This window comes from Siphonobacter sp., assembly GCF_048595215.1.
GTDB lineage: Bacteria > Bacteroidota > Bacteroidia > Cytophagales > Spirosomataceae > Siphonobacter.
The window spans coordinates 1-57,671 of sequence record NZ_JBMDWJ010000320.1 but is presented as its reverse complement, the minus strand read 5'-3'; the positions used below and the strand labels follow the sequence as shown (position 1 = coordinate 57,671).

General features: G+C 48.9%; 40 protein-coding genes (1 of these 40 running past the window's edge). 23 read left to right on the top strand and 17 right to left on the bottom strand.

The window, feature by feature from the left end:
• The 9 genes from ispE to ACOJTG_RS19910 all read right to left on the bottom strand — a co-directional run.
• On the bottom strand, positions 1-270 hold the start of the coding sequence (ispE, locus tag ACOJTG_RS19950) for a 4-(cytidine 5'-diphospho)-2-C-methyl-D-erythritol kinase (protein WP_420155426.1). The gene continues 534 nt to the left of window position 1, outside the view; only the first 270 of its 804 coding nucleotides appear in the window; its start codon is at positions 268-270; its stop codon lies off the left edge, out of view.
• A gap of 22 nt (positions 271-292) precedes the next feature.
• Positions 293-418: a hypothetical protein gene (locus ACOJTG_RS19945; protein WP_420155425.1), complete on the bottom strand. Its 126-nt coding sequence runs from the start codon at positions 416-418 to the stop codon at positions 293-295.
• Entirely contained in the window at positions 415-1,059 is a 645-nt protein-coding gene (locus ACOJTG_RS19940; RefSeq protein WP_233207810.1) for an OmpA/MotB family protein, read from the bottom strand. Before ACOJTG_RS19940 ends, ACOJTG_RS19945 begins: the two co-directional genes overlap by 4 nt.
• A 131-nt stretch (positions 1,060-1,190) precedes the next feature.
• Positions 1,191-2,786, bottom strand: coding sequence for a hypothetical protein (locus tag ACOJTG_RS19935; RefSeq protein ID WP_420155424.1), 1,596 nt, complete (start codon positions 2,784-2,786; stop codon positions 1,191-1,193).
• Positions 2,787-2,878: 92 nt separating this feature from the next.
• Complete coding sequence (locus ACOJTG_RS19930; RefSeq protein WP_420155423.1) at positions 2,879-4,171, bottom strand: hypothetical protein; 1,293 nt, start codon at positions 4,169-4,171, stop codon at positions 2,879-2,881.
• A 71-nt stretch (positions 4,172-4,242) separates the two neighbouring features.
• Positions 4,243-7,806, bottom strand: a complete 3,564-nt coding sequence (locus tag ACOJTG_RS19925; RefSeq protein ID WP_420155422.1) for a hypothetical protein — start codon at positions 7,804-7,806, stop codon at positions 4,243-4,245.
• 91 nt (positions 7,807-7,897) lie between these two features.
• The gene (locus ACOJTG_RS19920; protein WP_420155421.1) at positions 7,898-9,436 is read right to left on the bottom strand and encodes a hypothetical protein; all 1,539 of its coding nucleotides are present in this window, start codon (positions 9,434-9,436) and stop codon (positions 7,898-7,900) included.
• Positions 9,437-9,557: 121 nt separating this feature from the next.
• A complete protein-coding gene (locus tag ACOJTG_RS19915; RefSeq protein WP_094809315.1) occupies positions 9,558-9,983 on the bottom strand; it encodes a hypothetical protein in 426 nt (141 codons plus the stop codon).
• Positions 9,983-11,335, bottom strand: coding sequence for a hypothetical protein (locus ACOJTG_RS19910; RefSeq protein ID WP_420155420.1), 1,353 nt, complete (start codon positions 11,333-11,335; stop codon positions 9,983-9,985). Before ACOJTG_RS19910 ends, ACOJTG_RS19915 begins: the two co-directional genes overlap by 1 nt.
• A 383-nt stretch (positions 11,336-11,718) precedes the next feature.
• Between ACOJTG_RS19910 and ACOJTG_RS19905 the strand changes: the two genes are divergently transcribed.
• Positions 11,719-12,291 carry an outer membrane beta-barrel protein gene (locus ACOJTG_RS19905; RefSeq protein WP_094809310.1) on the top strand — a complete coding sequence of 191 codons (573 nt, stop codon included), beginning with the start codon at positions 11,719-11,721 and terminating at the stop codon, positions 12,289-12,291.
• A gap of 103 nt (positions 12,292-12,394) precedes the next feature.
• Here ACOJTG_RS19905 and ACOJTG_RS19900 read toward each other — a convergent pair whose 3' ends face one another.
• Positions 12,395-14,731, bottom strand: coding sequence for a TonB-dependent siderophore receptor (locus ACOJTG_RS19900; protein WP_420155419.1), 2,337 nt, complete (start codon positions 14,729-14,731; stop codon positions 12,395-12,397).
• Between the two features lie 289 nt (positions 14,732-15,020).
• Between ACOJTG_RS19900 and ACOJTG_RS19895 the strand changes: the two genes are divergently transcribed.
• The 3 genes from ACOJTG_RS19895 to mraY all read left to right on the top strand — a co-directional run bounded on the left by ACOJTG_RS19895 (position 15,021) and on the right by mraY (position 17,522).
• Entirely contained in the window at positions 15,021-15,371 is a 351-nt protein-coding gene (locus ACOJTG_RS19895; protein WP_420155418.1) for a hypothetical protein, read from the top strand.
• 238 nt (positions 15,372-15,609) lie between these two features.
• Positions 15,610-16,140 (top strand): ferritin, encoded by a 531-nt coding sequence (locus ACOJTG_RS19890; RefSeq protein ID WP_094809304.1) that lies wholly within the window; start codon positions 15,610-15,612, stop codon positions 16,138-16,140.
• 149 nt (positions 16,141-16,289) lie between these two features.
• Positions 16,290-17,522 carry a phospho-N-acetylmuramoyl-pentapeptide-transferase gene (gene mraY / locus ACOJTG_RS19885; protein ID WP_104712979.1) on the top strand — a complete coding sequence of 411 codons (1,233 nt, stop codon included), beginning with the start codon at positions 16,290-16,292 and terminating at the stop codon, positions 17,520-17,522.
• A gap of 32 nt (positions 17,523-17,554) precedes the next feature.
• Here mraY and ACOJTG_RS19880 read toward each other — a convergent pair whose 3' ends face one another.
• Entirely contained in the window at positions 17,555-20,245 is a 2,691-nt protein-coding gene (locus ACOJTG_RS19880) for a two-component regulator propeller domain-containing protein (RefSeq protein WP_420155417.1), read from the bottom strand.
• A 322-nt stretch (positions 20,246-20,567) separates the two neighbouring features.
• Between ACOJTG_RS19880 and ACOJTG_RS19875 the strand changes: the two genes are divergently transcribed.
• The 4 genes from ACOJTG_RS19875 to bglX all read left to right on the top strand — a co-directional run bounded on the left by ACOJTG_RS19875 (position 20,568) and on the right by bglX (position 29,592).
• The gene (locus ACOJTG_RS19875; RefSeq protein ID WP_420155416.1) at positions 20,568-23,564 is read left to right on the top strand and encodes a SusC/RagA family TonB-linked outer membrane protein; all 2,997 of its coding nucleotides are present in this window, start codon (positions 20,568-20,570) and stop codon (positions 23,562-23,564) included.
• A 50-nt stretch (positions 23,565-23,614) separates the two neighbouring features.
• Positions 23,615-25,078, top strand: coding sequence for a RagB/SusD family nutrient uptake outer membrane protein (locus tag ACOJTG_RS19870; RefSeq protein WP_420155415.1), 1,464 nt, complete (start codon positions 23,615-23,617; stop codon positions 25,076-25,078).
• A 98-nt stretch (positions 25,079-25,176) separates the two neighbouring features.
• Positions 25,177-26,781, top strand: a complete 1,605-nt coding sequence (locus ACOJTG_RS19865; RefSeq protein WP_420155414.1) for a glucoamylase family protein — start codon at positions 25,177-25,179, stop codon at positions 26,779-26,781.
• Between the two features lie 528 nt (positions 26,782-27,309).
• Positions 27,310-29,592, top strand: a complete 2,283-nt coding sequence (bglX, locus tag ACOJTG_RS19860; RefSeq protein WP_420155413.1) for a beta-glucosidase BglX — start codon at positions 27,310-27,312, stop codon at positions 29,590-29,592.
• A 432-nt stretch (positions 29,593-30,024) separates the two neighbouring features.
• Here the strand turns inward: bglX and ACOJTG_RS19855 are convergent, their stop codons facing one another.
• On the bottom strand, positions 30,025-31,518 hold the full coding sequence (locus ACOJTG_RS19855) for a M28 family peptidase (protein ID WP_420155412.1): 1,494 nt from the start codon (positions 31,516-31,518) through the stop codon (positions 30,025-30,027).
• A 703-nt stretch (positions 31,519-32,221) separates the two neighbouring features.
• Here ACOJTG_RS19855 and ACOJTG_RS19850 point away from each other — a divergent pair.
• The 3 genes from ACOJTG_RS19850 to ACOJTG_RS19840 are packed head-to-tail and all read left to right on the top strand — an operon-like array spanning position 32,222 to position 36,034.
• Positions 32,222-32,836 carry a (2Fe-2S)-binding protein gene (locus tag ACOJTG_RS19850; protein WP_420155411.1) on the top strand — a complete coding sequence of 205 codons (615 nt, stop codon included), beginning with the start codon at positions 32,222-32,224 and terminating at the stop codon, positions 32,834-32,836.
• A complete protein-coding gene (locus ACOJTG_RS19845) occupies positions 32,833-33,819 on the top strand; it encodes an FAD binding domain-containing protein (protein ID WP_420155410.1) in 987 nt (328 codons plus the stop codon). Before ACOJTG_RS19850 ends, ACOJTG_RS19845 begins: the two co-directional genes overlap by 4 nt.
• Before the next feature lie 4 nt (positions 33,820-33,823).
• On the top strand, positions 33,824-36,034 hold the full coding sequence (locus tag ACOJTG_RS19840) for a xanthine dehydrogenase family protein molybdopterin-binding subunit (RefSeq protein WP_420155409.1): 2,211 nt from the start codon (positions 33,824-33,826) through the stop codon (positions 36,032-36,034).
• 196 nt (positions 36,035-36,230) lie between these two features.
• Here ACOJTG_RS19840 and ACOJTG_RS19835 read toward each other — a convergent pair whose 3' ends face one another.
• A complete protein-coding gene (locus ACOJTG_RS19835) occupies positions 36,231-37,493 on the bottom strand; it encodes a dipeptidase (RefSeq protein WP_420155408.1) in 1,263 nt (420 codons plus the stop codon).
• A 200-nt stretch (positions 37,494-37,693) separates the two neighbouring features.
• Between ACOJTG_RS19835 and crtD the strand changes: the two genes are divergently transcribed.
• The 5 genes from crtD (at position 37,694) to ACOJTG_RS19810 (ending at position 46,113) form a co-directional block, all read left to right on the top strand.
• On the top strand, positions 37,694-39,169 hold the full coding sequence (gene crtD / locus ACOJTG_RS19830) for a 1-hydroxycarotenoid 3,4-desaturase CrtD (RefSeq protein ID WP_420155407.1): 1,476 nt from the start codon (positions 37,694-37,696) through the stop codon (positions 39,167-39,169).
• A 336-nt stretch (positions 39,170-39,505) separates the two neighbouring features.
• Positions 39,506-42,289, top strand: coding sequence for a 2-oxoglutarate dehydrogenase E1 component (locus tag ACOJTG_RS19825; protein ID WP_420155406.1), 2,784 nt, complete (start codon positions 39,506-39,508; stop codon positions 42,287-42,289).
• 94 nt (positions 42,290-42,383) lie between these two features.
• Entirely contained in the window at positions 42,384-43,952 is a 1,569-nt protein-coding gene (gene odhB / locus ACOJTG_RS19820) for a 2-oxoglutarate dehydrogenase complex dihydrolipoyllysine-residue succinyltransferase (protein WP_420155405.1), read from the top strand.
• Between the two features lie 228 nt (positions 43,953-44,180).
• Positions 44,181-45,044 carry a glycerophosphodiester phosphodiesterase family protein gene (locus tag ACOJTG_RS19815; protein ID WP_420155404.1) on the top strand — a complete coding sequence of 288 codons (864 nt, stop codon included), beginning with the start codon at positions 44,181-44,183 and terminating at the stop codon, positions 45,042-45,044.
• 112 nt (positions 45,045-45,156) lie between these two features.
• Positions 45,157-46,113: an MBL fold metallo-hydrolase gene (locus tag ACOJTG_RS19810; RefSeq protein ID WP_420155403.1), complete on the top strand. Its 957-nt coding sequence runs from the start codon at positions 45,157-45,159 to the stop codon at positions 46,111-46,113.
• Positions 46,114-46,203: 90 nt separating this feature from the next.
• Here ACOJTG_RS19810 and mutS read toward each other — a convergent pair whose 3' ends face one another.
• A complete protein-coding gene (mutS, locus tag ACOJTG_RS19805) occupies positions 46,204-48,843 on the bottom strand; it encodes a DNA mismatch repair protein MutS (protein ID WP_420155443.1) in 2,640 nt (879 codons plus the stop codon).
• 247 nt (positions 48,844-49,090) lie between these two features.
• On the opposite strand from mutS, the gene ACOJTG_RS19800 reads away from it, so the two are divergent.
• The 3 genes from ACOJTG_RS19800 to ribD all read left to right on the top strand — a co-directional run bounded on the left by ACOJTG_RS19800 (position 49,091) and on the right by ribD (position 51,316).
• Positions 49,091-49,648 (top strand): hypothetical protein, encoded by a 558-nt coding sequence (locus ACOJTG_RS19800; protein WP_420155402.1) that lies wholly within the window; start codon positions 49,091-49,093, stop codon positions 49,646-49,648.
• 54 nt (positions 49,649-49,702) lie between these two features.
• Complete coding sequence (locus ACOJTG_RS19795) at positions 49,703-50,191, top strand: hypothetical protein (RefSeq protein ID WP_420155401.1); 489 nt, start codon at positions 49,703-49,705, stop codon at positions 50,189-50,191.
• 108 nt (positions 50,192-50,299) lie between these two features.
• Complete coding sequence (gene ribD, locus ACOJTG_RS19790) at positions 50,300-51,316, top strand: bifunctional diaminohydroxyphosphoribosylaminopyrimidine deaminase/5-amino-6-(5-phosphoribosylamino)uracil reductase RibD (RefSeq protein WP_420155400.1); 1,017 nt, start codon at positions 50,300-50,302, stop codon at positions 51,314-51,316.
• A 1-nt stretch (position 51,317) separates the two neighbouring features.
• On the opposite strand, the gene ACOJTG_RS19785 is transcribed toward ribD, so the two are convergent.
• The 3 genes from ACOJTG_RS19785 to ACOJTG_RS19775 form a co-directional block, all read right to left on the bottom strand.
• Positions 51,318-52,064: a shikimate dehydrogenase family protein gene (locus ACOJTG_RS19785; protein WP_420155399.1), complete on the bottom strand. Its 747-nt coding sequence runs from the start codon at positions 52,062-52,064 to the stop codon at positions 51,318-51,320.
• 82 nt (positions 52,065-52,146) lie between these two features.
• Positions 52,147-52,803: a VTT domain-containing protein gene (locus tag ACOJTG_RS19780; protein ID WP_094813273.1), complete on the bottom strand. Its 657-nt coding sequence runs from the start codon at positions 52,801-52,803 to the stop codon at positions 52,147-52,149.
• Between the two features lie 34 nt (positions 52,804-52,837).
• Positions 52,838-53,611, bottom strand: a complete 774-nt coding sequence (locus ACOJTG_RS19775; RefSeq protein ID WP_420155398.1) for a phosphosulfolactate synthase — start codon at positions 53,609-53,611, stop codon at positions 52,838-52,840.
• Between the two features lie 321 nt (positions 53,612-53,932).
• Between ACOJTG_RS19775 and ACOJTG_RS19770 the strand changes: the two genes are divergently transcribed.
• The 4 genes from ACOJTG_RS19770 to ACOJTG_RS19755 all read left to right on the top strand — a co-directional run bounded on the left by ACOJTG_RS19770 (position 53,933) and on the right by ACOJTG_RS19755 (position 57,535).
• Complete coding sequence (locus ACOJTG_RS19770; protein ID WP_420155397.1) at positions 53,933-54,553, top strand: TetR/AcrR family transcriptional regulator; 621 nt, start codon at positions 53,933-53,935, stop codon at positions 54,551-54,553.
• A gap of 41 nt (positions 54,554-54,594) precedes the next feature.
• Positions 54,595-55,509, top strand: a complete 915-nt coding sequence (locus tag ACOJTG_RS19765) for an NAD-dependent epimerase/dehydratase family protein (protein ID WP_420155396.1) — start codon at positions 54,595-54,597, stop codon at positions 55,507-55,509.
• Between the two features lie 180 nt (positions 55,510-55,689).
• On the top strand, positions 55,690-56,679 hold the full coding sequence (locus ACOJTG_RS19760; protein WP_420155395.1) for a hypothetical protein: 990 nt from the start codon (positions 55,690-55,692) through the stop codon (positions 56,677-56,679).
• Between the two features lie 439 nt (positions 56,680-57,118).
• Positions 57,119-57,535 carry a DUF2141 domain-containing protein gene (locus ACOJTG_RS19755; protein ID WP_104713024.1) on the top strand — a complete coding sequence of 139 codons (417 nt, stop codon included), beginning with the start codon at positions 57,119-57,121 and terminating at the stop codon, positions 57,533-57,535.
• Positions 57,536-57,671 lie beyond the last annotated feature (136 nt).

Below are 57,671 nucleotides of genomic sequence, written 5' to 3'. Positions count from 1 at the left end.
GGGTACTACTTTATGCAGGTGGATTCGTACGGGGGATAGATCGAAATCCTTTCGTAGCTGTTCATAGGCCCGCAAACACAGGTTGGTTGAGGCTTCACCCGGAATCGGCAAACCCGTACTTCGAAAGCTCGTTTCAGAAGCGGGAAGGATTTCGAGTACGTCACTCCAACCTACGGGTACAAACACGGACTCCAGGTTGTGGTACCCGTCCGAGCGTTTTTCGGTAATGTATAAGCCAAGGTTAATTTTGGCGTTGGGAAAAGCAACCATACTAGTTTTTAAACGAAGCCGGCTAGGGTTTCGGTTCTTCGGCTACCCGAACCGTATCGCGGTCGTGACGACGATTGCCACTTTTGGAACAACCGGCACAACTCATCAGCCCCAGGCCAAGTAATAGGAGTAAACAATAAAATTTCATAGCGATTTACCCACTTTTGAAGTGATCTGTATGGTAAACCGGCGATTAGCGTTTTCGTTCCGGGGATCGCGTGATTTCCCAAAATGGCCACTGCCCACAATCAGGACTTCGCAATTCTTGAATTGATCGAAGTTGATGCCGTTCTGCTTCCAGAAATCCACCAGAGCCAAGGCCCGGCGATAACTGAGTTCGTACCCATTCTGACGCCCGAAACTACTCTGCCAGTTGTCATTTGCTCGCTGGGCATTACCTTCAACTACAACCATATAACTGACGTCCGGGTTTTCTTTGGCTACGTTCTTGATTTTCCGGAACAGTACCTTGCCCGCTTCGAGCAAGCCATTGCGGGTACGGGCGTCAAGTTCGCTCATATCAGCCCGGTTGGGTTTGAAATTAACGTCCACCCCCAATCGAAATCGCTTATTGTTCTCATCGTAGCGAAAATAGGTTCCGTTCAGCTCCTGCAAAGCCCGCTCAATGGTCTGAATTTTCTGGTATTTCAGGGCATCGTTGATATACCCCTCCTCTTTTGACTTTAGAATAGCGACCGTCAGTACATACAGCACCAGCATGACGAAGAACAGACTCGTCATAAGATCGGTATAACTCGGCCAGAAAAAATCAGTATGTCTGGTTTTCAATGATTTGCTTGACTAGTAACGTTAAGAAGCTCGCCCCGATTTGTAATCGGGGTGGATTGGTTTCGCGTCTAAGACGCTTGACCAAAATGCCCCGATCATTCCGTAACAGTTATAAATCGGGGTAAGCGAGCTTAACTCTTTGTTGAGAACATGCGGCTCCAGGCTCCTTTTTCCATCCGCTTTACCATGCGTTCGATGAGTTGCAGGGTCTGGCCCTGCTGACGGCCTAAGGCTTCGAGTTGCTGACGAATCTGCTCCTGCCGCTGGGCGTTTTCTTTCTGGTACAGCTCGGCATTGCGTTCGAGCAGTTCCAGGTAATCGAGCTTGCTGAGTTTATCACGGTTTTGGGTGAAGTACTGATCCGTTGCGTTGATTTCCCGAATCTTGATGTCTTCGATGCTCTTCAACTGATCGTGGATAGTACGATCCAGTGCCCGCAGACTTTGATCGATCAAGTCATCGTACTGCCCTACTTTGTTATTGAAAGCCTGGCCATGCTGATCGAGTTGTTTGAAATGGCTCGTCAGGTATAGATACAGATCCTGTGATTGCTGGAGGCTTTTGGAAATCTGTACGGAAATATCTTCGACGTTCTGTGTACGTTCGACGATTTTCTGCGTATTATCCACCAGCCCATTCAGTTGATTGAGGTAGTACCCGAATTTCTCCAACGAATCCAGACTACTATCCAACTGACTCAGCACCTGAATATTAAAGCTGGCGACTCGATTCAAATCTACTTTTTGCAGGGTATCCAGAGCTTTTTGCTGGGCCATCAGCGACGCGTGGTTTTTATCCACCATGCCACTTAGCTCCTGAACATTATCCCGAAAGGTGGTACTAAAGTCCTGAATACTGCGGTTAAGCGTTGCGAAGATGCCCGCGTTCACGCCTTCGGAAAGGATGGGTAACAATTCCGTTTGGAGAAAAGAGAAAAAAACCTGTTTACGGCTTTCCAGCGTAGCTTTGGCATTGCGGAACGTCCAGGAATTAAGTACCGTCAGCAGCAGACCCGCTAAACTCGCCAGCATGGCAATTTTCACACCACCGATGAGGTTATTAACGCCTTCGCCCTGTAAAAAGCTGGCTGACCCTACGGCTGGCATGGCAAACAGACCGATCACAATACCCGCCATGGTACCCATCAGACCCAGGTACAGGGGAATGGGCATGGTCAGATTAATGCCTTCTTCTTCCGCATCCAGATTCCGTTCGGTAATGTCGCGTAACAAATTAAAATCCGCCAACGAGGTACGATTGCGGATCAGGTAGGTATTAATGCTTTCAAGAATTTTGCCAATGCCCTCGGTTTTATCCGTCGAGACAATCAGGGGCAACTCCAGCGTTTCGCGACCCGGATTCATGGTTTTGAAATTCCAGAGGTCCTGGCGGATTTGTTGTAATTCAGCCTCTGCTTCCGCCCGCATGACCTCGTGGAGATCTTTGGAAAGGAGTACGACTAGTTGATCTTCCCGACGGGTCAATTCTTCGAGTTGCAGATCGTTTACGTGCGTACGTTGCGAAAGACTCTCAATCTGTTTGAGTACTTCGGCGGTGGACAACTGTTCCAGATCCTGCCGCAGTATCCGATACCTCCGAAGGCTAAAGACGGAGCCTTCAGGAATTAATTCGCGAAATCGACTAATTCTACCCCGTGTATCCAGCCATACCCATCCCTGGGCTACCAGAATTCCGAGGATAATGACGATTTCTATTAGTTGGGTCATGTGGGATTTTCGTTTGATACCTAGGCTTTGGGGTAGTTAAGTGTAGGCACCAGAAGGTACTTGCACTTAACTACCCCAAACCCTCATCGCTTTTAATTTTCGAATCGAATGATTGCCTTGTATTGCAACTCCCAGCGATCCGAATCTACACTGGCTTTGGCTAGTTTTCCTTTGGCGACAGTGATAATCCGGCGGGCTCCGTACTCAATGCCTCCACCGTAATCACACACCGGATCCAGGAAGGTTTCCGGATACCGCAGGGCTTCGCTGACCAAACCTGGATCGTCCACGAATTCAAATTCCGCATCCAGCGGGCCCGTCAGACGTACCTGATATAGCGACTGGGAAGGATCAAACTGTGCTCCCCGAATATCCCGGAACGAGCCATCTTTGTTGGGCGTCGACAGATAGAATACCTCAAGTCCGCCCATAGTTACCGGAGCTGGAATCGCAGCAGGTTCTGGCATCGGTTCAGGCTCTACAGGTTCAGGAGCCGGAGCAAGGGGTGGTTGAGGTGGCTGGGGAGGCACTACTACGGGTTCGGGTTCTTTTACCAGTTCCGGTTCCTTCGCCGCTGCCGCCTGCAAACTCTGCATGTCCTGTAACCAGCGGTTGCGTTCGTTTTCGTTCTTCTGTTGAGCATCTTTTAGAGCTTTGTCGTACTCTTTCAGTGCTTTCTCGTATTCTTTGATTTTCTCAATCAACTGCGGTACCTGCTTTTCAAGTTGCTGCATTTTAATGTAACTCTGGCTCGCCTGACTTGAGGTATTCAGCATTTGCCGATCGATTCGCTCCCGTTTCTTTTTCTCGTCCAGGTAGAGATACCCCAGTCCGGCGGCAGCCAGTATGCTCACTCCCGAAATGATCCACCAAATCCAGGGCGAATCCCCTGATTTACTCGGCAAAACCGGAACGCCATCCATAGCCTCCCGAGCTACCGTGTCGGGCATCACTTCTGTCCCATCGGCTACCGTCGTATCGCCGCTGTCGATGATTTCGGATTCCATAATTTCGGTCCGCAGATTCGTTACAAAACTGCCCAGAGCTACCCGGGTTTTCAGGATCGACACCTTCTCACCCGTCTTCGGATCAGGTTCTTTCAGGTTCTCCAGTTCCGTAAGAATCTTATTGACTTTCGTCTTATCCTGGTCGGTCAACGGTCGGCTCAGGTACGGTTCCAGTTGACGCAGCACTACCGCCACACTGGGCGTAGCCTTGTTGTCCAGGAAAAAATCCATCAATTTTTTAAAGAAATCAGCGTAGGTAGCTTTGGTATTCACACCACCAGCTTCCTGAAACGTACTCTCTTTACGGGCCAAAGCCGTTTGGGCAAATCCGGAAACCGTCCAGAACAGGCACAAAACAAGAATGATGACTCGACGCATACGAAGATTCAAGGTTGGTTAAAACGCGGACCCTGGTATGGGCCCGCGTCGATAAAAATTTCCAAACGGCTCTAACTGGCCGCTTCCCAGGCTAACTGATTTAAAGCTCCCAGCAGAGGATAGAAAAAGAGCGTTTCTTCAACCGGACTGTTTAGGTTTTCGAGTGATTCCCGCCGCATTTCCCAGCCACTGTATACATTTTGCAGCAGATTTCGCAGGAGAATGTTCTTATACTGATCCAGTCGACCCTCGTTCACACCGAACTTTCCACTGAACGAAATCTCCAGACTAAAGAGCATATCCACAAACGCTTTCACTTCATCGGCTACGCCCTGTAGTACCTCCCCGTCAATGTGCTGATACGTATCGCCGCGTACCACGATGCGATCTTCTTTCGTACCCAGCAGAACGGTTTTGATGCGGTCCATCTGGGCTTCCAGCGTACCGTCGTCCTCACGGGAGAAGTTCAGGCCGGGCATTTTCAAGCCCCCCTTGCAAGTCGATTCCTTGGGCGAATTGCGTTCACGTACAATGTCGAGCCCATCGGCGTGGTAGGGAGCCTCGTATACCTTTTCGAAAATCAGCTTGGCCAGATCGGCCAGAGCTACATTTCGGGGTGTTAGAATGTCGAGCAATTTAGAACCCGTTCCACTAAAGGCAATATACCGGGGCATCTTCTTGTCTTTCGCCTTCATCAGACGGGCCAAGTGGTAGATTTGAGCCGTATAGAATACCAGCGGAACAATCTTGAGATCGGAGTCATTGGCAAGCCGGTCATTGAAATCGTAGGCCGCTTTTTCCCGTAAATCCAGGTTGTTTTTCAGCGAGAAATAGAACGCTACAATATCTTCCGAACGGTTATTCGCCTTAATCGACTCGTAAGCCCGGTGCAGGTTACTGAAATTAGCCGACAGGTGCGAGCTTACTTCCGGATCGTATTTCTTGACGAAGCCATTGCGAGCTGCGGCTCCATCCCGGGCAAAGCCGTCGCCGAATACGGCATTACCAGCAAAACGCACGGAAGTCAGCATATTCGGCTGGTTTCCTTCAAAAATAACGATGTCGGACGTTCCTCCACCAATATCAATCAGTGCCGTCGGGTAAATGTTAGAATCAATCGGTTGGCTGCTGCCACCTCCCCGGCTATACCAGTAAAAAGGAGCAATACTCTCGGGCACTTTCCGGGGCATTCGCTCGCGACTGATGGTTTCGGCGTACAGCTTGTTCCAGAGTCCTTCGAAATAATTCCGCTGGTTTTCAACCATACTCAAGGGGTAAAACCAGAGTAATTCGGTATGAGCCAAGTTCCCGCCGTTGATGAGTACTTTATTCCGGATCAACAGCAACAGCGATTGCAGAAAACCTTCAATCCGCTTCTGAGCCTTGATGTTTTTACTGAAATCGGACCATTTCAGGTTCGTTGAAATGGTATAGTCATCCTTGGGAATATTCCGCTTTTCGTACAGGAATCCAATATTAAAGTCCCCGAAGCCGAACAGATTTTCACCCGAGAAATTAGGTCGGTTTTCGATCAGAGCCGTCCGTTGTGGAAACTTGCAGAGATACGCTTCCCCCAGGTGTTCGGGCATCATTTCCTGCGGTACCAGTTCGGCAATGGGTATGGCCCGCGTACCGTTGAATGACCCATCCCGCTCTGGGAAAGTGGGGTCATGCAGGGTAGCAATCTGTACATCGTCGTCGATGGTAAAGGGCCGCGGTTGCCGATCGTCGGAGGTGGTAAACTCCACGTGCGTATTCGTAGTACCGAAATCGACGGCGAAGGTAAAGACCGTATCCTTCATTTCGCGTATTTCGAATTTCGGTAAAATGACGCCGCGATGGCCTGCCACTTCAACTGTAATTCGCTCAAAATCAGACTCTACAACGTGAACCTCTGATTTGGCACCCGTACCAATGTCCTTCTGACTACGCGGACGAACCCGGTTATCGGGTACGGGAATGATCTGGTTATTCTGATCGAAGAAACTGAGCTTGTATTCGTTCTTGAACGTCTGAGCCGACACATCCCGATCCACCAGATGCACCCGGTACATGGGTTTAAAATTAGCCAGTGGCGGACGTTTCATCTTGACGAAGGGGAATACCGTCATGCCAAATTGGTGCTCGGCAATGACGCCTTCGTTTTTCTCCTCGTTGGGTGATTTGGTCGGATCATCGTAGTACATCCGGGAGAGTTTCAGGGTCCGGCCCGTGGGTACTACTTTTTGTTGGGCAACGTCCCATTTCCCCAGCGGAATCTGTAAGGTCACGCGAACCGAACCACCCGCCCGTTCTTCCATCTGAATGTTGACTTCCCCACCCCGCATCAGATCCTGAGCGGAGAAAAATTCAAAGAAATCCGATTTCAGCGGTAGCAGGTAGCTCTTTTGTACATTCCGCAAACCACCGTCAAAGTACCGCTGGGAATGAATGGGGTAGACCAGCCGAATCAGGTGCGGTTCCAGGAAATCGCTGGTCGTCAGGTAGGGATAAAAATCCGCCTGACCGGGTAGTTGCCGCTGGTTGGTACGCCAGTCTTCGGCCACAAAATGCTTTACGTCAATCGTATCCCGCCAGGGAATCCGCGTGTACGGAATGGGTTCGAAGAAATCCCTGGACAGAATCATGGGAGCCGGTTTGCCCGTGTAGCGTTGTTTTTTGACGCCGTACTCATCCAGCTCTTCAGTCGGACTAATCAGGAAATGACTCAGGCCCTGAATGACTTCCGGTCCCGACGCCGCTTTCCGCATTTTGAAGGCGGGTCCCTGTCCCGTGGAAGCGAACTCAACGGTGTAGTTCGTATCGAATTCCAGCTCCGGGAAATCGGCATTCCAGGCTTCCTCCCGCAGGTTTTGGCCATTGGCTCCGATCCGCTGCCAGGTGTCGTAATTCCGGGTATGCAGCAGCTCCAGACTGCGGCTGAGATACTCGGAAACTTCGGGATACATTTCCCGGAAACCCGGCATAAAACGCTTCAATCCGTGCCAGAACACCTGGTACTCAATGTCGCGTTCGTGCAGAGGTACGGGATTGTTGCGGTCAAATACGCGATGATTTCCGAAGTGAATATCCACGAAATCTAAAGCGTTCGGAGCCGTAAAAAACAGCGTAGCCGGCGAAGTACCACCAATCACACCCGTTCCTTCGCGGCTCTGGTAATGCAGAATAAAGAGCTTACGCAAGCCTCCGAAGTTGTAACTGGAAGCGTCTTCGCGAAGGTACAGATCCAGAGCACTGCCCAGACGCTGGTGATTACGCGAGCCGTTTTGCAGCGTACGCAGAGCCTGTTCCCGGTCCCAGGTAATGATTCGGATCGGGCCACGGGGCGACTTGAATTTATCGTAATTGAAGAAGATTTCACCCACGTCGAAACAGGCCGAAACCAGCCGTTCGTCGTTCAGCGATCCTTTCAGGTCACTGCGTAAACTCAGATTACGGAACGCAGAGTTCACCAGATCAAAGCGGGCAAACGGACTGGGAATGGACGTCGGATCTTTCTCCGTATCACCCTTGGCCTTGTCCTGAATCGCCTCGATCAGATCGGTAGTATAGGGTTGCGATGTAAACCAGTGCCCATCAACCGAAGCCGAGCGGTCGTGCAGGTTTAGTTCGCGTTTTAATGACTGGTCTGACATAAGTTCAATGAATGAAGGAGTCTATGAAAAGAGCTTAGGCTCGATTCATGGCTCCGTAAGGTTCCAATGAATGAAAGCAATGCCTTCGGTCTTAGCTTCCGGACAGCTGCGAATATTCCTTCTGCAGGAATTGATCCGTACAGGTATTCATCAGCGTCAGGAATTTATCTTCCGGCGTAACGTAGGTTTTTCCTTTAGATTCCGCATTGAGGTATTCATCGAATTCCCCTTTGTTCATCTCGATTTCTACGTCTACGGTTTTTCCAAAGAAGTTTTTCTTGGTACGCTCGAAACCGGGAATAAACTTCCCTAAATCTTCCGTCGCCAGATTGAAGGGACGGAAGGTCCGTTTGTTGAAGACATTCCGGTCATGATCGTTCATCTCCAGCAACCAGGTACGGAAGTTCTCGTTGAAGTCGTGCAGATTCCGGTAAAACTTGGTCTGACGGAAATCTGCACCAATTTTGGGAGCCTCTTTACTGGTCCAGGGAGCACTGTTGCTACCCAGAATCCCATCGCGTTCCACCCGGGTTTTCAGGTACTGACTCAGGATTCCGAACTGACTCAGCGGTCGAGCAATGACCTGCCGCGTCCGATCTACAAAGTCCGCGAAATTCAGCCGGTTATTGCTTGTTCCTAGGCCAAACTCCGAGTAGCGTGGATTGCGGGCAATGATTTGTCCGTCGCGTACCGTACATTCCAGCTCGCTGGCGTGTTCGCAGAAGTCTACGACCGACAAGGCTCCTACCATTTCGATGTAGTGAGCATCGTTTTGTTGCCCACCCGCTCCGGGATCGTAATCGTACGGACTCCGGTAGCTTTCGGCCAGGTAATAGAGGGCGTTGAGCTTGGGATATTCTTTATTCGAAAGGCTATTCTGGTAATAACCCAACGCCGCTTTCGTCTTGGAAATAAAGGTAGCGTTGTCGATGGCCTTGTCCTGGGCACCGGCCGAGTATACATCGAAGTACGGCTGAACCGACACGGCTCCAATCCGGGCTTCGCGAACGTCTTTGGCATCCGAGCCACCGTAGCCACGGATATTCTTGAGAATCAGCGGAAAACCAGCCGCTCCGGTTCCTCCAAAAATGGAACTGACGATGAATACTTTATCTTCTTTTTTGAAGGAACTAACGAAGGCTTTGAACTCTTCGGATTCCCGAAACTGATTCAGTACGACCGAACCGATATTCGGATTTCCCACAAAGCCAATATCCATTTTGGTATCCAGCTGTTCTTTGGAAAACAATAGATCCGCCAGGGCATGATTGGATTCATCCAGCGAGTCGTGGCCGATGTAATTGCCGTATTTTTCGTCGCTTACGCCCTTGAGTTCATACTGAAAGGAATCCGCAATGGAGGCACTGGGCAACTGACGTTTCAGGGTTTGAATGTCAGTACCAAACAGTCCCGACGAGGGCGGATTTTGGAGCGAAGCCCGTACGTTCTGGTATTGATTCAGAATTTCCTTGGTTCGCTTCAGGTCTTTATTTTCCGCGTGGGGATCCATCAGAATAGGGATCACCTGCGTGGTATTACGGAGCTTAACGCCCGAAGCCAGTAGATACGTCAGCGACTTTACCACCCGGGCTCCGGTACCTCCAATCGCAAACAAAAAGAGTCGAGACATGGGAATTTTCAGTTTTCAGTTTTGAGTTTTCAGCGGCCGCCGCTGCGGTTTAGAGTTTTCAATGATTCTACAGTGACAAGAGTTGACCCCTGAAAACAGAAAACCGACAACAGTAAACTGATCAAAATGGAATTTTCCGGTTGTTCGTACTTACGTTTTTTACAACCAGCGATAGTACAAAAAAGAGAATAGCCGCCAGGATCAGCATTTCGAAGCCAAAGCCGAAAAAGATACTGCCGCCCTGGTCAAAAAACCGGCCTTGCTCGGGGTGTCCTTTCCGGCGGGGAATTTCCTGAGCCGCCTTTTGCGAGCAGGTCACAATGGCGACGATCATGGTCAGTACGGCACTGCTACCCAGTACGGCCAGCCAGGTAGAGGCTTTGGCGTAACGTACTTTGTTCATCCCGAAGTAATAAATCGCTACTCCTACCAGTACAAAGACCAGCATGGTGAGCGTCAGGGAGGTCAGCAGCGTTTCGTCGTATAAATCATTGAGCAGGGAGTTCTCAACAAAGAGGGCGTAAAAGTCGTACAGTAGATTTTCCATTAATTATTCAAAGTAAGGCTGATTGTAAAATAGGTGTCGGCGTTTTGGGGATTGTACGCTTTTTCAATACCCCGGGTAAAGTTGAGCAAGCCAAACGTAGTTTCCGAAAAGGCATCGGCTTTGGGGTTACTGTCGTCCTGCGTATGGGTTTGCGTAATCCAGCGGGGTGGGAATTTACGTTTGAGTCGAATGTTAATTTCTCGTTTTCCCCCACTCTGCGGCTCCGGCGTAGTTAATAAAAACTTGTGGGTATAGCCCTCCGGCCCTTTCTCCGCTACAATTTTTTGAATTTTAAAGCCCTCGTCCGATTCAATATCGTAGGATTTGGGATCGGTCTTGTAGGAGTCCGGCAGATAAAAACCGCCCAGATCGACGCCCAAGGCAATGGTCAAGCCCCGCGTTTTACGGTCGGCTTTGATATTTTCGAGTGTATGTACGATGTTGGAACGTTCCTTCCGTTCCTGACGACTTTGCTCAAACTGCCCAGCCTGTTCGGCGTCTTTTAATAACACCGTATAAAAAGGAAGGTTATCCGTAGCACTGGTAAAATAATGAAAGGAGTCGAAACCCGGCAAGTCAGAGAAACGAGAAAGCGACTCGAATTTCGGATCTGCCAGCAGAGCTTTCATCGTGGCGTTCGTAGCCATCAGGGCAATGTAATACGGCCGTGAACCGCTATAGGGCTTACCTCCACCGTTATGCGGATAGTACGTACCCTTGAACTGACCATTGAGTTTCAGCAGTAAAAGCGACTTCCCTTTGGCCTGCGGAGCAAAAGTCGTTTGCATGAGTGTTTCTACATCCGCCAGAATTTTCGTTGCCGACTGGGCGGTCGTCGATTCCGTTGAGTAGATAAGGTCCGAAAACAGTACGCCTACGTCCCCCTCTTTCAGGTCCGAAAGAATCGTTTTAAAAATAAGACTGAAATCGGTGTGTTTGGAATCGCCTTTTCCCTTGGCAAGCGTGAAAATATTGGGCTGTTCGACCAACTGCTGAAAGCTAACCCCCATCGGATACACGTTATCATTCACAACGAACAATTCCGTTGAACCCGACTTCTGGGTTTCAAATTCCGTCAGCAGTTTTTGGAGTGCTTCGTCAAATTCTCCCGTACTCCCCGCTGCATCGTAGGGAAACATGCTGCCACTGGCTTCCAAATAAAGCTTGGCTTTGAGGTTTTTAGGAGCGGCCTTAGCGGTTTCAGCTACCGGAGCAGATTCGGTGGCCGGTTCAGCCGCTTCTTCGGAAACTTGGTTTCCACGTTTCCCGCTACCGCCGCCGCATTGCGTCAATACCAGTAAGGACGTCGTTAATACTGATAGATAAAAGGTTCGAGACCAGGAAATGGACATAGATTACAAATGCTTGGAGAGTTTCTAGGAAAACTCCCGTACCAGAGAACGACGCGAACTTGTTCCGAATTTTACGAAACTCCAACTGATTTATGGCCTAAGGGCAGATTTTTCTTACCAATGTATATAAATCGCCGTTAGCGTGTTCTGAAAAGCTCGCTGGCTTATCACTATCCCCACTACCCCTCTCTTACGCTTTGACTGCATCAGTCACTTTTGCATCTACTTCACTCGGCTAAGTATTTATCTCTTTAACGAGTATAAATAACCATTCGACGACAATTAGTAACTATTCAACTAACAAATAATATTTAAGCTTATATACTCATTTTACTTTACATCACTATCCAACGAATCATCTATACTTTTTACAAATCCTATCCATGAAAAAAGTACTTTTCAGTCTATGCTTCCTAACCTTCAGCATGGCCGGAGCCTTTGCTCAACAAAATACCGTGCTGGTGTACGGGACGCTAGGTTTAGAATCTCAGAAATTAAGTGGGTCGAGTGCGAAATCGAATACGTTCAACTTTAGTCCTGCCGTGGGTTACCAATGGGATGATCACTGGACGGGTGGTCTGGTCTTAGGCACGAGTTCTACGAAATCAACCACTGCCAGTGGAGCGGATCTGAAAACTTCTCAATTTACCGTAGGTCCGTTTGTCCGTTATGCCTGGGCTTTGTCGGACATCTTCGCTGTGTATGGTCAATTCAATGCTACCTACCTCTCCGGAAAGCAGGATGCGGATACTCGCTACAACGGCTTTCAGGGCGTATTCTTTCCGGCGATCGGCGTGAACATGAAAAATGGATTTGCCCTGAACTTTGGTTTTGGGAACCTGAGCTACAGTACGGCCAAGGTTAAAAACTCGTCCAGCAACCTGAATGATTTTAAACTAACCTTTGGAGATGGCGTAAACTTTGGCATCTCCAAAAACTTTGGTTTGAAAAAGTAGTCCCGATTCAAGTATTTTCCTTCAGCCTTTATAAACAGCGAGAGATTCCTGTAGCTCAGGAATCTCTCGCTGTTTTTCTATCTGGAATTATGGTAACTCCTTTTTATAACTTGTAGGAAAGGCTAACGAGTAACTGTCTGGGGTTTTGTGGATCATAGTTAAGTCCCCAGTATCGTTTGTCCGTCAGGTTATTGCACTTGATTCCTAATCGCCATTTGGGCTGATCGTAATACACCGTCGCATCAAACTTCGTATACGCGGGTATTGTCATTCCTCCACCGACATTATTGGGATAAATTGTACTAACGTGATTTCCACCAATCCCTATCCCCCAGCCTTTCACAGCTCCCTGGGTGAGTTTGTAACTAGCCCAGAAATTAGCAATATCGGCAGGTAAGCCATTACTCAAGCCCTCCTGACTGGCATTGGCCCGGGTGTATTTGTATTCATTATGACCATAACCCACAATCAGGTTTAAGCCGGGTAAGGGATTAGCCACGATATCTACCTCAACCCCCTTACTTTTTTGTTGACCATCCTGAATGGAAAACCCGGGCCGCGTTGGATCCGTGCGTATGGCATTTTTCAGATCAATTTCGTAGTAACTCACCGTAGCCGTAAGTTTCTGGGCTAAAGCCTCCGTTTTTACGCCCACTTCCCACTGATTACCATACTGTGGCAAAGGCGTCAGGATCGAGTTGTCGGGTTGAGTAACGGGAGCTACGTTTTGAAAACCATTCATGTAATTGGCAAACACCGAGAGTTGCTCTTTGATGGGTTGATACACCAGACCGAACTTGGGAGAAACGGCCGTTTGGCTGTACACCCCGGCTGTCGCTGCGGGCTGGCCGTTGACGGAAGTACCCTTATTATCGAACTTTTCGACCCGTACGCTCAGCATCGCCATCAAGCGATCCGTTAGATTTAGTACATCCGAAACATACGCACTGTAGCGATACTGCTCAGCGAAGGTATTCGTAAGGTTCGCATTAGCAACCATGTTTTCCAAACGAGACAGGGAGATCGGTACAATCGGTTTGCGAATGTTGATTACATCGTAAGTGATGACGCCGTACGATTGCGTCAGGCTGGCGGTATAATACGCATCAACGCCGACGACCATCCGGTTTTTGAAACGGCCGATGTGAAAGTCACCCGTAACATTTTGCTGAAACTGCATGGAACGGGTGTAGCTATTCCGACCCGCCGAAATACTCCGGGCAATGGTACTATCGCTCGTCCAGGTAGCCGGATACATATAGTTAACGTTGTCGTACTGAATGTTTCCGTAGGCGTACTGCGTGGCGGAAGTCCACTGATCCGAAAGTTTATACTCTGCCTTGGCGAAGACGTTGTGCGTACCCATTTTCAGGAGTGGATCGTTGCTGTTGATGGCTTGGTCGTATCCCAGCGGCGTATCCTTAATATTTTTGAATCCTGCTTTGCCAAAGGCATACGCCGGAAGCGTGGTACGGTTCGTCCGGAAAAACTCGGCGTCAATCTGGAGAGAAAGGCGATCATTGACTTTAAAAGACAAACTGGGAGCAACCGTATAATTCCGATTAAAGCCGTAGGTCTGAAAGCTTTTTTCATTGTGCGAAGCTAAATTCAGGCGGAACAGAGCCGTTTTCTCTGTATTGAGCGGCGTATTGATATCCGCAGTCAGTCGATTTAAGCTCCAACTGCCACCCGTATAGGAAATCGCACCGCCAAAATCAGCGTATGGCTTTTTCGTAACCAGATTGGAAAACCCACCAAAGGAAATTAGACTGGAACCGAAAAGCGTACCGGAGGGGCCTTTCAGTACTTCTACCCGCTCTACATTGATGGGATCAATTCCCGCACTTTGCTGCGAAGCCATGCCATTCCGCATCTGACTGGTTACCCAGAATCCGCGTAGGATCAGGTAAGTTACACCGTTATTCACGCCCCCAAATCCAACCCCGGCACCGGGCACGTTTTGTAACAGGTTTTTATAGTCTACCGTGATTTGCTCGGTAGCGAGTTCTTTGGACAAAACGTTGTATACCTGCGGGTTTTCCAGGTTCTTGATGGGTAACCGGGCTACGTATTCACTTTCCTTGTTGCCAAACTTGTTCGTGCCTTTCACCAGTACCTCTTCGAGTTGTTCCGCCGTCTCTATTAGTGTAAAATCGGCCTGCGTCGTTTCGTTTTCACGAACTTCCAGTTCACGCTCCTGGCTTTTCAAGCCGACAAAACTCACGCGTAAGGTATAGGTACCAGCTTTTACTTTTTCGATGGCATACTGACCGGCCTCGCTGGAAGTAGCCCCAGACGAACGACCCTTGAGCGAAATCGTTACCTGACTAGTAGGCTTACCATCGGAACTCGTGATGATACCCTGGATACGACCCGTTTGTGCCCAGAGATTCGTGCTTGTACACAGCAGAATCAGAAAGAGTAGATAGTTTTTTTTCATGGAGAAGAAGAGAATAGAATGAGGGGGTGAAACTGAAGCGAGGATCGCTCCTCATAAAAAAAGCCCTCGCAAGACGAAGGCTTTTTTCTAATAACAACGAGCAAAAAAACGATGGAGTGCTTAAGATGAAGCTGTCCCCTAACCATTAGTCCATCTTAGACATTGCAAAGGAAGTACTTTATTTAGATTTATTCCAAATAATTTTCAAATAATTTTTATTGATTCTAAATAATTTGTTTCTATCACCCTTCTGTCTTTATCTTTGGGAAGATTTTCACGTACCCGTTCCATGAGCCTTAACGTTTCCCTTCACGAGTTGTACCGTACTTCGAAAGGAGTTACCTATCAGTGCGATCTAACGAACCGCATTGTTCTCAATTTTGCTGATCAGGTGATGGCATTTCGCATGACAGATTTCGTTCTGTTTCGTCGGAAAGCAGAACGGGTGAATCTTCACGAGATGATTTTTAATCTTGACGATGAATACGATTTTGAAGTACTGGAAGCACCCAAGTCTAATCAGAAACTAGTACTGACGCTTTGTGATCTGGTCCAATTACGTGACTTGCTGGCCGGTACGCAGTTTACGCTGAATCTTAACTCGATGTTACACGAGGTTTTGTATACGTACTCTTACTAACGAACGATATTCTTTCCCTAACTGAGGGCTCCGCTGGTATGCACACCACGGAGCCCTTATTTATTTTGCTACTGAGATTATTTCTAAATTACTCTTTTTCAAGGCGTTAGTATTGCATTCTACGCGAGAGCCTATACTTTTGTGGTGTAGAAAGTATTGCCCACCAACGATCTAAATTCCCGGGCGATAGCAACGAGCACATTTTTTTGAACTATCGCATTAAAAAAATAAGATTAACATGAAAGATTTGCAACGCCTCCGCACCTCACTAAAAGAGGAAGTTGAATTAGCCTTGAATGCTCAGATTAAAATGGAAGCGGAAGCTTCTTCTAAATATTTAGCCATGGCTTCCTGGTGCGAAGTGAATGGTTTCCTGTATTCTGCCAAATACTTCTACAAACAATCGGAAGAAGAACGCGAGCACATGCTCAAAATCTTCCATTACCTGGCGGATCAGGGTGTAATGGCTTACTCACCTGAAGTAGGAGCTGTTCCTCACGAATATCCTTCCTTCCGCAGTGTATTCGAAACAGCTCTGCAAAGTGAAATCAACGTAACGCATTCCATCAACCGTCTGGTAAGTCTTTGCCGTCGCGTAGAGGATTACGCTACCGAAAATTTCCTGCAATGGTTTGTGAAAGAACAAGTTGAAGAAGAAATCAACGCCCGTCGGGCCCTTGAACTCTTCGACGTTATTGGCGAAGAAGGCATCGGTCGTTTTACTATCGACCGTAATGTATATAAAATTACGAAGTTGGAAGTCGAATAATTATTCATTTCCCCTTCTTTGTAAAGCCCGCAATTGCGGGCTTTTTTTGTGCCCCTTTTACGAAAGCCAGGGTATTTTCATTTCAGATGTCGGCTTTTCCCGGCTTTTGCAGAACTTAGTACCCGCATTGTCAATTTTTGTAGCCTAGTATGCTCTACTATCTTTTCGATTATCTGGATAAAACCTTCAATTTTCCCGGAGCCGGGGTTTTTCAGTTTCTTACGTTTCGGACGGCGGCGGCTACAGTGACGTCCTTGATTATCGGTATTGTTTTTGGTAAACGCATCATCTGGTACCTGCAACGCCTGCAAATTGGCGAAACCATTCGCGATCTGGGCCTGGAAGGACAGATGCAGAAAAAAGGCACCCCTACGATGGGTGGTTTTATTATCCTACTGGCCATTGTCATTCCGGTACTGCTATTCGCCAAGCTGGATAATATTTACGTAGTCCTTCTGCTGATTTCGGCGGTATGGACCTGTTTGATCGGTTTCGTGGATGATTATATTAAAGTATTTCGGAAAAATAAGGAAGGCTTACCCGGTCGCTTCAAGATTGTCGGACAAATTGGGTTGGGCCTGCTCATTGGGCTGACGATGCACTATTCGCCGGACATCAAAATCCGGGTGTACGAAGAAGCCCGCATCAATACGCCAACGGGTTTTGCAGAACTACGGAAATTTACGGACACCAAAGATTTTCTAACGAACGTCCCTTTTTTCAAAAATAACGAGATTGATTATTCGGAGATTCTTCCGGATTCCATTCTGCCTGACGAGTATACCTGGATTCTGTACACGGTTATTGTCATCTTCATTATTACGGCGGTGTCCAATGGAGCCAACATTACGGATGGGATTGATGGACTAGCCGCGGGTTCGTCCATCATCATCGGCCTCACGCTGGGTATTCTGGCCTATCTATCGGGGAATAAAGTCTTTTCGCAGTATCTCAACATTTACTACATTCCTTTATCCGGCGAGCTGGTGGTATTCTGCGGGGCCTTTGTCGGGGCCTGCGTCGGCTTTCTCTGGTACAATACCTATCCCGCTCAGGTTTTCATGGGCGATACGGGTAGTTTGATGCTGGGTAGTGTCATCGCCACGCTGGCCATTGTGTTACGTAAAGAATTGCTCATTCCGATTCTGTGCGGGGTTTTCCTCATCGAATCCATTTCTGTTATTCTCCAAGTGAGTTATTTCAAGTACCAGAAAAAACGACGAGGACTCGAATACGCCCAGTTACACCGACTTTTCAAGATGTCTCCGCTGCATCACCACTACCAGAAATCCAATATACCGGAACCGAAGATTGTGATGCGTTTCTTCATCATCGGTATCCTGCTGGCGGTATTTACCCTGGTTACGCTGAAACTACGTTAATAAAAAGACCCGGCTCCAAAGGCCGGGTCTTTTCATAGTTTAATCAGAAATTCATTGAGGTTCTGCTCCGTTTGCAAGTTGAGTTTCGTGCGTAAGCGGTACCGTTTCAACTCCACACTGCGAACCGTAATGTTCAGTAACTGAGCAATTTCTTTACTGGATAAATTCATTCGCAGATACGCAGCCAACTTCAAATCACCGGGCGTTAGATTGGGAAACGATTCGAGCAGCTTTTTGAAAAAGTAATCATGCACGTCGTTGAAATTCGATTCGAATATATCCCAGCTATGTTCGTCAGCCAGGTTGCGATTAATGAGTTGAACCAATGATCGGTACTGCGTAGCAGCGGTTTCCGGGCCAATTTCTTTCCGTAACTTCTCCAGCTCTCCCTTAATCGTTTCCAGTAATTCGTTCTTTTGCAGCAGGTTCATAGCTGAATTTGCCAGTTCTTCCGACTTGCGTTCGACGTCTTTCCGCAATTGTTCGTTCCGTAATTCTGCCAATACCTGAGCGTTTCGCAGTTGCTCTTCTTCCAGTTGTAGCTGCATCTTTCGTTGAATCCGGCTCTGGTGCATCCGAATGCGACGCCGATAAAACTGATACGCCAGCCAGACACCCACTACGAATAACACCAGGTATAGAAACTGACTCCAGCGATTCCAGAACCAGGGTGGCCGTATTTCAAAGGACAGAGTCGTTTCTTCGCTGGAAACAGATGAACGTAAATGCAATACATACGTACCTGGGTCTAGTGGCCCAGTCGTTAGGGTGTGGCTTTTCGATAACGTCGTCCAGCCCGGCATTTTTCCTTCCAGCCAGTACTCGTACGTTACATCGGCTTCGTACTGCGTAGACGTAAAATCAATGGTGAGATTGTTTTGCCAGTATCGAAATTGCAAGTCAGGTTGAGGCTGACCGGGATAAAGTGTTTGATCGAAGTTTTCAGTACTGATCTGACGAATCAACGGGTGGGCCTGCGTCTCCGTCATTCCCTGTCGCAAGTAAGAAACCGGTACTATTGAAAATCCATCGTCTCCGCAGACCAGCAACATCTGGTCATCAAGCCGTACAACATTTTCGTAACCTTCCACCCATTGCACATGTTTGATATTCAACGGTCTGAGCGATTGGTTTCCCCGCCAGTACGCCAGCGTTCCGTTGGTTCGTAATACCAGATAATCCTGGGAGTTGATGGGAAAAATGTTTCTTACGCCCTGTTTACCAAGGGCTGGAATGGCTTTCAAGGTTGTTCCTTCCAGAAAATATGATTGCTGATCGGTACATATCAGCGGTTTTTCCTGGACCCGAATCAGGTTAGCTCCCTGCAGACCATTGAGTGGTGTGGTATGCTGAATCGTCCGCAAATCGTCCGCGAGGCGAATCTGGGTGATTCCCCGGTATTTTCGTCGTAGTAAAAGCGTACCGGCATCTTGCTCGATGATTTGATCCGTCAGTGAAAAATCGCCCGCCAGCGAGTGACTCAACTGCCAGCGATCGTTGACCTGCTGATACAGGGCCAGATCCGTATAAGTGCCCTGAATGAGTATATCCGGATGCTTTTGGAGTTTGTGAAGTACGAGTCCGCCGGTCAGCTTCGAAATTTGCCGAAAGCCCGAACCTTCCAGTACGAAAGTGCCTTCATTATGTCCGCAAAACAGGGTTCCGTCAATCACTTCCAGATCCCAAACCTGACCCTGACTACCGGGTACCAATTGTAAACTGGTTTTTCCTCCCGTTTCGTTGACCTGAAAAACGCCATGGTTCGTTCCTACGTACAGTTTCCCCTGATAGAGCGTAGCATCGTACACACTTCCGAGTACGCCGTCTTTGTCCCGAAAATGGCGAACGGGCGAACTTAGCAAAACCGCATCGATTCCATTATCCGTGCCTACCCACACGTTTTTGTCCGCATCGGCGTGCAGGGCCAGTACAGTATTATTCTGCAAGCCCGATTTTTGATTGAGGTGGTAGCGAATCCGGCCCCACTCATCGGTAATGATCATCCCATTTTGTACCGAGCCATACGCATACGTTCGCTCATCCACTCGAATGGCTTTGTTAAGCTGGTTGTCCGCTAGAAAACGACTCGCCGGGGTATTTAAAACGGTGAAGCCTTTGCCATCAAAAGTGAAAAGCATCCGATCCGTACCAATCTGTAATTGGTTGGGGCCGGATCGAAATACGCAGCGTACGCGTTCATGAGCGAGACGGTCACTACCCGGTAAGTACACAAACTGTTCATCCACCCACTCGTAGATGCCCTTATCCATAATCTGCACGAAAAGCCGATTATCGACCTGGTAGGCAAAAAATACGTTTCCCGGCGTGGGTAAAGTCGTTATCTGATTATGCTGATAACGGAACAAATAAGCAAAGGAATGGAAATAGACCGCATCACCTAAAGTAATAATATTCCAGATTTCTTCTTGTTTAAAGCGAGGGTCCTTGTTTAATGAATTTAGCGAATGGTACGTAAGAACGCCCTTACTATTCGCCTGCCAATAGCCAAATTCCTGTAAAGCTCCCGTATAGATGCGATCACCCGCCGTAGCAACGGAGCGAATGATCTGACGGTGCGGCAAAATGAAGTTTTTCCAGGTTTGTCCATCGTATTCCAGCAGCCCTTTTGAATTCCCAACGTAGATGAATCGGGTGTTCTTGCTCTGGCTGATACTCCAGTTTTGTCGCTGGGCTTGATAGTCCTGTATAGTAAATGATCTCACCTCGGGCAGGCATAGCTTTTGTAGCTGATCGGTATACGTTTGAGCTTTCGTAAAACTACTGACAAGCACTAAAACTAGTACCAATACGAGCCCTCTACGTGTATCGCTTCTTGTCCTTCTTCCAATCCTATTCTGGGTACTCACTTGCTTCACCGTTAAAACCAATCCCACAATTTTTTCAACAATTAATACAAATATGTAGGAATGATGTAGTACACACAAGCCTTATACCCTAAATGATGTGGTAATGATGTAGTGCTTTTTTTGTCTACACCTACTTAGATATTTTAATTTTGTCCACCAAATAATACAATTTCTTATCATGAAGAAAGCTTATCTGCTGTGTCTATGGTTGTTTTCACTGATCGTCACTCAAGTGTATGCTCAGGAGGGACGCCGCGTCACTGGACGAGTAACCAGTGCGGACGATAATCAAGCGTTGCCCGGAGCAACGATTGCCATAAAGGGTACTACACGTGGTACAAACACCGATGCCGAGGGTCGATTCTCCCTTGCGGCCAACACGGGTGATGTACTTTCTGTAACGTTCGTGGGAATGAAACCCCAGGAAGTTACGGTAACTGCAGCGACTACAGAGCTTACCATTACGCTGGAATCGGATGCGTCTACGTTAAACGAAGTCGTTGCGATTGGTTACGGAACGGCCCGTAAGAAAGACTTGACGGGAGCCGTAGCTACTTTGAAAACGGCGGACATCGTTAATCAACCCGTTGTATCGGCTACACAGGCGATGCAGGGTAAATTAGCTGGGGTACAAATCACGGCTTCGGGTGAACCGGGTAGCGTACCCACGGTGCGGATTCGCGGTACGGGTACATTGCTGGCCGGTGCCGATCCTTTGTACGTAGTAGACGGCGTTATTACGGATGATATTCGAAACATCAATCCGCAGGATATTACCTCCATGGATGTTCTGAAAGATGCATCGGCTACGGCTATTTACGGGATGCGGGCTGCCAACGGCGTGATTCTGGTGACAACGAAACGCGGACAAAGCGGAGCCGTTAAAGTAACGTATGATGGTTATGTAGGTTTCCGTCAGGCTTCCCGTCGGGTGAAAATGGCCGATTCGCAGCAGTATATCGACTTCTCAAATGAAGCGTTGGTACGGGCGGGTCAGCAGCCCGTTTTCACGTCGGGCGACATCAAGGCGAATACGAATTGGTTCAATGCTATTACCCGTAACGCCTTGGTTCATAACCATAACATTTCCTTGAGTGGTGGTTCTGAGAAAAGTACGTATTTCCTGAGTGGTGGCTATATGTTCGACGACGGTATTCTGAAAGGCAACGGCTACCGCCGTCTGAGCTTGCGGGCTAGCAATGACTATCAGGTTAGTAAGTCGTTTAAAGTCGGAGCCTCATTAAACCTGGCTCAGGAAGATAACGAAAACAAACCTTACTCCGCCTTTACGAGTGCCTACAAGCAGGCTCCAATCGTGCCCGTATACAATGAAGACGGCAGCTATGGATACACTCTTCGGAACAACGTAGCCAACCCCCTGGCTCAGATCAACTATACGAACGATCATACGAAAAGTCTGCGTCTGCAAGGTGTACTGTTTGCGGAATGGAACATCACAAATGATTTGCGGTTCCGTTCGAACTTTGCCGTGGAAAATCGTTCGTTTAATAATCGCCAGTACAAGCCGATCTACGTGGTCTCTGGAAACCAGCAAAACAATACCAGCCAGCTGACGCTTCGCGATGACAATGCTTCTCGCTGGGTATGGGATAATACCTTGACCTATACTAAAACGTTTGGCGAGAAACACAGCTTTAATGCTTTGGTAGGGGTTACGGGTGAACGCTACAAAACGAGCTTTCTGGGTGGGTCCCGTTTGAATGTACCGAACAATCCGGATTACTGGACCCTGAATCTGGGTACGCAGGCCACGGCTACCAACGAAAGTAGCATGGGTCTGGAGCGACGCCTCTCCTACTACGGTCGGGTAAACTATAACTACGATGACCGGTACCTGTTGACGGCTACGGTACGTCAGGATGGATCCAGCAAATTTCCTTCGTCCAACCGTTCCAGCGTATTCCCATCCGTGGGTGCGGCTTGGCAGATTGCGAACGAGAACTTTATGAAGGGTCAGAACCTCTTTTCTGCTCTGAAACTCCGGGCGAGTTGGGGTCAGGTAGGAAACGACCGGATTGTACCGAACGCCTTCCTGTATACGCTGTCTTCGAACCTAGATTATCAAATTGATGGTCAACTGGCTCCGGGATACACGATTCAGGATATTAAGGATTTGAACCTCCGTTGGGAAGTGACAACGGAGAAGGATTTAGGTCTGGAGTTTGGTTTGTTAAACAACCGTCTGTCTGGGGAAGTCAACTACTATGACAAACTCACGAAAGACGCGTTGATCTACAAACCCATCGATGCCATCTTCGGTGATAATGATTCTCAGTACCTGACCAACGCGGCTGACATTCGTAACCGGGGTATTGAGTTCGGTTTGAACTGGAATGAGAAGAAAGGTGACTTCCGGTACAATGTAGGCGTGAACTTCACGATCAACAATAATAAAATTGAGCGAGTGAACGGTGGTCTGCCTATTCAGGCTGGTAGCTTAGGTAACGGTCAAATCACAACGCAGACGGCGGAAGGACAACCCATTGGTAGCTTCTACGTATACCAGACGAACGGTATTTTCAAATCACAGGCTGAGCTAGATGCGTATCCGCACATTTCCGGAGCGAAAGTAGGCGATCTGCGTTACGTGGACACGGATGGAAACGGAATCATCAACGGAAACGACCGCGTATATAAAGGTTCGTATCAGCCTAAGTACTTCTTTGGTCTGACGGGGGGCATCAGCTACCGCAACTTCGATTTGAGCGTTACGGCAGCGGGTAACCTGGGCAACCAGATTTACAACGGTAAGAAAGCTCAACGATTTGGTAACGAGAATATCGAAGCTTCCGTCACCAACTGGTGGTCACCCAGTAATACGACGAGCAACAATCCCCGTCCGTCGAATGACGTAGCTCTGGCTTCTGATTACTACATCGAATCAGGCTCGTACCTGCGGATTAACAACGTTTCGCTGGGTTATAACTTACCCAAAACGCTGACAGATTCCTGGAAGATGCAGGGCATTCGCGTGTACGTAACGGCTCAAAACCTAGTGACGTTCCAGAAATTCTCGGGCTTTACACCTGAGCTTCCCGGTCGTACGCTCGCGAACAGCACCGACCAAACCGCGGGTACGCTGTCTTCGGGTATCGAACTGGATGCGTATCCCACGCCTCGTACGTTCCTGATGGGAGTAACGGTTAATTTCTAATTCGACAAGATGCGGGTCAGACTGACCCCATCTCAAAACATATATTTCCAATGAAAGTCAACAAATATATCCTGAGAGCTGGCCTCTTTACGGGTCTTGCTCTAAGCGGAGTGGCCTGTAAAGATTACCTGGATGTAGCTCCTCAGGGCGAGCTTACGCCCGATTATTTATCCAGCGATCCAAAATCGGCTGAAGGTATCGTTACGGCCATTTACAACAAAATGCTCGACTGGAATATCCACTCCTTTTCCTGGATCGGTATTACCAGTATTGCTTCCGACGACGCCGATAAAGGCAGCGATCCGGGCGATTCAGGTTCAGATAAAAATGAATTGGATGGCTTTACGTTCTCGGCAACCAGTGGTTCCTTTAATGACATCTGGCAGGGCAATTATCAGGGCATCGCCCGGGCTAACCAAGCTTTGACGTATTTGCCTACGCTGACCATTGACGAAGCCTCCAAAAACCGTCTGATTGGCGAAGCTACCTTCCTGCGGGCGTATTTTTACTTCAACCTGGTTCGTACGTTCGGGGGTGTACCATTGATTACGACGGTTCCTAATCCAACGAACGAAGCCGACTTACAAGCGGGTCGTACGCGGACTACGGCGGAAGCCATTTATGCCCAAATTGAAGCGGATCTCAACACGGCCATAACCAATCTGCCCGAAAAAGGTGGTATTGCAACGGGCCGGGCCACGAAAGGGGCAGCTCAGGCTCTGCTAGCGAAAGTTTCGATGTACCAGAAGAAATGGGACAAAGTACTGGAACTTACCAATGCAGTAATCGCTGGTGGCAAATATTCGCTGGTAGACGATTACTCGACGATCTGGCGGGAAGTAGGTGAAAACAACGCCGAATCCATTTTTGAAGTACAGGCTCAGGGTACTACGCCGAACAAAGGCATCAATAACTACTCAGCTACGCAGGGCGTACGCGGTCAGTGGGGCTGGGGCTTTAATACACCTTCGGCCGATCTGGAAAAAGCGTACGAACCCGGTGACAAACGCAAAGCAGCGACTATCATGTACCCCGGCGAAGTGCTTTGGGATGGTCAGCAGGTGTTAGCTACGGCTCCCAATCCCCGTTACAACAAGAAAGCCTACGTAAGCCGCGTAGCTGAAACGTACAATGGTAACGATTCGGAAACGAACAAAAACATGCGGATTTTACGCTTTGCGGAAGTACTGCTGATGCACGCGGAAGCCTCTAACGAACTGGGTCAGTCGGGCAATGCCTTGGTTTCCCTGAACAAAGTTCGGGTACGGGCCGGACTGCCAGCGGCACAAGCAGGCTCTCAGAGTGACTTACGCCTGAAAATCTGGAATGAACGCCGCGTTGAACTAGCGATGGAGCACGACCGGATGTTTGACCTGCGTCGGCAGGGACGAGCCGCAACAGTACTGCGGGCTTTGGGTCTGCCTTACGTAAGCCCTAAACACGATCTGTTCCCCATTCCGCAGACGCAAATCGACTTAAGCGGTGGTCAGCTAAAACAAAACCCTGGCTACTAAAACAAGGCGAGAGGTAATCAGAAAGAATGGTTCTTCTGATTACCTCTTTCGCTTCAAGGTGTATTTGGTATTCTTTTCCGCCCTACTCTTTCTGCTTTATGAGAATATACTCCACGCTTCTGACGGGCGTCATGGCTTGTACATTGACGTTTGTTTCCTGTACCAAGTCCGTCCCGACTACTCATTCTAAAACTACAGATACAGAAACGCTGCCTTCCGAGAAGAGCGAATACATGGACGTTGTACAAAAAGCTACGTTCCGTTACTTCTGGGATTTCGGGCATCCCATTTCGGGCATGGCTGCCGAACGTACAGCCACGCCTAATATCGTCACGACGGGCGGTACGGGTTTTGGCCTGATGGGTATGGTCGTAGCCGCCGAACGGCAGTGGATTACCCGCGAGGCCGCCGTAGCCCGTGTACAAAAAATAGCCGATTTTCTGGAGAAAGCCGACCGCTTCCACGGAGCCTGGTCACACTGGATTGATGGCAACACGGGCCGCGTGGTTCCTTTTGGGCAAAAAGATAATGGTGGTGATCTGGTGGAAACGGCTTTTCTGGCCAATGGCTTACTCGTTGCCCGTGAATACTTCAACGGTACGAACGCCGCTGAAAAGAAACTTCGCAACCAAATTACCAAACTCTACGAAACTATCGAATGGGATTGGTACGTGCACGCTGGCAAACTTCGCTGGCACTGGTCGAAGCAATACAACTGGGACATGAATATGCCCATTGAAGGCTACAACGAATGTTTGATTACGTACGTGCTGGCTCTGGGTTCGCCCACGCACGCTATTACGCCGCAGGTCTATGAAAACACGTGGAAACAGTCGAATCACTTTACCAATGGCAACAAGTACATGGGTTATAAGCTCGACATTGGCTTCCCCTACGGCGGTCCGCTCTTCTTCAGCCATTACTCGTATCTGAGTATGGACCCGCGACGGATGCAGGATCAGCATACGAACTATTGGCAGATGAATCAGGCCCATACGCTGATTAACTGGGCGTACTGTGCCGAAAAAGCTCCCAAAGCGTACGGGTATTCCGAAGAAAACTGGGGCCTAACCGCCAGCGACGATTACAATTTCTACGACGCTCACTCGCCCACCAATGATAACGGTACGATTACGCCCACGGCGGCTTTGTCGGCTTTCCCGTATACGCCTTACGAATCCTGGCAGGCTCTGCGGTATTTATATCTGAAACACGGCAATCGTCTGTTTGGTGAATATGGTTTTTACGATGCCTATAACGCGTCGAAAAACTGGTATTCCAATCAGTATCTGGCCATTGACCAGGGGCCGATTGTCGTGATGATGGAAAATTACCGAACGGGCCTGATCTGGAAAGTGGGCGAACGCATTACTGAAATTCAGACGGGACTGAAGAAAATGGGCATTGAGAACCCCTCCTACCCGACGGGCTTTTACGCCTACCAGCCGCACCCGACTACCGGCGAATGGAGTCTGATGCGACACAGCGATACGGGTAAATACCCGCTGGAATTTGCCGTGGCCGGTACACAACCCGTTACCATTGAACTCACGGGCAGTAGTGGTACGACCCTTAAAGTAGTGGATAATAAAACGCTAACACCCGGTACACATACTCAATCCTTCGACGCTGCCGGAGGAAAATATGTAGCAACGATTACGCAGGGTTCAGTGAAGAAAACGATGAAGTTGGTGTTGCGGTAATTGTTGGTAACCTATCTGCAGTTTTTAGTCCATATGGATTCCATGCTAAAATCTGCTAATAATCAACCAGTATTATAGGATCAGTATTTCGCCCCGAATACACGGCTGTTCATTTAGTCCGTATCGCGAACGCCACTCTTTTCATCCTGCTTCAGGCCACCGCATTGCGGATGAAAAAGGCGGCTTGAGCCCGGCATGGAATGCGATAGGACGGGGTTTGGTTTATGTCGTCCATGCAGTTATCGGATCGTATTCTAACAACCAATAACTATTGTTAGAAGATGAAAACCTCTCCCGCCATTGAGCAACGGAATGACCTAGGATAGCCGCAACGCGGTGGCACAAAACAGGGTCCAGGCAGAAAGGCTCAATGGCTACTAAACAGCCAATTAGGAAGGACAAAACCCAGTCTAGGTGAATAACGAAACTCTAAAAAGCAAAGCCTTCTCGCCATGGATTGGACCCAAGCCCTACTAACGCGACCCAGCTCCGTTTGACTCTGCAAGAAATCAATAAATGATTCATTCCATGAAAAAGACATCTCTTCTGCTTCTGGCGGGTCTGTTCCAACTTCAGGTACAGGCTCAGACGCCGGAGGCAAAAATGAATACCTTCGTCACCAAGCTCATGGGCCAGATGACGATTGATGAAAAAATCGGTCAGCTCAATCTGGTGACACCGGGCGGATTTACGGCGACGGGAGCTACGGTTTCTCAAAACGTCGAAGCCAATATTAAAGCGGGGAAAGTCGGCGGCTTATTCGGCATTTATGATCCGACGCTGGTACGCAAGCCTCAGGAACTGGCCGTAAAAAATTCCCGGCTGCACATTCCTCTGCTGTTCGGACTCGACGTCATTCACGGACACAAAACCAGCTTTCCCATTCCCCTCGGCATTTCGTCTACCTGGGATCTCGAACGCATTGAGAAAAGTGCCCGCATTGCCGCGACCGAAGCTACCGCAGATGGGCTAAACTGGGTGTTCTCACCCATGGTCGATATTGCCCGTGATCCCCGCTGGGGCCGGATTTCCGAAAGTTCCGGGGAAGACCCCTACCTGGGTTCACTCATTGCCAAAGCTATGATTCGCGGCTATCAGGGTACCAGCTTTTTTAAGGAAACGAATACGGTTCTCGCCTGCGTCAAACACTTTGCCCTGTACGGAGCGGCTGAAGCGGGCCGTGATTACAATACGGTGGACATGAGCCGTATCAAAATGTTTGAGTATTACTTGCCGCCGTACAAAGCCGCTATCGACGCGGGCGTAGGCAGTGTGATGACTTCCTTCAATGAAATCGACGCAGTACCGGCAACGGCCAATAAATGGCTCGCAACCGATTTGTTACGCAACCAATGGGGCTTCAAAGGCCTGGTGGTAACCGACTACACGGCCATTAACGAAATGATTGCCCACGGTCTGGGGGATTTGAAACAGGTTTCGGCTCTGGCTTTAAAAGCTGGTACCGACATGGATATGGTGGGCGAAGGCTTTCTAACAACGCTCAAACAATCGCTGAACGAAGGCAAGATCACCCAAAAAGAAATCGATCAGGCCTGCCGCCGGATTCTGGAAGCGAAGTACAAGTTGGGTTTGTTTGACGATCCGTATCGGTACCTCGATGATTCGCGTCCGGCGAAAGAAATTCTGACGCCCGAGAACCGGGCCTTTGCTCGCGATCTGGCTGCCCGTAGTCACGTATTACTAAAAAATGCGAATCAGACCTTACCCCTGAAAAAAAGCGGCAGCATTGCTCTGATTGGCCCCCTGGCGGATGATCGCAAGAATATGCTGGGTACGTGGAATATTGCTGGCGACTGGAAAAAAGCCGTGACCGTGGCGGAAGGCATTAAGAATGTAGCGGGTAGTGATGTAAAAATCAATTACGCCAAAGGAGCCAACTTCACGACGGATACACTGCTGATTCAGCGATTGAACGCTCAAAACGGCCTTGTAGACGTAGACCCCCGTTCGCCTGAAGCGATGATCGAGGAAGCCGTAAAGGTGGCTCAGCAATCAGACGTGATTGTGGCCGTTGTAGGCGAAGCTCAGGAAATGTCGGGCGAAGCTTCGAGTCGTTCGGATATTGGTATTCCCGAAAATCAGAAAGACTTACTGAAAGCACTGAAAAAAACGGGTAAACCGCTGGTACTCGTACTGATGAGCGGTCGTCCATTGACGCTTACCTGGGAAAACGATAACGCCGATGCCATGCTCGAAGCCTGGTTTGGCGGTAGCGAATCGGGCAATGCCATCGCAGATGTTCTGTTTGGCAACTACAATCCTGCCGGAAAACTGACGGCTACCTTCCCCCGCAACGTTGGTCAGATTCCCATTTACTACAATCACAAGAATACGGGTCGTCCCTACGAAGGCGTGTTATTGGACAAATTCAAATCCCGTTACCTCGACGTACCCAATGATCCGTTATTTCCCTTCGGGTACGGTTTAAGTTATACCACGTTCAGTTACGGCGAGGTCAAACTCAGTCAGACCAGCCTGAAGGGTAATCAGACCTTACAGGCTAGTGTAACCGTAAAAAACACGGGTACGTACGCGGGCGAAGAAGTCGTTCAGCTCTACATCAGCGATCCGGTGGCGAGTGTAACGCGTTCGGTGAAAGACCTGAAAGGATTCCAGAAGATCACTCTGAAACCCGGTGAGAGTAAGGAAGTCACCTTCCGTATTACACCCGAACAGCTCAAATTTTATAATACGGATTTAAAATACGACTGGGAAGGGGGCGAGTTTGGTATTCAGATCGGTACCAATTCCAGCGAAGTAAAAACGGCGAACGTGCAGTGGACTAAATAAAACCTGCCGCCGTATAAAAAAGGTCAGCCGAAAGGCTGGCCTTTTTTCATGCTACTATTCTTTCCTCCGCAGTCGCCCTGCCCATTTCAGGCTAAAAAACTTTTTAGAAAAGCATACAACTTTATTATTCGTTTTTCCGATCACTAAATCAATTATTACCCATTTGTGGGTATTGCTTGTTGCTCTTTTCCTTTTGACATTTGTCAATGTCGCAGCTTAGACAACTAACAACTACTAGTTCGCCTTCAACCTGTTTTTGTTCTTCCGAATTTAAAACCAGTCATTTCTTTGAAATTCTTAATTGCATCCTAGGCTTTTAAATTATCGTTTCACTTACGCTCCTATCCATTATTCAAGCTTCACTACTCTAGTAATCATAAAAAAAGCCCTGATTACTAGCAGTAACCAGGGCTTTTTTGCTTTCTAAAAATCTTAGGGTTTATTGGAATCAACGACAATACGCTTATCCCGATTCACCAATTCCCAGGCCGTATAGAAGACCAGACGGGCCGTTTTTTCAGCCTTATCGAATTGGATTTTCTCCACATCATCCGTTGGACGGTGGTAATCATCGTGTACCCCGTTGAAGTAGAAAATGATGGGGATTTTCTTAGCCGCAAAGTTGTAGTGGTCCGAGCGGTAATAGAAACGGTTTACATCGTTCGGGTCGTTGAACGTATAGTCCAGATCCATCTTGATGTATTTCTTGTTCGCTTCTTCATTGATGGCGTGCAGTTCCGAAGACAGCTTATCGGAGCCAATCACGTAGATGTAATCCGGTTTGCCTTCGTGGGCTTTATCCACCCGGCCAATCATGTCGATGTTTAAATCGGCAATGGTATTTTCCAGCGGAATCAGGGGGTGGTTTACGTAGTATTCCGAACCCAGCAGCCCTTTTTCTTCACCCGTTACGGTCATGAACAAAATGCTGCGACGCGGACGATTACCCGCTTTGGCCGCTTTGGAGAAGGCCTCCGCCAATTCCATCACGCCAACCGTACCCGAACCGTCGTCATTGGCTCCGTTGTTGATCTGCCCATCGGGCGAGATACCGATGTGATCGTAGTGAGCCGTTACCACGAGTACTTCGTTTTTCTTGTCCGTACCTTCCAGAAACCCAACAACGTTCGACGTTTCGATAGGCGTCTGTTTCTCTTCAGCCTTCAGCGTCAGGGTTTTCTTGAGATCAGTGGGTTTCGTCTTCCCGGCTATCAAATCCGCGAGTTGCGTATCATCAAGACCCAGCATTTCCTTCGCCAGTCCCTGCTTTACCTGTACGGATAACAGCGTAGATTCCGGACGTTTTTCATCCTTGAACGTCAGGCGATTCATCCGGGGAGAGTACGCCCTCATCCGACCGTAAAGCTTGTCGGTTTGTTCATCAGCTCCCGGAGCAATGGTCAGCACACAACGCACCCCTTTTTCCTTTAACACGGCCATTTTCTTACGAGTGGCTTCGGCGTTACGGGGTTCAGCGGCGAGTAACAACGCGGCTTTGCCATCCAGGTTCAGCCCATTCAGGTCTTCATCCGTTCCGTAACCGACCAGTACGATATCCAGGGTCTCCTCTTTGGAGAAATTTCCTGACCCCGTTACGTAGAAATCTTTCAGTAATTCTTTCGTACCGCTGGGGGCCTTCAGGTACACATCACCCCAACCCAGTTCAACCAGCTCAACGGGTTGCAGGTAGCTCCCGCCGGGACCAATGCCCTTTAAACCCAGGCTTTTGAAGTGATTGGCAATGTATTCAGCCGCTTTGTGCTGGCCGGGTGTTCCGGTACCGCGACCTTCCAGTTCATCGGAAGCCAGGTACGAGAGGTGTTTTTTAAGATCTTCCGCCTTGATGGTCTCGGCGAATTTCGTTGGATTCTGAGCCTGAGCGAAAGCCAGCGGACTCAAAGCCAACAACGTAAGCAGTTTTTTCATGAAGTGAATAGAATGGAAATCAAACCCTTAAAGTAAGCGAAAAACGCAGGTTTTTATTGCAATAAGCGATCAAAGGTTAAAATGAAGTGCTGGCAGGGCATCTGTGATTCGTTTTACTTGGTTTTCCCTATGATTGAAGAGGCTACCCTTCGAAAAAGCCCGAAAATTTCTGAATGGCAGAGTTTTTTAATCTATATGAATAAACATAGGTGTATCATTTCCATACGACTGATAAGAATAGTTTTATACGAAGACCCATTTCGTCCCTGAGAGAAGGCTGGTCATTTAGTCCATATCGCGAACACCGCTGACTTCCTTTTGCTCAGCCTACCGCATTGCTGAGGGAGCTACCATCGAATGGTAGACGGCTTTTCGCGATAGGACGAGATCCGATTTTATGCCGTCTTTGATGGTTTTCACTTCTATTTTAACTACTACCGACTATTAACCAACCGACATCAACTATTACTGGAAGAAGAAAACCCCGTCCGCCCATAAGCCATTCCATGGGGGTAACGGAACGACCTACGATAGCCGCAATGCGGTGGCCTAGAGCGGGCGGTCACCGCCATGGAATGGTCAGGCGTGGAGAGGTCCAGCCTGGAAGACTCAATGACTACTAGTCGGCCGTGCCTACGGAACCAAACTCGGTCTGGGCAAATAAGACACCTCTAACAAAGAACATAATACCCTCTTAGACTTTATGAAAACGAGCAAAAAGACTATTAAAAACGAAGCCCGCCGCGATTTTTTGAAGCAATCGTCGGTCTTGTCGGCTCTGGTGCTGTCCTCGGAAAAGGCGATCAAGGACCCAAAATGGGATGAAAAAATTGCGGCTCCTTTTGAAAAAGTACCACTGAAACTGGAAATCAATGGGGTCAAGCATACGCTGAACGTGGAACCGCGTACCACCCTACTCGACCTCTTACGCGAACAGCTGCACCTGACGGGCACCAAAAAAGGTTGCGATTACGGCCAATGCGGAGCCTGCACCGTACATTCCGACGGCCAGCGAATTAATTCCTGCCTGACCCTAGCAATTACCGAAGAAGGAAAGAAAATCACCACCATCGAAGGACTAGCTAAAGGCGATACCCTGCATCCCATGCAGGAGGCTTTCGTCAAACACGACGGCTTTCAGTGCGGCTACTGCACGCCCGGTCAGATCATGTCGGCGGTGGCGTGTATCCGCGAAGGACACGCCAATTCCGAGGAAGAAATCCGGGAGTATATGAGTGGGAATATCTGCCGCTGTGGAGCCTATCCGAATATTGTTGACGCTATTATGGAGGTAAAGAAAGGAGGACAAACGGTATGAAAGCCTTCCAATACGTCCGGGCTAATACAGCCAAGTCAGCTCTCGAAGCATTAGTCAAAGACCCTTCCGCTCAGTTCATAGCCGGCGGCACCAATCTGGTTGATTTGATGAAACGAGGCGTAACGGCTCCGGATAAACTCATCGACATCAGTCGTTTACCGCTGAATAAAATTGAAAAAGAAGCCACAGGTGTTCGCATTGGAGCCATGGCCCTCAACAGCCAGGTAGCCGATGATAAACTGATTCTGGAAAAATGGCCCCTACTGGCTCAGGCCCTCAACGCGGGAGCATCGGCTCAGTTACGGAACAAGGCTACAGTAGGCGGCAATATGCTCCAGCGTACGCGTTGTGGCTATTTCTACGATACTGAAATGCCCTGCAATAAACGGCAGCCGGGTACGGGTTGCGGAGCCAAAGAAGGTTATAATCGCATGCACGCCATCTTCGGCACAAGCGACCACTGCATCGCCGTCCACCCCAGTGATATGTGCGTGGCGTTGGTAGCCCTCGACGCCACGGTAGTCGTACAAGGTCCCAAAGGCGAACGAACCATTCCTTTCACCGAGTTTCATCGCCTGCCCGGCGATCGTCCCGAAAAAGACAATACGCTGGAAAAAGATGAATTAATTGTAGCCGTAACCCTGCCGGATTCGCCCTATACGCAACACGCTCATTACCTGAAAGTACGTGATCGGGCCTCGTATGCCTTTGCATTGGTCTCCGTAGCAGCGGCGTTGGAGCTGGAAGGCAAAACCATTAAGTCGGCCCGATTGGCGATGGGTGGCGTGGCTCACAAACCTTGGCGTTTGCAGGAAGTAGAAAAAGCTTTGGTTGGTAAAACCGTATCCGAAGCTACGTTTCAACAGGCTGCTCAGCAGGCGATGACGGGTGCCAGGGCGTACGAATACAATTCCTTTAAACTCAAGCTCGCTCCTAATACAATTGTAGAAGCTTTGAAAATGGCCGCTGGCCTAACCGCATAAGCCCATGAAAAATAAAGATGAACGAATTGGCGGACGCATGAGTCGCGTCGATGCTCAGCTGAAAGTGACGGGGGCCGCCAAATATTTCGCCGAATTTGAAGTACCCAATTTGGTCTACGGGGTACTGGTTCCGAGCACGATTACGAAAGGAGCGATAAAAAGTCTGGATACGAAAAAGGCCGAAAGTGCTCCGGGTGTACTAGCGGTTCTTTCCCACCTGAACGCTCCAAAAACACCCGCGTACCAAACGGACGAACCAAGCAAAACGTCTTCCGGACGCGGTCCCGGAATGAAGGCTTTTTACGATAACAAAGTCTATTTCAACGGCCAACCCATCGCGATGGTTGTAGCGGATACCTTTGAACGAGCTACCTACGCAGCCTCGCTGGTGACCGCTCAGTACGAAAAGTTTTCGCATCAAACCGACCTCAAAAGCAATCTGGATAAAGGGATTACGCCCAAAAGCAAGTCCCTGCAGGATTATCAGCGGGGCAAGAAAGACGCGTATCAAACGGCCCCAGTTAAGATTGAAGCCGAGTACATCCAACCTACGGAAGTACATAATCCGATGGAATTACACGGCATTCTGGCTCAGTGGGAAGGTCCGGACAAAATCACCGTATACGCGAAGACGCAGGGCGTGAAAATGACCCAGCAGGTCATTGCCGATACGTTTAAGATTCCGAAAGAAAACGTATCCGTTCATTCGCAGTTTGTGGGAGGAGCCTTTGGAATGTCGCTACGAGTATGGCCGCACGAAATTGCTACGATACTGGCGGCTCAGAAAGTACAGCGTCCCGTCAAACTGGTGATCACGCGGGATCAGATGTTTACCATTGCCGGATACCGACCGCATACGCACCAGAAAGTAGGGATTGGAGCCAATAAAGACGGAAAGTTTGTAGGGATTTCCCACTGGGCCAATGTTCAGAACAGTAATTACGAGGAGTTTACCGAAGCAACGGTGGGGATGACGCGGTTTCTGTACCGTTCGCCCAACGTCAATACGACCTATCGGGTTATACCGCTCGACATTTGTACGCCCATTCCCATGCGTGGACCCGGCGAAGCGACGGGAGCTTTTGCTTTGGAATCGGCGATTGATGAATTGTCATACGCCCTGAACATGGATCCGATTGAGTTACGGATGAAAAACTATCCCGAAAAAGACCCCGAGCAGGAGTTACCTTGGTCGAGTAATCATGTTCGGGAGGCGTATCAGTTGGGTGCCGACAAAATTGGTTGGTCGAATCGTCCGAAAGAGCCCCGCAGTAAACAGGAGAATGGAATGTGGGTGGGATACGGAATGGCGACGGGTACGTTTGGTGCCCACCGACGCGAGGCAACGGCCCGGGCTCAGCTCAAGGCAGATGGTACCTTGCTCATCCAAAGTGCGGCTAGTGATATTGGTCCGGGAACGGGTACGGCCATGGTACAGATTGCCGCTGAAGTGCTAGGTATGCCCGCCGACCGAATCAAATTTGAATTAGGTGAAACGGCCTTTCCCTACGCTCCCATTCAGGGCGGTTCGGCGACGGTAGCCTCGGTAGGTTCGGCGGTACACGAAGCCTGTATGGCTTTGCGGCAACAACTGGTGGAACTTTCGGGTAATGCTCTGAAAAAAGCCAAAGTTGATACACTGGTCTACGAAGAGGGCCGCGTTCGCTCCCCTACTGACCGCTCGGCCAGTATTGCCTACACGGATATTCTGAAACGGAATAATCTGCCAATGCTGGAAGTAACCAAGGAGGCGAAACCAGGTGAAGAAGGGAAGAAATTTGCCATGTACTCCTTCTCCGTACACTTTGTGAAAGTTCACGTGCACCCCACAACGGGCGTAGTACGGGTCAAACACGCCGTAGCCGTGGCAGATGCGGGTACGATTGTGAATCATAAAACGGCCAGCAGCCAGATGATGGGCGGAGCCGTGGGTGGTATTGGTATGGCTTTACAAGAAGAAGCCGTGATTGACCATCGTTACGGACGGTATGTGAACAATGATCTGGCCAATTATCACGTACCCGTCAATGCCGACATTCCCGATATTGATGTCTTGTTTGTCGATAAAAAAGATCCCTACATCAACCCCATGGGAGCCAAAGGCTTGGGCGAAATCGCAATTATTGGGATGGCTCCAGCTATTGCCAACGCCGTGTATAATGCCACCGGGAAACGGATCCGGGAATTACCGATTACGCCGGACAAGTTGATTTAGGTATAGCTGCTGGTGTTTATAGCTGTTGGTTGTTAGTACCTCGTTGGCTATGAAGTTATACCAGGTAATAAACAATGAGGTTAAGGAACGAACCTATTATTCGTAGCATCAACGATTAGTACTTACCTGTAATAAAAACGTCCCTGACTCGTACAGTCAGGGACGTTCTATTTTTGGTGGGTTGAAATCCTCGGTTTTATCGCATAGCCATGTCGCCGCTCCGGATTTTCTCGCCTACTTTCTTAACATCCTTCATCACCCGGAAAAAGTTATCGCCCCAGATTTTCTTCAGGTCCTTTTCGCTATAGCCGCGACGAACCATTTCAATCGTCAGGTTTTCGTATTCAGAAATATCGAAACAATCGGCCAGGTAACCCCCGCCGTCGTAATCGCCGCCGATGCCCACGTGATCTACGCCCATGATTTTCACAAAATGGTCGAGGTGATCAATCGCATCTTTTACTGTAGCCAGCGGTACGGGATATTTCTTGCTCAGTTCCCGCATTTCCGTCCGCATGGCTTTCATCTGCTCATCCGTCATGGCTCCACCTGCCGTATACTTCTTACGGATTTCAGCCGTGGCCGCCTCGCGTTCGGGATTTTTCGGAGCTTCCTTAATATAGCTACTCAGCAAGTTCAACTGCACTACGCCACCTTTTTTGGCAACGGCCCGCAGTAAGTCATCGTTTAAGTTTCGGGGATGGTTGAGTACCGACCAGGCATCGGAGTGCGTAGCGACGATGGGAGCTTTTGACAGTTTGATCAAATCCCAAACCGTACTGTCAGATACGTGCGAAATGTCGATAATCATGCCGAGACGATTCATCTCCGCGACTACTTTCTCGCCGAAGGGACTCAGGCCGTTGAATTCCGGTCCTTTGGGATCGGTCGATGAATCGCAGATATCGTTATTTGCCGAGTGAGAAAGCGTCATGTAGCGTACACCCCGATCGTAAAACTTCTGAAGCAGCGACAGATCGTTTCCGATTTGATAGCCGTTTTCCATCCCAATAAAAATTGAACGTTTGCCCGCTTTTTCCTGAGCCATCGCCTCTTCCTGCGTCGTTACAATTTTGCCCATTTCCGGATGGCGATTAATCTGGGCGTACATTGAATCCAGGATCGTCATCGCCATTTGCTGAACCTTAGCGTTGGCCTCGGGCGTACGCGGCCCCTGTCCCTGGTATACGGCGAAGAAAATCCCGTCTACGCCGCCTTTTTTCATGCGGGGAAAATCAATCTTGGAATCAAAACCCGTAGCCGTTCCGGGTGCGGGCGTATTATCTTTCGAAATGTCAAAGCCTTTTCCGACCATCCGCATCGGCGTATCGGCGTGAGTATCCAGCGTGAACACCTTGGCGTGAATTTTCTTGGCTTTTTCAATCACCTTGGCATCCTGTTGTGCTGATACCAGTTGGCTTAAACCAATCAAGGGTAAAGCGAGGAAAATTTTTTTCATATCCGTCGATAAAAAGGTTTACTAAAATTGGGAAGTACCGTCCACTAAAGGTATAAATATTTCGCCAAATACCTGTATGACCATATAAACGATAGCGATCATAAGAAAAACTACAGCGATAAGTTTGCAAAGAGTCGCGATCATTCTTTTTAAACATTCCCCCTGTTTTCTGCTTACGTATTCAAAAACAGTAGGAATCCATGAATCAAACGGCAGCCGTTATCGGAGCGGGCATCGGCGGTATTGCCACCGCTATACGTTTAGCGGTGAAGGGCTATTCCGTTACCGTATTTGAGGCGAATACGTATCCCGGCGGCAAGTTATCGGCCTTCGAAGAAAAAGGGTATCGCTTCGATGCGGGGCCTTCGCTTTTTACCATGCCTCAGTTGGTCGAGGAGCTTTTTATACTGGCGGGCGAAGATCCCAAGCAGCATTTCACCTACGAACGCCTGCCCGACATCTGTCATTATTTCTGGGATGATGGCACGCGACTGACGGCCTCGGCGAATCCGGACCAGTTTGCTCAGGAAGTGGAACAAACCCTCGGCGAACCAGCCGCTCACGTCCGTAACTTCCTTCAGCACAGTGCCTTTCAGTATGATGTTACGGAACAGCTTTTCCTAAAAGATTCCTTGCATAAAGCGTCCACCTGGCTCAGTCGAAAGGCCCTGCGAGGCTACCTGAATTTTCCGCGACTGGGGGTTTTGGGTACCATGAATCAGGCGAACGAACAGCGTTTTCAACAGGCGAAAGTCGTACAACTTTTCAACCGCTACGCGACGTATAACGGCTCCGATCCGTATCAGACGCCCGCGTTGCTCAATATGATTCCGCACCTGGAGTACAACATCGGAGCGTACTTTCCGAAAAAAGGGATGGTCAGTATCACCGAGAGTCTGGTCGCTCTGGCCGAGCGAAAAGGAGTTCAGTTTCGGTACCAATCCAAAGTGGAACGCATTCAGGTACGCGACGGAAAAGCCGTCGGTGTGGTGGTGCAGGGTCAGGAAATTCCCTGTAGTATAGTTGTCTCGAACATGGACATTACGCCTACGTACCGAAAACTGCTTCCTACGGAGAAAGCTCCGGAACGTACGTTGCAACAACCCCGTTCGGGTTCAGGTCTGATCTTCTACTGGGGCGTACGGCGGGAATTTGCGGAACTGGGCGTACATAATATTTTCTTTTCGAACGATTACAAGGCCGAATTCGAACACCAGTTTCAATATAAAACTATTTACTACGATCCTACCGTCTACCTGCACATCAGCTCGAAAATCAAGAAGGATGATGCCCCCACAGGCGGTGAAAACTGGTTTGTACTCATCAACGCTCCCGCCAACGAGGGTCAGGACTGGGACACCATCATTGCCCAGACTCGACAAGCTATATTGGCGAAAGTCAGCCGGAGTTTGGGCGTGGACGTAGAATCATTCATTGAGAGTGAATCGGTACTAGACCCCCGAAGTATTGAACTTCGTACCTCTTCCTATCAGGGAGCCCTCTACGGAACATCGTCTAATAATCGGTTTGCAGCCTTTTTGCGGCACCCCAATTTTTCGTCTCGTATCAAAAATTTGTATTTCGTGGGCGGTAGTGTACATCCGGGCGGCGGAATTCCGTTGTGTTTATTTTCAGCCCGTATTGTCGCCGGGATGGTTCCCGAAACCGGTCGCTAGAAAGTCCCAGGGCTTATTCAACAATTATTGAACAAAATCATTTGTATAACGTTACAGAACCAAAGGCTTTTCTCGGCGAGAAATTCCCGTTAACGAAAGGCTTTTACTTCTTAACCAATGCTTTGACTTCACTGAATCATCAAACTACCAACCCATGCAACCGTATCCTTAGCCCGTCGTTCAAAGCCGCTCAAGCTTGCTTTAGAGCTCGCGACAAATGTGTGTTTTTTCAAGCTATACCTTTTTGGCGGAAATTTTGAGGAAATTTGAGAATATTTTCCTTCTCAGTCTTTTGCATCCCCTACCTTTGCCCAATTATTCGAGCAGTTTTCAGATATGGACCAATATTCATATATCGCCAATGCGGACGTGGATTACATTTCCGACTTGTACGATAAATACCAACAGGACCCTTCCAGCGTCGATACGAGCTGGCAAAACTTCTTTAAAGGCTACGATTTTTCCGCCATTTACGGTGAAAAAGGAGCCACCAATGGCGTTTCTTCCAACGGAACTTCTAATGGTCAGGCTAAACCAGCCGATGCGGGCCTTATCGCCAAAGAAGGCTCCGTACTGAGTTTGATTAAAGCGTATCGTTCACGCGGTCACTTGCTGGCGAAAACCAATCCGCTGGGTTACGATCGTAACGTGGAGGCCCGTCTGACGCTGGAAGATTATAAGCTTTCCGAAAAAGATCTGGATACGGTTTTCGAAGCCGGTCATTTCTTGCTGGGTCGTTCGGCTACCTTACGCGAAATCATGGCCGCTCTGGAGAAAATCTACGCGGGCAACATTGGTTTCGAGTACATGTACGTGCGGAACATGGAAGAAAAAGAGTGGCTACGGAATCAGATTGAGAAAGCCGCTCTGGTATTCGATCCGACAAAAGAAGAAAAAGAACGCATTCTGAAGAAGCTCAACGAAGCCGTTACGTTCGAGCAATTCCTGCACACGAAATTCCTGGGTCAGAAACGCTTCTCGCTGGAAGGTGGCGAAGCAACGATTTCTTCCCTGGATACGATCATCAATACGTCTGCCGACATGGGCGTGAAAGAAGTGATGATCGGGATGGCTCACCGGGGCCGTCTGAACGTGCTGGTAAACATCATGCATAAATCCTACGATGAAATCATCAGTGGTTTCGTAGGACAGGTACCTGAACTGGAAGACAACCTCCCCAACGACATTAACTTTGGCGGAGACGTAAAATATCACCTGGGTTACTCAAGCACCCACGTAACGCCCAAAGGAACGGAAGTAAGCCTGAAACTGGCTCCGAACCCTTCGCACCTGGAAACGGTAAACCCCGTGGTGGAAGGTTTCGTACGTAGCCGGGCCGACGGGATTTTCGAAGGCGATTACGATAAGGTTATGCCCATCCTGATTCACGGCGATGCCGCCGTAGCGGGTCAGGGTATTGTGTATGAAGTGACGCAAATGGCGAAACTTCCCGCCTACAAAACGGGGGGTACCATTCACTTCGTCATCAACAACCAGATTGGTTTTACGACGGATGCAGCGGAAGGCCGTTCGGCAATTTACTGTACGGACATTGCCAAAATCATCGACGCCCCCGTATTCCACGTGAACGGTGACGATCCGGAAGCTGTCATGTTCGTATCGAAAATGGCCGTTGAATACCGTCAGGAATTCAATCAGGACGTATTCATTAACATGCTTTGCTACCGTCGCTGGGGACACAACGAGTCAGATGAACCGTCTTTCACCCAACCGACGATGTACTCGCAGATTAAACTGCACAAGAACGTACTCGAACTCTACAACGAGCAACTGGTTAGCCGGGGTAAAGTAGATGCCAAGCTGGCCAAGGGCATGGAAGCTGAATTCAAGCAATTCCTCCAGGATCGTCTGGATGGCGTGAAGCAGGCCGAAGCTCCGGTATTCCACCCGCTCAAACTCGACGAAGACTGGAAAGCCCTGCGGTACGGTTCGGCGGAAGATTTCGAGCAATCACCCGATACGAGCGTTTCCCGCGAGAATCTGGATAAAATTTTCAAAGCCCTGACGACGCTGCCCGAAGGTTTTAAACCGCTTAAGCAGATCGACAAACTGATTTCCGACCGGAAGAAATTACTGGAGGAAAACGGTCAGGTGAACTGGGCTACGGCTGAGTTGATGGCCTACGGTTCGTTGCTGATGGAAGGTAAAACGGTACGGATGACGGGTCAGGACGTACAACGGGGCACCTTTAGCCACCGTCACGCGGTTCTGCACGACGCCGAAAATAACAAGACCTATACGCAGATCGACCACATCGAAGAAGGTCAGGAGCAGATGCAAATCTTCAACTCCCTTCTTTCGGAATACGGTGTACTCGGCTTTGAGTTTGGTTACTCGATGGCCAACGCTCACGCCCTGGTGATCTGGGAAGCTCAGTTTGGTGACTTCGCCAACGGTGCTCAAATCATTATTGACCAGTTTGTCAGCTCCTGCGAATCGAAATGGGGTCTGCAGAATGGTCTGGTGATGTTACTGCCCCACGGCTACGAAGGTCAGGGTCCGGAGCACTCGAATGCCCGCCCCGAACGCTTCCTGCAATTGTGCGGTGACTATAACATGGTGGTAGCCAACGTGACGACACCAGCCAACATTTTCCACCTCATGCGGCGTCAGCTGACTTGGGATTTCCGGAAACCGCTGGTGATCATGTCTCCCAAATCCATGTTGCGGCATCCGCTCAACGTATCCCCGCTTGAAGATCTGACCACAGGTGGCTTCCGGGAAGTAATTGGCGATTCGTACGTGAATACGAAAGAAGTGAAGAAAGTCCTGCTGTGTACGGGTAAAGTATACTACGACTTACTCGACAAACAGCAGAAAGATCAGCGGAAAGACGTAGCGATTGTTCGGGTTGAGCAACTGCATCCGCTGCCGCTGAAACAGATTCAACAGGAACTGGGCAAATACGCCAAAGCTAAAGTGTACTGGGTACAGGAAGAACCCAAAAACATGGGCTACTGGTCGTTTATCTTACGTGAATTTGGTTGTGGTGTGGGTATGGGAGTGATTTCGCGTAAAACGTCTGCTTCTCCGGCCACCGGGTTCCTCAAAACACATAGTGAAGAACAAGCAGCCCTGATTCAGGAAGCCTTTGCTTAACCAATAAAAAGCCGAATTCAGGTGGCGTTTAGCCTGAATTCGGCCATTTGATTATAAAACCGAACGAATCCTCCCTCCTGGGAAGTACCCAATCATGGCAATCATCGAAATGAAAGTCCCCGTCGTGGGGGAATCCGTCACCGAGGTTACCATCGCCACCTGGAATAAAAAAGATGGCGATACGGTAAAGATGGATGAGGTATTATGCGAGTTAGAGTCTGACAAGGCTACTTTCGAGCTACCCGCTGAAGCGGCGGGTGTGCTACGTATCCTGGCGAAAGAAGGTGATACGCTCGCCATCGGAGCCCCCATCTGCTCGATTTCAACGGACGGTGCAGCTCCCGAAGCTCCTCAAGAAGAAGCTCCGGCGGCGGCCTCCAACAACGGTCAGGCTCCCGAAGCCGCTCCGGCTCCTGCTCCTGAAGCAAAGGCGGAAGAGACCAAAACTATTGAAGTGAAAATTCCGGTAATGGGCGAATCGGTTACCGAGGCTACCATTGCCAACTGGAATAAAAAAGAAGGTGATTTCGTGAAAATGGACGAAATCCTCTGCGAACTGGAATCCGATAAAGCTACGTTTGAACTGCCCGCGGAAGCGGCAGGTACGCTGCACATTATTGCCGAACCCGGCTCTACGCTTGAAATCGGTGCAGTAGTGGCTACCATTACGGTAGGTGCCGGTGCTCCGGCGGCGGCTCCTTCGGCTCCAGCAGCAGCTCCGGCTTCAGGTGGCTCTTCGGCCCCGGTAGCGGATAAAGCCAGTGGCGTAACGCCCGTAGCGGCGGCTATTTTGGCGGACAAAGGCATCAATCCGAAAGACATTCAGGGCTCAGGCGAAGGTGGAAAAATCACCAAAGCGGATGCTCTGAAAGCCACTTCGGCTCCGGCTCCTGCAGCGAAAGCCGAAGCCCCCAAGGCCGCTCCGGCTCCCCAGCCTGCGGCTGCTCCTGCGGCTACGGGTGGACGGGCGGAACGTCGTCAACGCATGACTTCACTGCGAAAAACCATCGCTCGCCGACTGGTAGCCGTGAAGAACGAAACAGCCATGCTGACTACGTTCAATGAAGTGGACATGCAGCCGATCATGGAGCTGCGTTCGAAGTTCAAGGACAAATTCAAAGAGAAACACGGCGTTGGTTTGGGCTTCATGTCCTTCTTTGCGAAAGCCGTTTGCGTAGCTCTGAAAGAATTCCAGGCCGTAAACGCTTCCATCGATGGCGATGAAATCGTTTACCACGATTACGTAGATATTTCCGTAGCTGTATCAACCGAGCGTGGTCTGGTGGTTCCGATTCTGCGTAACGCGGATCAACTCAGCTTCGCTGGTATCGAAAAAGGCATTATTGAGCTGGCAGTAAAAGCCCGTGACAATAAGCTGACGATCGAAGATATGTCAGGCGGTACGTTTACGATCACCAACGGTGGTGTATTCGGTTCCATGATGTCTACGCCGATCATCAACGCTCCGCAGGTGGCGATTCTCGGGATGCACAACATCATCGAGCGTCCGGTAGTGGTGAACAAAGAAATCGTAATTCGTCCGATGATGTACATCGCCCTGAGCTACGATCACCGCATCATCGACGGTAAAGAATCCGTAAGCTTCCTGGTACGCGTGAAACAACTGCTGGAAGATCCGGCTCGTCTGTTACTCGACGTTTAGGACGCTATACTATTCAGTACTCAATCCCCGCTTTCGGCTTACCTGAAGCGGGGATTTGATTTTAGTTTTCAGTTGACTGTTTCCTGTTTTCAGTTCATGCAAATACAGTAATGGAGAGGTTAATTCTGAAAATTGTACATAAAACTGCTAACACTATTTTCAACTGATTAGAATACAGCGACGGAAACGCCATCCTGAAAACTGTAAACCGCAAACTGCAAACTTCACATGCTTACCCGTTTTGGCCTGCTGGCCTTTTGCCTGGCTTTTCTGCTGGGCTGTGCTCCTAAAACGTACCTCCGCGTACCCAAACAGGGGCTTTCCGAATACCTGAAACCCGAAGCCGGGAAACCTACGCTCATCAGTGCTCACCGGGGCGGTGGCGACTACGCGGGTTATCCCGAAAACTGCCTTGAATCGTTTGCGTATCTGGCGAAACAGGCAGCCATGATTATCGAGTGTGACATTGGATTGACGCAGGACAGCGTACTCGTGATGCTGCACGACGACGTACTGGACCGTACAACGACCGGAAAAGGGAAACTTAACGCGGTTTCGTACGCGTATACGCAAAGTTTACATCTGAAAGACAACGCTGGTACTACGACCACATTTCGGATGCCTACGCTGGAGCAGGTATTGAACTGGGGGAAAGGCAAAGTGATTTATACGCTGGACGTGAAACGCACGGTACCTTTTGAAAAAGTGGTAGACCTGATTCACCGCACACGTACGGAAGACAACTGCGTCGTCATTACGTATAATGCCCAGGATGCCGCAAAAGTCCACAAACTCGAACCCAGTCTGATGATTTCCGTAACCATTCGCAATGAGGCCGAATACAATCGTCACCACGATCTGGGTATTCCTGACAATCGCATGGTAGCCTTTGTAGGAACCCGGGAGCCTTCCGCCGAGCATTATGCCTTTCTTCACAAAAAAGGTATTTCCTGCATTTTAGGAACGCTGGGTAACCTCGATAAAATGGCTCAGGCCAAAGGCGATCAGGTATACGTCAATTTTGCCAAAAACGGAGCGGATATTATGTCTACCGACCGTCCTCTGGAAATGGCGAAGGCTTTAAAAAAGTAGTAGTACGCTGAGGATCAGACTCCCCAAATAGCCCGCTTGCGGCGGGCTATTTGCGTTGAGGCCGTTTTGGTGGTATGGCTTTTTCAAGATAGCTGCCCTAAAAAACCAACCTATGGAAAAGGAACTGCTGGAAGAAAAAACCCAAACGTACGGATCGGAATACGATGTAGCCGATGACGTAGCGGGTATTAAGGTAGTGTTTGTCAACGTGTACATGATTGGTAAACAGGGAGAAGGTAATCCCTGGGTACTTGTCGATGCGGCGATCCCAAACTCAGCCAGTCGTATCATCAAAGAGGCAGAAACGCGTTTTGGTAAAGACAATCCGCCACAGGCTATTGTCCTTACCCACGGTCACTTCGATCATACTGGTGCTCTGGAAGACTTACTTAAAGCCTGGGGAAATATCCCAGTATATGCTCATCCGCTGGAAATGCCATTCCTGACCGGGAAATCACACTACCCACCACCAGATCCAACGGCGGGTAACGGTGCGATGGCAGCTCTCTCGTTTTTATTCCCGATTCGTCCACTCGATATTTCAGGTCAAGTGAAACCGATTCCACACGATGGTTTCATTGAAGAATTACCCGACTGGCGGTTCATCCATACACCCGGTCATGCTCCCGGACACGTATCGCTGTTCCGAGATAAAGATAAAGTACTGATTGCCGGGGATGCCTTCGTGACCACTAATCAGAATTCAGTATTCTCCGTAGCTACGCAGAAATTGGAACTACACGGACCGCCGAGCTACTTTACCTGCGACTGGCGAGCTGCGAAAAAGTCCGTCCGTCGGCTGGCCCAGCTTAAGCCCAGTGCCGTAGGTACGGGTCATGGAAAAGCACTGCGGGGTAAAGAATGGCGTTCACAATTGCAGGAACTTTCCGATAACTTTGATACCCGAGCCCTACCCGGCTCGAGTCGATATATCAATCACCCGGCTCATACGGATGAAAATGGTATTGTGTCCATGCCAACACCGATTTCGTACTGGGTAGCCAAAGGGCTGGCCATTGGAGCAGTAGCGGGCCTGACCTTATTCGCCTGGAATCGCTTGCGAAAATAGCTTGATCAAGCACGGAAAAGCCCGACGAAGCAGATTCGGCGGGCTTTTCTATTTGCTGAGAAAACGAATACTGAACTTCGTTTCCAGATCTTATTCCATCAACCGTTTGATTTCATTTAATTTCAACAGGGCTTCAATCGGCGTCAGCGTATTGACGTCAATTCGCGATAGCAGTTCTTCCACTTTTTCGAAACGCGGATCTTTTTCTGCCCCGAATAAACTCATCTGAAACGCTGGGATCGCTTTGGGCACTTCCCGAATGCGTTCGGTATGATTTTCCTTGATATGATCCTGTTCGAGGTGAGCCAGAATTTCGTTTGCCCGATTGACTACCGCACCCGGCATACCCGCCATCTGAGCCACGTGAATACCGAAACTGTGCTCTGAACCACCAGGCTTCAGTTTCCGCAGGAAAATCACTTTATTCCCCGATTCCTTCACGGAAACGTTGAAGTTTTTGATTCGTGGAAAATCCTCTGCCAACTGATTGAGTTCGTGATAGTGCGTAGCGAAGAGCGTTTTCGGTCGGGCATTCGGCAGGCTATGCAGATATTCGGTGATCCCCCAGGCAATACTTACGCCGTCGTAGGTACTCGTACCCCGCCCAATTTCATCCATCAGGACCAGACTCCGGTCGCTCAGGTTATTGAGAATACTTGCTGTTTCGGTCATTTCCACCATAAACGTACTTTCCCCCCGGCTCAGGTTATCGGAAGCCCCCACCCGCGTAAAGACCTTATCGACCAGACCAATTTCGGCGGCCGTGGCCGGTACGAAACTACCGATCTGGGCCATCAGTACGATCAGAGCCGTTTGTCGTAGTAAAGCCGATTTCCCCGCCATGTTGGGGCCCGTAATCATGATGATTTGCTGCTCTTCATCGTCCAGCGTCAGATCATTCGGTACGTAGCTTTCACCCATGGGTAACTGTTGTTCAATCACCGGGTGCCGACCCGCTGCAATGCGAATCGCTTTTCCCTCGTTTACTTCCGGTTTAGCGTACTTATTCTTTTGGGCAATCTTAGAGAAACTCAGTAAGGTATCCAGTACGGCTAACACCCGAGCATTTTGCTGAATGGGACTCACGTACTCGCTGGCCGTTTGGATCAGTTCGTTAAAGATGCGTTGTTCAATCACGAAGATTTTATCCTCGGCATTCAAAATCTGATCCTCGTATTCTTTCAGTTCGGGCGTAATGTAGCGTTCCGCATTGACGAGCGTTTGCTTGCGAATCCACTCGGCAGGTACGCGATTCTTGTGAGCATTCGTCACTTCCAGATAATACCCGAAAACTTTATTGTACGCAATTTTCAGCGAGGTGATGCCCGTATTCGTGATCTCCCGGTTCTGAATATTCACCAGAAAATCCTTTCCCGCATAGGCAATCTGATGCAACTGGTCCAGCTCGTTGTCCACACCCGATTTGATCATATTACCCAGGTTAGTTACCAGCGGCGGATCTTCGCGTAATTCCGTTTCAATCTTTTCGAGCAGCGACTCGCAGGTATTCAGTTGCTCGGCGTACTTCCGCAGTAAGGGCTGGGTTGCACTGTGCTGGAGCAGAAAATTCCGAATGGGTCCGACGTGCGACAAGGCCCGTTTCAAAGCCAGCATTTCCCGGGGATTGATCCGGCGAACGGCTACTTTGGAAATCAAACGCTCCAGATCGCCGATTTGCCGCAGGTGCGTATCCAGCGTTTCGGCCAGTTCGGTATCCTGCAACAGTAGGTCGACCGTGTTGAGTCGCTCGTGAATGGGTTTTAGTTCTTTGAGCGGCAGTACCAGCCACTTCCGCAGCATCCGGGCTCCCATCGGCGTCAGCGTCTGGTCAAGAATCTGAATGAGCGGTACGCCGTTTTCCTGTTGAGCCGTTACCAACTCCAGGTTGCGAATCGTAAAGCGATCCAGCCAGACGTACTTATCTTCTTCCAGACGCGTCAATCGGGTAATATGCCCGACATCGCGGTGCTCGGTTTCGGCCAGGTAGTGCAGAATAACCCCCGCCGCGACGATTCCTTCGGTAAGGTTTTCCACCCCAAAGCCTTTGAGCGTCGTGGTGTTGAAATGAGCCGTTAGTAAGGGATACGCAAAATCGTGCGTGAATGCCCAATCTTCCAGTTGATAGGTATTGAATTGCTCTCCGAAAATGCCCTGAAACTCCGAGCGATTTTTCTTACAAAAGAGGATTTCCGCCGGACTAAAACTTTGCAGTAATTTCTCCACGTAAGCCGCATTGCCCTGCGTAGTCAAAAATTCACCCGTCGAAACGTCCAGAAAAGAAATGCCGATTACGTCTTTCTGAAAATGCACGGCGGCCAGGTAATTGTTCCGCCGAACATCGAGTACATTGTCGTTGAAAGAAACACCCGGCGTCACCAGCTCCGTAACGCCCCGCCGTACAATGCCTTTGGCCGTAGCCGGGTCTTCGAGCTGGTCGCAGATGGCGACGCGTTCACCCGCCCGTACCAGTTTAGGCAGGTAATTATCGAGAGAATGGTGGGGAAAACCCGCTAGGGGTGTTTCGCCTGAGGTACCGTTGTTTCGTTTGGTGAGCGTAATACCCAGAATCTTGCTGGCCCGTACGGCATCTTCCCCAAACGTTTCGTAAAAATCGCCCACCCGGAACAAGAGAATGGCTCCCGGGTATTGCGTTTTGATTTGATTATACTGCCGATTCAGAGGGGTTTCCTTCTCCTGCTTCCCTGCACCTTCCTTGGATGGACGAGCCATAGTCACTTCAGTCGTTGGGTCAGTGAAAAGCTCCGTGAACGAGCCTTTTTCCTGACCAAATAAACAATGGATAGAAGACAAAGATACGGCCGGAAGGGGTCGGTTGACAAGGCCAACGGGCAGACCTGCTGAAATAATCCTCCCTGTGAATCAGGTTAGGCTCCAAAGGTTCGTCTGATTTTTTTAGAGGAAATCGGAACTTGTTCGCCGAGAAAATTGTAATTTTGCAACCAAGTTGCAGAAAGCTATGAAATCGATTGTATATGCATCCACTTCCGTACTCACGGTGATTGCTCACTGGCTGTGCTGTCTGTTGCCCTTACTGGCGGCAGTGCTAGGCCTGAGCGGGTCTTCGTCAGTACTGAGCTGGGTATTGGATTACCGCTGGTACTTAGTTGGTTTTCAGGTACTCTTAATGAGCTGGTCTTTTTATCATTTATACGTACAGCATCAGCCTAGTCCGCGTTTACGCTACGAACGGGCGATTTTCTGGTTCTTATTAGTGTTCTCGGTAGTGGCCTGGAGCATTCCGCACGAATGGTTGATGTCCAATGATCAGAAAATGGCCACGGCTCAGGTACAGCGGGTCTTTAACGCCCGGAAATTGACGCTGGCCCTGTCGGAAGATACGACGCCTCAAATGCTGGAAAAAAGTCTGGAAAAGGTGGATGGAGTCCTGCAGTTGAAGCCCGTACAGGCCGGGGTAGTTTCCGTACGCTACGATTTTCGAAAAATCAATAAAGACCAGTTGCTTCAGGACCTTCGTAATCAGGGTCTAGAACTGACGGAAGTCAGCTACCAGTAACAAATGGTTTTCTCCTGATTTTGTCCTAACATTGCGAAGCTAATTAATCCTGCTATGATCAAACGTTTTCTCCCTCTGTCGGCTCTGCTCGTCGGTTTGCTGTTGTTTTCCTGTCAGGAAAAGGAAAATCCCCAACTGAAAGAAGCGGCGGCGATTCACAATGAAGCTCATGAAATCATGGAAAGTATTGAGCCCGAAGTTAAATCGTTGGATAGCCTCCAATCTGCACTAGCGAATAAACAAATTGCCGCCAAAGACACGGCAGCCTTTGCTTCGGCTGTAGCCGCTCTGGATAAGGTACAAACGGATTTCAAAGCTTGGGAAGAAAACTTAGTAACGGTTCCGGGAATGGAACATGAGCACGAGCATGAACACGAAGGCCATGGCGAAGGGGAACACCATCACCACCACGAGCACAAAAAAGCTCCTGATGTAACGCCCGAGCAGCACGTTGAAATTCAGAAAGAAATCAAGAAAAGTATCGAGCAGATTCAAATCGAACTGAAGGCCGCTAAAACGCAAGCCGAAGCTCTGCTGAAATAAGAAACAAGTCAGTATTTAAGAAAGACGCTGGTGAAACGAACTCGTTTGATCAGCGTCTTTTGCGTATGATCGTATATTCGCTTTTTGACTAGTCAAAGACACGCATTGATGGACGAACTTTTCATGCAACGGGCTCTGGAACTGGCCCAGCTAGGTCAGGGTACCGTAGCACCGAACCCCATGGTCGGCTGTGTGATTGTGCACGAAAACCGCATTATCGGCGAAGGCTGGCACCGTCAGTATGGGCAGGCTCACGCGGAAGTCAATGCCCTGAATGCTGTTGCTGAACGTGACTTGCTTCCGGAGGCGACCGTATATGTAACGCTCGAACCCTGCTCGCACTACGGCAAAACGCCGCCTTGTGCTGACCGACTCGTTAGTGAAGGGGTACGGCGGGTGGTGATTTGTAACGATGATCCTAATCCGCTGGTGGCGGGTCGGGGTATCCGGAAATTACAGGAAGCGGGTATTGAGGTCGAAACGGGCGTTTTAGCCGCCCAAGGCCGTCGCATCAATCGCCGATTCTTCACGTATTTTGAAAAGAATCGCCCCTTTTTAATTCTGAAGTGGGCTGAAACGGCGGACGGCTATCTGGCCGGACGCGAAGGCCAGCCGTTACAGATTTCCAATGCCGTTTCCCGGCGACTACTGCATAAATGGCGGACGGAAGAAGACGCTTTTCTGGTCGGAACACGTACACTTCAGGCCGATAATCCACACTTGAACGCCCGCCTCTGGCCGGGTCGAAATCCCGTTCGGATTGGTTTGGATCGGGCCCTGAGCCTACCGGATACGTATCATTTTCTGGATGATTCGCAGGTAACGCTGGTGTATAATCAACGCGAAACTCGCCAGACGGAACGTACGCAGTGGGTGGTACCAGATTCCTGGGATTTACCCAATCTGATGCAGGACTTACGGCAACGATCCATACAAAGTGTGGTGATCGAGGGCGGCCCTACCCTGTTGCAATCCTTCATCGAACAGAATCTGTGGGATGAGATTCGGATTTTCCGCAGTTCGGTTCGTCTCGGTTCCGGTCTGGCCGCCCCGGATTTCTGCGGCACCCTGCTCCAGAAAGATCGTCTGCTCACAGACGAACTTAGTATCTGGGCACCCTTGTAAGTTATTCATTCCAGATTTCCCAGGACTTCTCAGCCTGTAATTCCAGCATGCGGTATCCGTTGTGCGTAGCAGCACCGCGTTCGGCTCCGCGTTTCATAAAGAGCGTTTCTTCCGGATTATAGACCAGATCGTACAGAAGGTTCTGTTCGGTCAGCGACGCGTACGGCAGGTCCGGACAGGCGTCGACGTTCGGGTACGTGCCCAGTGGCGTGGCGTTAATGAGGAGCGAATACTCCGCCAGTACATCCGCGTTCAAATCCGAGTAATTCAAAAACGAATCGGACTCTTTCCGGGATACTGTTTTGTAGGTAATGCCCAGATCCTCCAGAGCTACACGAACGGCTTTGGTGGCTCCCCCATCCCCCAGAATCAGGGCTTTTTTCGGTTGCAATTGCTGAAAAGGCTCCCAGCGTTCAAGTGACCAGCGAAAACCCCAGTAATCGGAGTTATAGCCTTTCAGCGTACCATCGGGTCGTACTTTAATGACATTGACCGCACCGATTCGTTCGGCCAGCGGGTCCAGTTCGGTCAGGAAGGGCAGTACGGCTTTTTTGTGCGGAATGGTTACGTTCAGCCCTTTTAGTTCCGGCCACTGAGCTACTAAAGCCGGTAATTCGTTCGCTTCGGGTAATTCGAATAGTTCGTAAACGTGGGTTTCGGCTAACCCTTCCCGTTGGAATTTCTCGGTGAAATACCGTTTGGAGAAGGAGTGTCCGAGCGGAAAGCCGATCAGGGCGTAGAGGTTCATAGGTTATCAGTAAAAAAGCGTAAAGAATCGTAACGGCTTTGACACCTCTACTGATTCTTTACGCTTTCGTTTAGAAAAGGATTTATACCGTTTTCTTCGTCATGAATTTCTCTTTCAGGATGCCCCAAATGATAGGTAATACCGAAAGACCGATGATTCCGAAAACAACAATCTCGAAATTTTTCTTCACAAACTCCAGGTTACCAAAGAAGTAGCCCAGTAGCGAAATACTCGTCACCCAAAGTACGGCTCCCGCTACGCAGAAGAAAATGTACCGGCCATACGTCATACTACCGGCTCCGGCAACGAAGGGAGCAATGGTCCGAACGATGGGTACAAAACGGGCGATAATCACCGTTTGTCCGCCGTATTTGGCGTAGTATTCTTCGGTTTTGTACAGGTATTCCCGTTTGAAAAACAGAATCCGTTCCCTCGATCGAATGAAATTGGAGAAGTACTTGCCAACAAAGTAATTGAGGTTGTCGCCCATCAAAGCCGCTACAATCAACAAGGGAATAATTACCCCTACTGAAAGCTCATTGGTATCGCGGGCCGCCAATGCCCCAGCCGCAAATAGCAGCGAATCGCCGGGTAACAGAGGCATGACAATGAAGCCGGTTTCCACGAAAACGATCAGAAAAAGAATGCCGTAGGTCAGCAATCCGTACTCATTCACCCATACATCCAGATAGCGATCCAGGTGCATGAGGAAATCTAACAATCCTTTAATAATTTCCATAAAAAGAAGAGACAGATAGAATTTGGGTGGGAAGTTAACAGTCTTTTTCCATATTCAGAAAATGCGAGAAGGTATCCCCCCGGAGGCCTAAGCGAATGGTTTCCACCGAAATAACTTCATTTGGAGCAATGTTTCCGAGATTCACGTTGGCCCCCAAAAGTTGTACAAACCACACCTGTTGAGCCTTCTGGGGAGCTTCCCAGATGATGTGCTCGGCGGGAACCTGCGTGAGAATTTCTTCAACCAGCCCCTGACGAACCTCTCCCGAAGAGCGGAATAAACCGACGTTCCCCCCTTCACGGGCTTCACCGATTACTTTCCAGGCACCAGCCGCCAGTTCGGCGTTCATAAGTTGAATCCACTTATACGGCGGAATGATCTTCGCTTCATCCTTCGATCCTACTTCCGAAAGTACAGTTACCTGCTTTGATAAGGTACTGATGTACTGTAGTTTCTCATCCTGAGGCATATCAATGGAGCCGTCGGAGACTTCCGCATGCGTCAAGCCAAATTCGTCGATTACGCGTCGGTAATCGTCAAATTGACCCCGAACAACGAATGCTTCAAAAAGAGTACCGCCGAAGTAAACCGGAATACCAGCTTCCTTGTAAACTTTCAATTTCTCTTTCAGCTTAGGCGTTACGAAAGACGTCGCCCAGCCCAGCTTTACTATGTCCACATGATCGGCAGCAACATCCAGAAAATCTTCTGCTTGTCTGATACTTAGCCCTTTGTCCATAGCCATGGTTAATCCAGACTGCCGGGGCTTCTCGGTACGCTCGGGAATTTGATTTAAATGGTAATTCATACGGCAATGATTGCTTTCACGAGAAAGTGCAAAAGTAGCCTAGTCCAACCGTTAGACAAGGAATCCGGAATAAATCTCTGGAAAAAGGGGGATTTCCGGGGGTCCGAGAAGGAAACCCTTCGGACTGCTCAAAGTTTAGAATTATTTTCCGTTTCCCGGCTGATTGTCTTCAAGATCAAAGATTTTGTTTTCTGCTATAAACTCTAATGTATTCTTAATCAGAGTTTTATTATCTAAATCAATCCATGAATTAAAAAATATCTCCGAACATGTTTCATACACTAAACAGTGTTCATTAAGTTTACATCAAAATAAGTTTACATGGGTATACAGGAACGGAAAGAGCGGGAGAAGCAGGAAATGCGGGAATTGATTCTGCGAACGGCCAAGCAGGTGTTTATTGAAGAAGGGTACGAGAAAACGTCCATTCGAACCATTGCGGACCGAATCGAATACAGTCCCGCCACCATTTATCTATACTATAAGGATAAAGATCAGCTGCTATTTGCTATTCATGAACTGGGTTTCGACGCTTTAATCGAATCATTTCGAAGCTTACAGGAAATAGCTGATCCACTGGAGCGATTCCGGCAATTAGGTTATCGGTATGTGCAGTTTGCGATTGATAATCCAGAGATGTATGACCTGATGTTCATCTCTTACTCTCCCATGAATGCTCTGGAAAAGGCTCCACAGGGAAGTACCTGGGATTGCGGGTATCAGGCCTTTCATATACTTTGTACTATTATCCAGGAAAATATGGATCAGGGATTGCTTCGTACCAACGATTTATATATTACGGCTTTGTCAGTCTGGTCAAATGTACATGGACTGGCGTCCCTATACATTCGAAATCGACTCAAAGCTTTTCCGGAGCATTTGAATACACAGCAACTCATGGACCAATCCCTTGATCTGTTAATTGCCTCGCTGAAAGTCTAAGTTAGTCTTAACTATTTCTCAACCGTTTTTCCCTTCAAGCCATGCAAACGATTCTTGGTTCTGGCGGAGCTGTGTCTGTTCCACTCGCCCAACACCTGCGTACCTACACTGACGACATTCGTCTGGTCAGCCGAACGCCCCAGCGGGTCAATCCCACGGATACGCTTTTTCCAGCCAATCTGCTTGATGCCGCTCAGGTTGATGCAGCAGTTGCCGGTTCTTCCATTGTATATCTGACGGCGGGCCTACCTTATCGAACCAAACTCTGGCAGCAACAATGGCCCATCGTCATCCAAAACGTACTTCAGGCTTGCCGTAACCATCAGGCTCGACTAGTCTTCTTGGACAATATCTATGCACTAGGCTATGTACACGGCCCCATGACTGAAGAGACACCCCTGAACCCCGTCAGTAAAAAAGGGGAAGTTCGGGCCAAGATTGCCCGGCAACTACAGGAAGAAAATCAGGCGGGTAACGTCGAGATTATGATTGCCCGGGCTCCAGACTTTTACGGTCCCAATGTCAAAACCAGCGTGGTTGACATTACCGTTATTCAGAATCTCAAAAAGGGGAAGAAAGCTCAGTGGCTGATCAACAGTGAAGTAAAGCATTCCTTCATTTTTACGCCCGATGCGGGCCACGCAGTGGCTTTGTTGGGCAATACTCCTGAAGCCTTTGGGCAAATCTGGCATTTACCTACTGCGGCACCTGCTCTTACCGGAGCTGAATTCATTGCGGCCTGTGCTCAGGAACTCGGCGTTTCTTCCAAATTTACCACGCTTCCTAAATGGATGGTTCAACTGGGAGGACTCTTCGTTCCCGACTTGAAAGAAAGCGTTGAAATGCTGTATCAATATGAGCACGAGTACCTGTTTGACAGCAGTAAGTTTGAGAAACACTTCGCATTACAACCGACCTCTTATCAGGAAGGTATACGTATATCCACGCGAGCCTAAGCCAATTTTGAGCTTATATTCATACGGACGATTACTCAAGCGATTGGTTTCCAGTCGCTTTACTTTTGCAATCCCTACTCAAAGTTCCTCAAATCGTTCCTCAATACTCCCCAATCTTTTCTTTGGAATGTTCTTTTCTTTACTAGAGCTAAACAGAAAGTCACAACCAACGTTAAAGCCATGAAAAAGAACATCATCGTACTCTCAGCGGCCCTGGCCGTTATCGGTATAAGTTCCTGTCAAAGTACACGCTCTACTCCTTCCGGCGACAGCCGCACGGATTCTCTCTCAACGGCTAGCGTTCGAATGAACGACGCCAGTAATTCAAGTACCGTCCCGGGTTCTAGTACACCTGCTACCAACAATACGGGTATGGTCGAACAAGGCGGTATGGTTCCTAATAACTCCTACGCTCGCTCAGATAACCGCGACCGGACCAATCGAAATAACTCGGCTACCAATAACAATCAGACGAATATCTCGAATCAATCCGTAGTGAACCCCGGAGCGATGAGTAATGCCGCAAATCCTTCAGCAACGGACCCAACGGTTACTTCCGGTACAGGAAATTCAGCTACAAGCTCAACGATGAGTAACGGTTCCAATAATTCGCTCATGCGGGGAACTACCACTACCAATTCAAACAATACGAATTCAAACTCAACTACTACCAACACAGCGGGCGTACGACCCGATATGAGTCGCGAGACGGGCGTATCGAAAGAATCTTCACCGACCGTGAATAGTTACCTGAGTAAGTCTTCTCGTTCAGGAAATACTTCCGGCAAAGAATTGCCAAACAACCCTGAAAATATGGTAGCTCCGCCATCAGCGGACACGGCACAGCGGACGCAGGCCATGACTACGCCAGGTCAACGGAATGGCGTAAACGCCACTGAATCGATGACAGCTACGTCAACGAACGTGGAAAAAGCCATGGCTAATCCAACCAGTGGTACGAGCGAAATGACTTCATCAAAAGATTTGATGAGTCAGGTCAATAAGCACCTCGAAGCTGTCGATCAGGAGCTAAAAGCATCACCTTCAGCAGCCCGTCGGACTGAACTGAATCAAAAACGTCAAAAATTAGTAGGAGCACTTAATAAATTGCAAGAAGTAGAAATGACACTCTCGCAACTGGATAAAAATTCGGCTATGCCTAAAAAATAGTAATTTTTGCCGACAGTTTAAGGACTTTCGTCGGCAGACTCCGATCTGGCGAAAGTCCTTATTTATTTAAACTTTCTATAAATCAGGAAAAGTCGTTAAGGATTATACTTACAAAATTTTAACAATCATTTGAATGTTAATCATAAAATTACCTTGACATATTAATTACAATTACGTATATTTTATTCCGTATAATTTATACACGTCAGAATAAAATATAATATTCATTGATATCTACTAAAAAATAGTATTTAACAAAATTTATCTATTTTTGTATTGTTCGGACGTTTAACGACGTCTGAATGTCTGGTTGGATCTGGGAGTAATCCCAATTCAATCCAAAACAGACAAAGGTTGAAGGTTGAACGTTATTGGGCAGTGGCTTTGCAACTGCCCAATTTTTTTAGTCAATTGTTGATAGTCTTTTTTACGTTCGCTTATGAAAACGTTGTTCATTATTAGTCATTTAGTACTCAATTTTATCTTTCCCGCCAAACAGGAGCCCCTGGCCATTACTTTCACCAATGTTCGTAACACCCGAGCTCCCTTAGTGGTAGGCGTATTTCGTAAAAGCGATCCGTTTACGAAGGTGCCTTTCAAAAACTATAAACTTGAGCCCAACGGCGGATCTTCTCCGACCTTGTTCATTGACGATCTTCCGTACGGAGAATATGCAGTGGCCGTTTTTCAGGATGAAAATGGGGATGGTAAGCTCAATACCAACATTGTAGGCATTCCAAAAGAACCGTATTGCTTCTCTAATAACTACCGTCCGCGGGTGAAATCTCCCAAGTACGACCAGTGTAAGTTTGTGTATTCGCAGAAGAACAATCACATGTATCTTCAGCTTTTGTAGGCCTTGTCCGTAGCTTTTGCCGTACCTTCGTATCATGAACTACTACGAACTAAAACTCTGCGTTTCGCCTGGGGTACACGACATCTTCGTGGCGGAACTGGCCGAAATTGGTTTCGAATCTTTTGTTGAAGAAGAC

Excerpts from the sequence above, each read along its gene's own strand:
- ACOJTG_RS19900 (WP_420155419.1), bottom strand. The coding sequence starts at position 14,731 with ATGAAAAAAAACTATCTACTCTTTCTGATTCTGCTGTGTACAAGCACG.
- ACOJTG_RS19810 (WP_420155403.1), top strand. The coding sequence starts at position 45,157 with ATGGAAAAGGAACTGCTGGAAGAAAAAACCCAAACGTACGGATCGGAA.
- ACOJTG_RS19835 (WP_420155408.1), bottom strand. The coding sequence starts at position 37,493 with ATGAAAAAAATTTTCCTCGCTTTACCCTTGATTGGTTTAAGCCAACTG.
- mraY (WP_104712979.1), top strand. The coding sequence starts at position 16,290 with ATGCTCTACTATCTTTTCGATTATCTGGATAAAACCTTCAATTTTCCC.
- ACOJTG_RS19915 (WP_094809315.1), bottom strand. The coding sequence starts at position 9,983 with ATGGAAAATCTACTGTACGACTTTTACGCCCTCTTTGTTGAGAACTCC.
- mutS (WP_420155443.1), bottom strand. The coding sequence starts at position 48,843 with ATGGCTCGTCCATCCAAGGAAGGTGCAGGGAAGCAGGAGAAGGAAACC.
- ACOJTG_RS19935 (WP_420155424.1), bottom strand. The coding sequence starts at position 2,786 with ATGACCCAACTAATAGAAATCGTCATTATCCTCGGAATTCTGGTAGCC.
- ACOJTG_RS19855 (WP_420155412.1), bottom strand. The coding sequence starts at position 31,518 with ATGAAAAAACTGCTTACGTTGTTGGCTTTGAGTCCGCTGGCTTTCGCT.
- ACOJTG_RS19845 (WP_420155410.1), top strand. The coding sequence starts at position 32,833 with ATGAAAGCCTTCCAATACGTCCGGGCTAATACAGCCAAGTCAGCTCTC.
- ACOJTG_RS19895 (WP_420155418.1), top strand. The coding sequence starts at position 15,021 with ATGAGCCTTAACGTTTCCCTTCACGAGTTGTACCGTACTTCGAAAGGA.
- ACOJTG_RS19925 (WP_420155422.1), bottom strand. The coding sequence starts at position 7,806 with ATGTCAGACCAGTCATTAAAACGCGAACTAAACCTGCACGACCGCTCG.
- ACOJTG_RS19865 (WP_420155414.1), top strand. The coding sequence starts at position 25,177 with ATGAGAATATACTCCACGCTTCTGACGGGCGTCATGGCTTGTACATTG.
- bglX (WP_420155413.1), top strand. The coding sequence starts at position 27,310 with ATGAAAAAGACATCTCTTCTGCTTCTGGCGGGTCTGTTCCAACTTCAG.
- ACOJTG_RS19755 (WP_104713024.1), top strand. The coding sequence starts at position 57,119 with ATGAAAACGTTGTTCATTATTAGTCATTTAGTACTCAATTTTATCTTT.
- odhB (WP_420155405.1), top strand. The coding sequence starts at position 42,384 with ATGGCAATCATCGAAATGAAAGTCCCCGTCGTGGGGGAATCCGTCACC.
- crtD (WP_420155407.1), top strand. The coding sequence starts at position 37,694 with ATGAATCAAACGGCAGCCGTTATCGGAGCGGGCATCGGCGGTATTGCC.
- ACOJTG_RS19890 (WP_094809304.1), top strand. The coding sequence starts at position 15,610 with ATGAAAGATTTGCAACGCCTCCGCACCTCACTAAAAGAGGAAGTTGAA.
- ACOJTG_RS19795 (WP_420155401.1), top strand. The coding sequence starts at position 49,703 with ATGATCAAACGTTTTCTCCCTCTGTCGGCTCTGCTCGTCGGTTTGCTG.
- ACOJTG_RS19920 (WP_420155421.1), bottom strand. The coding sequence starts at position 9,436 with ATGTCTCGACTCTTTTTGTTTGCGATTGGAGGTACCGGAGCCCGGGTG.
- ribD (WP_420155400.1), top strand. The coding sequence starts at position 50,300 with ATGGACGAACTTTTCATGCAACGGGCTCTGGAACTGGCCCAGCTAGGT.
- ACOJTG_RS19945 (WP_420155425.1), bottom strand. The coding sequence starts at position 418 with ATGAAATTTTATTGTTTACTCCTATTACTTGGCCTGGGGCTGATGAGT.
- ACOJTG_RS19840 (WP_420155409.1), top strand. The coding sequence starts at position 33,824 with ATGAAAAATAAAGATGAACGAATTGGCGGACGCATGAGTCGCGTCGAT.
- ACOJTG_RS19910 (WP_420155420.1), bottom strand. The coding sequence starts at position 11,335 with ATGTCCATTTCCTGGTCTCGAACCTTTTATCTATCAGTATTAACGACG.
- ACOJTG_RS19785 (WP_420155399.1), bottom strand. The coding sequence starts at position 52,064 with ATGAACCTCTACGCCCTGATCGGCTTTCCGCTCGGACACTCCTTCTCC.
- ACOJTG_RS19825 (WP_420155406.1), top strand. The coding sequence starts at position 39,506 with ATGGACCAATATTCATATATCGCCAATGCGGACGTGGATTACATTTCC.
- ACOJTG_RS19770 (WP_420155397.1), top strand. The coding sequence starts at position 53,933 with ATGGGTATACAGGAACGGAAAGAGCGGGAGAAGCAGGAAATGCGGGAA.
- ACOJTG_RS19850 (WP_420155411.1), top strand. The coding sequence starts at position 32,222 with ATGAAAACGAGCAAAAAGACTATTAAAAACGAAGCCCGCCGCGATTTT.
- ACOJTG_RS19875 (WP_420155416.1), top strand. The coding sequence starts at position 20,568 with ATGAAGAAAGCTTATCTGCTGTGTCTATGGTTGTTTTCACTGATCGTC.
- ACOJTG_RS19905 (WP_094809310.1), top strand. The coding sequence starts at position 11,719 with ATGAAAAAAGTACTTTTCAGTCTATGCTTCCTAACCTTCAGCATGGCC.
- ACOJTG_RS19760 (WP_420155395.1), top strand. The coding sequence starts at position 55,690 with ATGAAAAAGAACATCATCGTACTCTCAGCGGCCCTGGCCGTTATCGGT.
- ACOJTG_RS19800 (WP_420155402.1), top strand. The coding sequence starts at position 49,091 with ATGAAATCGATTGTATATGCATCCACTTCCGTACTCACGGTGATTGCT.
- ACOJTG_RS19870 (WP_420155415.1), top strand. The coding sequence starts at position 23,615 with ATGAAAGTCAACAAATATATCCTGAGAGCTGGCCTCTTTACGGGTCTT.
- ACOJTG_RS19930 (WP_420155423.1), bottom strand. The coding sequence starts at position 4,171 with ATGCGTCGAGTCATCATTCTTGTTTTGTGCCTGTTCTGGACGGTTTCC.
- ACOJTG_RS19780 (WP_094813273.1), bottom strand. The coding sequence starts at position 52,803 with ATGGAAATTATTAAAGGATTGTTAGATTTCCTCATGCACCTGGATCGC.
- ACOJTG_RS19815 (WP_420155404.1), top strand. The coding sequence starts at position 44,181 with ATGCTTACCCGTTTTGGCCTGCTGGCCTTTTGCCTGGCTTTTCTGCTG.
- ACOJTG_RS19775 (WP_420155398.1), bottom strand. The coding sequence starts at position 53,611 with ATGAATTACCATTTAAATCAAATTCCCGAGCGTACCGAGAAGCCCCGG.
- ACOJTG_RS19765 (WP_420155396.1), top strand. The coding sequence starts at position 54,595 with ATGCAAACGATTCTTGGTTCTGGCGGAGCTGTGTCTGTTCCACTCGCC.